Source organism: Lamprocystis purpurea DSM 4197 (assembly GCF_000379525.1).
Classification (GTDB): Bacteria; Pseudomonadota; Gammaproteobacteria; order Chromatiales; family Chromatiaceae; genus Thiodictyon; species Thiodictyon purpureum.
Map to the genome: position 1 here is coordinate 1 of NZ_KB902508.1, position 57671 is coordinate 57671.

A 57671-nucleotide genomic window follows, 5' to 3' on the forward strand; every position below is an offset into this window, starting at 1 on the left:
CTGCTGTGGCGGTACAACCTGTCGAGCGGCTGCCCGGTCGACAGCAACGGCAAGAAAGCGAATCAGATTTTCCCCGAATGGCTGGCCGCGAATTACGACCGCGTGTCGTACGCGGCGCAAGCCAGCGCGACCTGTCATGGGGCGGTCGGCGACTCGGAGTTCTNCTTCGACCCGCGCGGCGGCGGGACCAACGACCGGCCGATCGATTTCGACAATAGCCTGAGCGTGGATTACGGGATCGATGCCGGCGGTGTGAACCGCTGGAGCGAGGGCCTCAACGCCTTCTATGGCAACCTCCGCGCGGCATGGGATGTCCGGGGGCGCGTCCATGCGATCTACCAGAGCGGGGACTCCAACGCGCCCGGCATCACGAACACCAACGGCAATCAGCCGGAAGCTTGGTGCGACGATACGATGTCCGAGACGGGGGATGCGACGACCCGCTATGTGCGCTTCAACCGCCATATCACCCGCGTGCAGGCCCAACTCAGCGGCTCGGCATGGAACCCCCAGGTGTTCGACGGCTTGAACAAGACCGCGACCAAAACCTATCCGGCGGGCACCACGGCGACCAGCAATGCGCCGTTTCGGCTGAGCTTCGGCATGGCGCTGATGTTTGGCATGTACTACAGCGGCCATAACTACGTGGGCGGGCCGGCGTTCCGCTGGCGCGAGGAATATTACGTCGACACGGTGAACGGCTCGCCCACCTATGGGCAGGCGGTGGCGTTCACCGGGNCGAATCATGCGGCGCTGCGGGCCAAGCGNCAGTGGATGGGCGCACCGCTGGGCGCTTATCAGCGCATCTATNCGGTCGAGGCGTTTGCCGAGGCCGCAAACCTGATCACCAACGGCGGCTTCGAGACCAATACGCAGGGCTGGACCGGCACGCGCGCGGTGCTCAGCCGCGACACCACGCGGGCGATCGAGGGCAGCGCCTCGCTGCGGGCGGTGATCACGGCCGACGCGCGGCAGACCAACGATGCGGCGTTTATCTTGGGGCCGAGCGTGACGTTGACCGCCGGTCGCCAATATACGCTGTCGCTCGCGGTGTACGCGGAGCGCGAAGGGCTGNTGTTCCCCCGTTTCGGCAGCCAGATCAGCGGCGGCTTGTTCTGCGGNCCGGGCTGGAACANATTGNTNTGGACCTTCACCAGCACGGCCAGTGAGACGGCGCAGCTACGCTTGGATGTGGGCGCGATGTTTACCAGCACGATCAACATTGATCGGATCATGCTGTTCGCGGCCAATGCGGACGTGTTCCGCCGCGACTTCGCCAAGGCGGTGGTGGTGGTGAATGCCACGCCCACCAGCCGCACGATCGCGCTGGGCGGCACGTTCCAGCGCATTGCGGGCACCCAGGACGATGTGAATAACGGCGCCGTGCTGACCGAGGTCATCGTGCCGGCCTACGACGCCGCCATCCTCGTGCGGCCGCAGAGCTAAGCGATGGACCTGCCAGCCAATCCCCAACCAGGCGACCGCCTTAACGTCGGCCAGCGGATGCTGGAGTGGACCGGCGCGCGGTGGGTGCTGGTGGCCGAGCAGGGCACGTTGATTCCGGGACCGGCGGGTCCGGATGGGCCGGCCGGGCCGGCAGGACCCGAGGGGCCGCCCGGCCCCGCGGGCGCGCTCGACGCGCCCTATCACTGGGAGCAATCCAGCGGCAGCGGCACCTGGACCAAGCCGGCCGGCGCGTACCGGACCGCCATCATCACGCTGAGCGGCGGCGGCGGCGGCGGCGGTCGGGGCTATGCCCTGGGCGCGGCCGGCACCGCGGTGTCGGGCGGCGGCGGGGGCGGCGGCGGGGGGTGGACCCAGATCGTGGTGCCCTGGGAGACGCTGCCGGCGACGCTGGCGTGGAGTGTCGGGGCCGGCGGCGCGGGCGGCACCGCGGGGGCGGGCGGCGCCGGCGGGGCCTCGAAAGTCGGCACCTGGCGGGCCGGCGGCGGCGGCGGCGGCGGGGCCGGTGCGACCGGCATCGCCGCGGCCGGGGCGGTCGGGGCCGCGGTGTTCGCCGGCGGGNTGGGCGGGTCCGGGGCCAGCGGGGCGGTCGGCAATACCGGCAATTACGGTGTCGGCCTGGCCAGCGGCGGCGCCGGTGCCGGCGGCGGTCTGGCGACCGCGCCAACGGCGTACCGCGGCAATGTCGGCCGCGCCGCGGCGCAGTATGTGCTCACTGATGGCAGCGATCAGCCGGTGATTGCGGGCGGCGCCTATGGCGATGTCGGGGTCGCCGGCACGGCGGGCGGCAGTGCGGTGCTGGCGACGCCCTTTGTGGATGCCGGCGGCGGCGGCGGCGGCGGCGGGGGGTCGAGCCTCAGCGCCAACGGCGGGGCCGGCGGGGCCGGCGGAGCGGGCGGCGGCGGCGGCGGCGGCGGCGGCGCGGCGATCAGTCCGGCGCTGCCGGGGGCCGGCGGGGCCGGCGGGGCCGGCCGCGTGGCGATCGACGGGATCTAGCCGATGAGTGTCTTAGTCGACATCGAAGACCGCTTGCTGGCCCGCGCCGCGCAACTGCTGGGGCCGCTGCTGCGCGCCTATGTGCCGCTGCCCGGCGGCTTCGGGGAATTGGCCGCGGTGCTGGCCGCGCACGGCGCCAAGCCGCCCTGCGTGCTGGCGGTGTGGCGCGGCAGTGCCCGCCCGCCCGACCGCATCCGCGACGGCCGCGTGGAAGGCCCGCCGGGGGCGCGCTTTACCTCCTCCTGGTCGCTGGTGGTGCTGACTCAGGCGAGCGCCGGGGAGTTGGTGCGGCGGCGCGGCACCGCGGCGGCGCCGGGCGCCTTGGCGTTGGCGGAGGCGGTCGCAGTGGCGCTGCACGATCATACGCTGCCCGGCATCGGGACGCTGACGGTGACCGGGCTGGCGCCGCTGGAGGGCACGGCGCTGACGGAGTTGGCCGCCACGCTGGTGGAGGTGCAGGTGGCGTTGACGCACGACCTGGCGGAGACGCTGCCGGACAACCTGGCGGAGTTCGCCCACTTTGCGGCGGACCTGGATCTGGCGCCGGCCGATGGCACGACCGAGGCCGGGGTGACGCTGGTGCGGGTGCCGCCGGACGCGTTTGCACCATGAAGAGTTTGCAGTTGCGCGGGCAGACTCCGCAGTACGTGCTGTACCGCCAGCCCATGACCGGCGTCATCCGGGTGTGGCCGCCGGCCCCGCGGGTGCGGGTGCGGGTCGGGCCGGCGGCGGCCGGTCCGCAGGTGTTGGCGCCGGTGCGCCTGGCGCCTGGCGGTACGGTGTTGCGCACGGCGCTGGTCGCGCCGGCGGCGGACGGCCCGCGGCCGGCGCTGGCCGATGACCTCGGCGCCACGGTGCGCGCGCCCGGCACGGTGGAGGCGATCAGCGGGTTATGGGCGGCGGTGGCCAGCGTCGCGGCGCCCGCCGGGCAGGCGCTGCTGCCGGCGGCGGCCGGGCTGCCGCAGGGGGCGCTGCTCGCGGTGCGCGATGGCGCCTGGGCGGTGACGACGGCCGCCGGCTGGGCCGCGGTGGCCACGCTGCCGGGCGGCGACCCGTTGCCGGACCCGGCCGGGCTGCCGGATGGGGCCATGGTGACGGTGCGTGACGGCGTGTGGATGGTGGAGACGGCGGGCGGGTGGGTGCCGACGACCGGGCGGCCGAGCGCGGCGGCCTGGCCCGCCGTGGGCGCGGCGGCGGATGGCGCGCTGTTGCAGGTGATTGACGACCAATGGGTGCTAACGTGAAACGACTGTTGCTGATCCCGGTGGGACTGACCGCGCTGGTGCTGGCGTGGCTGCTGTGGCTCAACCCGGCGGCGGCGGCCACGGTGACGATGACCAAGGACGGCGGCGGCAATTGGTCCGATCCCACGCTGTGGGACACCGGTACGGTGCCGGCGGCGGACGATGAGGTGATCCTCGCCTCGCTGGGCGCGGCCACGGTGATCGTGGATGTGCCGGTGACGGTGCGGCGCCTGGAGTTGCGCGGCAGCACGATCTCGGCCTGGCAGGTGCTCAGTGTCACCAACCAGACGCTGGAGGTGACCGAGGACCTGTATCTCTTCAACTTCGCCCGCCTCAACCAGGGGCCGGGCGGCATCGTGGTGGCCGACCGCTACCTGATCGGCGGCGACTACAGCGGCGGCGGGCGCCTCTCGGAGACCAGTTGGATCATCGCCGGCAGCCCCAGCAACCGGGCGGTGGTGCGCGGACGCACCGCGACCAGCGGCATTGCCACCGGCAACAGCGGCGCCAACACCATGGATGAGGAGATCAATTGGGCCTACGCCGATGTCGACCTGGAGGGCAGCATCGTGTTGCCGCTGAAAGGCACGAATCTCTCGCGGCTGTGGATCGATCACTGCCTGTTTTCCGGCACCGGGTACCTGGATTTTGGCATCTACATGCAAGGCAGCACCGGCGTGCGCATCACCAACAACGACTTTCGGTTCTCCGGGCAGAACCCGTTGGCTAGAGGCCCGCTAGGCAATCTGATCATCCGCCGACAGGTCAGTTGGCAGCCGGGGACCGATCAACGCTTCTGGGGCAACGTGGTGTGGTGGACCCCCTACGGCAATGAGTCGGTTGGCGCCATCCAATTCAATTCGACGGGCGGCACCTGGGATATCAAAGATAACGTGTTCCAGGATGTGGTGAACAACTACAACACCAACAGCGGGGACTGCATCGGGCCGGATATCTACGACATTCACCACAACTTGTTTGTTTACACGCCCGCGGTGGCGATCTCGGGCGCGCAGTTGTCGTCACCCTGCGGCGTGAAACTTCACGACAACTTGTTTCTGGCGCAGCGCGCCAACAGCCACATCGTGAAGCTGCGCGGCGTCGGCACGCCCGTCTGCGAAGGCCCGTGGGACTACGTGTATGACAACGTCTTCGACATCGCCGACGGCGGTGCCGACATCATCATGCTGGGGCACTCCGATGTGGAGGTGACCCGTAACCTGTTTCTGGGCCGGGGCACGGCGATCAGCGCCGGGGTATCGATCGGCGGCAGTAGCCGCGACATCATCGACCCGGACAGCGTGAACTGCCAGGTGCTGGTGCGCCGTAACACCCTGTACTCGCAAGGCGCCGGGTCGACGCCTGGGGCGATGTACTGGAACGGCGAGACCAGCTACCACAACGGCGATTTGCGCTTTTCCAACAACCTGGTGGCGGACTCCTCCGCCTCGATCGCGTATGCCTACACCGACCAAAATTTCTGGCTCGGCTCGCACTACGCCGACCTGCTGAAGTACGTCGACTACACCTGGTTCTGGAACGACAACGGCGGGGACCTGGTGAAGTACCGCGTGCTGTCCGATCTGCTGACCGAAGGCGTCAGTGAGGGGTTCGGCAAGTTCGATCGCGAGGGCGATCCGCGCTTTAAGAACAAGCTGGCGCGGGTGGCGACCATGGACAGCTACCTGCAAGGCGACGAGCTGGGCAGCGAGACGCGGGCGCTGGAGGAGTTCAAGAAGCGCAACCAGAACGTGCCTGGCGAGGTGTTCAAGCCCTCCTATGTGGTGCAGTCGGCGCTGAACTACCTGCGCAACGCCTTCACCCCGCTGAATCTGGATCTGGACGGCAGCGGCCTGGACGGCGAGGACATCGGCGCGATCGATATCCAGGCCATCCCGAGCAGTCCGGCCGCGCCGACGTTGCGCAGCACCACCCCGGTGAGTATCAAGCTAGGCTGGCTGGAGCCGGTCGGCAGCGTGATCGAGAATTACGCCGTGGAGTACAAGCTGACCGATGCGGTGAACTGGTCGGACTATCCGGCCCTGTCGTATCGGTCCTACCTCACTGAGGCGCTGGAGGGCGGTGTGGAGGGCACGGTCGCCGGCCTGGAGACCGGCCTGGCCTACCAGTTTCGCGTAATGGCGCTCAGTTCGCTCGGGCAGTCGGCGTGGTCGACGGCCTCGGCGGTGTTGATCCCCTTCGGCCCGGCCGCGGTGCCGACCGATGTCAGTGTGATCGAGGGCAATGCGCAGGTCGAAGTGGCCTTTGTGCCTCCGGCGAACACCGGCGGCCTGCCGCTGTTGGGCTATCGCATCGACGCCACCCCGGGCGGCGCCAGTGTCACCGGCACGGCCTCGCCACTGGTGTTGGCCGGGCTGACCAACAGCACGCGCTACACCCTGACGCTGCGCGCCTATCACGAGGGCGGCGATGGGGCGGCGGTGACGTTTGCCGTCACCCCGCATGAGCCGATCCCGCCCCATGCGCCGGAACTGCTGACGCTGCGCCGGGCGCCGGGGGCGGCCTTCGACTGGCAGTATCAGTACGCCGCCGCGCCGACCGCCCCTGGGGAGACTTGCATCGAAGGCCAGCACGCCTGGGACGATACCTTCTTATATGTCTGCATCCCCGGCGGGCGCTGGGTCTATGTGCAGCCCAACAAACTGTGGTGAGGGATCTGACGATGACGACGCAATTCATTCGCCCCAGCGGCGACCCCGCGCACCGGGTGCTGCACCCGCATGGCCGCGAACTGGCGGCGGCGGGCGAGACGGTGGAGTGGTCGAGCTACTGGCAGCGCCATCTCAAAGCCGGGGCGATCGTGCTGGGCCCGGCGCCGAGCGCCGCACCGCGCCCGGTCAAAGACACCAAAGAGGGTTAACCGATGGGCGATCTGAGCCTGAACATTCCATTAGATCTCCGTACGCCGGGGCAGTACATCGAGATCGATGCGTCGCGCGCGGTTGGCGGCCTGCCGATCCCGGATCGGCGCATCCTGCTGATGGGTCAGCGGCTGGCGACCGGCACGGTGGCGGCCGAGGTGCCGACGATGATCACCCGCGCGGCCCAGGCCGAGACCTACTTCGGCCGCGGGTCGATGCTGGCGCGGATGGGCGCGGCGCTGTTCGCCGGGCCGGGCCAGTATCGCGAGGTGTGGGCGGTGGCCTTGGAGGATGGGGCCGGCGGGGTGGCGGCCACCTGGACGGTGACGGTGAGCACGGTGTCGACGGGGCCGGGAACTCTGGCGCTGTGGGTGGCCGGCACCCGGCTGGCGGTGGCGGTGGATACCGGGCAAGCCGTGGCGACGACCGCGACGGCGCTGGCCGCGGCGATCAATGGCCAGAGCGATCTGCCGGTGACGGCGAGCGCCGCCGCCGGGGTGGTGACGGTGACGGCACGCCACAAGGGCGAGGTCGGCAACGGGATTGATCTGCGCATCGGGTATGCGGTGGGCGAGGCGCTGCCGGCCGGGTTGACGGTGGTGATCGCGGCCGGCGTGGCCGGGACCGGCAATCCCTCGGTGACGGATGCGCTGGCGGCAATCGCCGGGGAACCCTTCTACACGCTGGTGATGCCGTGGACCGATGCGACCAATCTGGCAGCCTTGGAGAGCGAACTGGACTCGCGCTGGGGACCGCTGGAGCAGCGCACCGGCCATGGGTTCGCCGCGGTGTCGGGCACCCACGCGGCACTGATCGCGCTGGGGGATGCGCGCAACTCGCCGCATCTGAGCCTGCTCGGCACCGCCGGCTCGCCGTCGCTGCCGGCCGAGGCGGCGGCGGCCTGGGCCGGGGTCTGTGAGTATTACGGGTCGATCGATCCGGCCCGGCCGCTGCAATCACTCGCCCTGCCGGGGTTCCTGGCGCCGGCGGTCGAGCAGCGCTTTAGCCGTACCGAGCGCGATCTGCTGCTGCATCACGGCATCTCGACGGTGATCTATGGCGCGGATGGGGTGGCCTACCTGGAGCGGGTGATCACCACCTATCAGGAGACGCCCGGCGGGGTGGCCGATACCGCGCTGCTGGATCTGGAAACCAAATGGACCGCCGACTACATCCGCTATGCGGTGCGCGCGCGCATCGCCACCCGCTTTCCGCGCCACAAGCTGGCCGATGACGGCACGCGCTTCGGGCCGGGACAGGCGATTGCGACGCCGCGGCTGATCCGCGCCGAGCTCATTGCGCTGTTCCGGGATCTGGAGGAGGCCGGGCTGGTGGAGGATGCGGCCGGCTTCGCCGAGGGGTTGCAGGTGGTGCGCAGCGGCAGCGATCCGAACCGGGTGAATGCGTTGTTGCCGCCCAACCTGGTCAACCAGTTCCGCGTCTTTGCCGCGGCCGTGCAGTTTCGGTTGTAGGAGGTTCTCATGGCAAACGGCTATCAGACGAGCGGGCGGTTTTGGGTGTATGTGAACGGCACCTTACTGCGCGCTAAAACCGGCATTACGGTCGCCGGCATCGGCGGCACCAGCCGCAAGGCGGTGGTGGGCGCCCAGGTGTGGGGCTTCAGCGAGGAGACGGTGGCGCCGAGCGTGGAGGGCACGCTGGCCGATACCGCCGACTTGTCCCTGATCGCGCTCAACCAGATCACCGATGCTACCGTGACGGTGGAGCTCGACACCGGCAAGACCTACGTGCTGCGGCACGCCTGGTGCGAGTCGGCGGTGGACCTGGGCGATGGCGACAGCGGGGTGAAGGTGAAATTTGGCGGGATGTCGATTGAGGAGCAGTTATGAGCGACCAAGCGAACGACCAAGAGACGGGGCTGACCCTGGCCTATCCGATCCAGGCGCACGGCGAGGAGGTCACGTACCTGACGCTGCGCCGCCCGCGGGTGCGGGATCTGAAGCTGCTCGATGAGGCGAAAGGCGACGTGGGCAAGACCGCGGCGCTGATCGGCGCCCTGGCCGGGTTGACGCCGCGCGAGGTGGATCAGCTCGATGCCGGCGACTTCACCCGGCTGGGCCTGGCGGTGGCCGGTTTTTTGCCGGGTGCCCCGCCAACTGGAGAGCCCTGAGCGCGGACCTGGCGGGGGTGTTTCACTGGCCGCCGTCCGAGTTGCTGGACCTGGATGTCAGCGAGTTGCTGGCCTGGCATGGGGAGGCCAAGCGGGTGCTGGGGTGGCAGTCAGGGGCGGCGCCCTAACAGGGCATCGCCGATCAGCCCGGCCAGGCCGATCATGATGGCCAGCACCAGCGTGAAGACGCTCCAGCCGACCAACAGCCCCAGGGCCTCGTCGAGGCGGTGGGTCTGGGGCAGAAAGAACGCCAGTGGTAGCGCCCAGATGAGGGCGAGTCCGTAGCGAATGAAGCGCAGCATAGGTCACCCATGAGTTCCGCCTTAACCCTCGGCATTATCGTCTCGCTGGTGGATCGCGCAAGCGGTCCGGCGCGGACGCTGGCCGCCAACCTCGACGCGATCGGCGTGAAGGCGGGCGCGCTGGCGGCCGGGCTGGCGGCCGGGATGGCGCCGATGATCCGCGCCTATGCGGACCTGGATGAGGGGGCGACGCGGTTGCGCGCCACGCTGATGGACAGCAGCGGGACGGTGCCGGAGACCTTCAAGGGGCTGAGTGCCGAGGCGCTGCGCCTGGGCACGCTGCTGCCGGGCACCACCAATGACTTTTACCGCATGTTCGATGTGATGTTGTCGGGCGGCACGGCGGCGAAGGCCATCCTGGAGGGGCAAGGCGAAGCGACCGCCTATCTGGCGGTGGTGACCAAGCAGAGTTACGAGGCGACGGCCCAGAGCGTCACCAATCTGGGCGCGAGCTCCGGCGTCGCCGCCAAGGACATGATGCCGTTCCTGGATGTGATCCAGCGCGCGACCAAGATCGGCAGCAGCGTCGCGGACATGGAGATGACCTTTGCGCGCTCGGCGGCCGGCATCAAGGCCACCAATATCCAAGGGCTGGAGGCGAGCCAATCGCTGACCGTCCTGTACTCGATGCTCAACAAGATCACCAACTCCGCGGAGGTGACCGGCACCGCGTTCGGCTCGATGCTGATGAAGTCGATGGACCGTGGGACGGTCGATAAGGTCAACAAGGGCCTGAAACAGTTTGGTATCACGCTCGACTTCGTGGACAAGAAGACCGGCAAGCACAAGGGGCTAGAACACTTTATGGCGCAGTTGGAGAAGCTGCGCAAGCTCAATCCGGAGGAGCTGCTGAAGGTCCTCAACGATCTGTTCGGCGCGGATTCCGGGATTTCGTCGGTCGGCGGGGAGGTGGTGAAGATCGGCGCCAGTGGACTGGCAGCGGGGACCGCGGAGTACGCCAAGCAAGCGAACCTGCAACAGCGGGTCAAAGAGATTCTGGGCGACACCAAGAACATCTGGGGGTCCCTGATGGGGACCATCGAGACCGTTGCGGCACTGCTGGCCGGCCCGCTGGTGGAGTGGGCCAAGCCGCTGCTCAATGACCTGAACGCGGTCATCGGCAAGGTGGGGACCTGGGTGCAGGCCAACGAGCGGCTGGTGTTGATCGGCGGCCAGATCGCCGCGGGCCTGGTGGCGGCGGGCGCGGCGATTGCCGGGATCGCCCTCACGGCCAAGACGCTGGGCTTCCTGTTCGGCGGCAAGGGCGGCCAGGGCGGCCAGGGCGCACCGGGCGGTGGACTGCTGGACGCGGCCACCGGGGTGGTGAAGGTGTTTGTGACCAACCCCGGCTGGGGCGGCAGCGCCGGCGGGGGCGATGGTGGCCCCGGTGCGTCCAAACGCTGGGGGACCGGTAGCGTCGTGCAGAATGTGGCCCTCACCCTCTCGGCCGGGGCGCTCGGCTATGCCATCGGCACCGTGATCTATGAACGCTGGTGCGCCGGCACCAACTTGGGCGATGTGATCGGTGAGACGATCGCGCGGGCGCTGGCGCCGTTTGGCGTGAAGTCGGCGCAGGAGGCGCTGACCAATGATCCGACGCCCGGTGACGATGATCAGTGGTTCGGGCCGCTGAAGCTGCGCGAGCGGCGGGCCCGCAGCGACGATCCGCAGCAAGGCTGGCACCCGAAGAACATTTCGCTGGTGGACCTGCTGGCGGAGCAGTTCAATGGTCTGCGCGCCAAACTGCCGGCCGGGCTGGGCGGCGGTGCGGCCGTGCCGACGCTCGGCCCGCCGGTCGCCCCGCTCACCCCCGACCCGGCCGCCGCCCAAGCCCAAACCGCCGCCGCGCAAACCCAGGCGACGGCCGCGCAGACCCAGAGCACCGCCGCCCAACAGCACGGCACCGCGGCGCAGACCCAACAGCAAGCGGCGGAGGCGGCCCAGAGTGCGGCCAACACCATGCAGTCGGCCGCCAACCAGTTACAGAACATCAACGGCACCATCACGGTGCGCGTGACCGGCCCGGCGCAGGTCACCGGGGTGAGTGCCACCGGCCCGGTGGAGATCGCCGCCAGTGCCGACCAGCGCGGGCCGACCATGGGGGGCAACTGATGAGCTGGCGCGACCGCCTGCTGCCGGCCAGCTTCCGCGGGGCGCGCTTTTTCGTCGCCACCGACACCCGCCAGGGCGGGCGGCGCATCGCCGTGCATGAATACCCGTTGCGCGACATCCCCTATGCCGAAGACCTCGGCCGCAAGGCCCGCACCTACGCCATTGAGGCGGTGCTGGTCGGGCCGAATTACGATCGCGATCTGGCGGTGCTGCTGGCCGCGCTGGAGACCTCCGGCAGCGGGCTCTTGACCCATCCGACCTATGGCCTGGTAGCGGTGTGCGTGCAGGGCTTCAGCAGCGCGCTGTCGAGTGCCGAGGGCGGCGTGGCGCGGGTGCAGTTGGATCTGGTGGAGGCCGGCACCAACACCCATCCGCTGGCGTTGCCCGATTCCCTGGCCGGGGTGGCGGCGGCGGTCGACCAGGTGATGACGACGATCCAGGCGGTGCTCGACCCGGCGCTGGCCTATGTCGACCAGGCGTTGGCCTATGCCGCGCTGGCCCAGGGCTATCTGCTGCTGGGCTATCGCATCGTGGGGATGCCCTCGTTGGTGGTGGAGGCGGGGCGCGCCTTGCTGGGGCAGTTCCTGGCCCCGCTGGCCGATCTGGGCAGCACCCTGGGGATGAGCGACGCCAACCGCGCGGCGCACGTCGCCGGGCTGGGCAGCGCGGTGCGCGAGCTCGACACCCGCGCCGGGTCGGCCGCCCTGGTGGGGGCCACCATCACCAATGAACTGACCGCGTTGCGTACCCGCGCCGCCGCGCCCTGGCCGGCCTGGCAGGCGTTGTCGACCTTGACCGCCTGGGGCGCCGACCTGCCGGTGGTGCCGACCAGTACCGCCGCGCGCTTGGTGCAAGCGCATAACCAAGCGGTGGTGGTGGCCGCGGTGCGCGACGGTGCGCTGGCCCAAGGTCTGCTGGCCGCCCTGTCGGGGGTGGCCGATGCCGCCGATGGGGCGGCGGTGGCAGCGCTGGAGGCGGGCATTCCCGTCGCGGGGCCCGAACTCGGCGCGCTGTGTGCGCAACTGACGGGGCTGATCGATGCGCGGCAGGCGGTCGCGTCCGATCCCTTGTATGCGGCCTGGGCGGCGGTGCGGGTGGCGGTCGCGCAGGATCTGGCGGCGCGGGCGCTGGTGGCGCCGCGGCTCACCACGGTGGTGCCGGCACGCACGCTGCCGGCGCTGGTGCTCGCCTATCAGTGCCACGGCGATGCCACGCGTGACGCCGAGCTCGTCAGGCGCAATGGCATTGCGCACCCCGGTTTCGTGCCCGGCGGCCAGGCGCTGGAAGTGCGCACATGATCATCCCCCGCCTGCTGCTTGGGACCAGCGCCTATACCGGCTGGACCGCGCTGCGCGTGCATACCAGCATCGAGCACTGCGCCAGTGCCGCCGACCTGACGGTGACCGAACGCTGGCCGGGGGCCGATCCCGCCCGCGCCACGCTGCGCCCCGGCCTGCGGGCGACGCTGCAACTGGGCACGCAGACGGTGCTGACCGGCTGGATCGATGCCGTGTCACGGGACTTGGGGCCGACCCTGCGCACCATCCAACTGGCGGTGCGCGATGCCACCGGCGACCTGGTGGATTGCTCGGCGCTGGTGCGCCAATACACCGGGCAGACGCTGTTGCAGATCGCCACCGACCAATGTGGGGCGCTCAACCTCGCGGTCGCCGCGACCCCCAACACCGACCTGGGCGGCCCCTTCAAGCGGGTGGCCAGCGAACCGGGGCAGAGTGTCTTTGAGTTCCTGGATAGCCTCGCGCGGCAGCGCGCGGTGCTGTTGCTGCCCGATGGCCAGGGCGGCCTGCTGCTCGGCCGGCCGGGCCTGACGCTGTCCCCGACCGCGCTGGTGGAGGGCGACAACCTGCTCGGCATTCAGGCGGTGGCGGATTGGCGCGACCGCTACAGCCGCATCGTGGTCTACGGCCAGAGTGCCGGGGACGATGAGTGGCACGGCAAGCAGGCCGCGGAGCTGCGCGCCGAAGTCACCGATGCGGCGGTGGAAGACTCGCGCCCCCGGCTGTTGGTGGTGACCGCCGAGCAGGGCGAGACCGACCTCGCGGCCCGGGCGGACTGGGAGATGCGCACCCGCGCCGGCCGCGCGCTTAAAGCGCGCGCCCGCGTGCAGGGCTGGGAAGCGGTGCCGGGGCGGCTGTGGCGGGCCGGCGAGACGGTGCGCGTGCAAGCGCCGGGGATGGGTGTCAGCGAGACGCTGGTGATCGTCGGCGTGCACTACAGCCTGGATCAGGGCGGCACCACCACCGACCTGGAACTGACCCGCCCGGATGCCTACGCCGCGCCCGCCGCGCGTGAACAGAAGCCCACCGACACCGGCAAGGTGCCGGCCGGCTGGTGGATGTGATGGACGCCGTCAGCCGCCGCCTCGCGCCCCTGGCCCGGCGCCTGCGCAACCTGGTGGTGCGCGCCACGGTCACGCTGGTGGACGACGCGCCCACCATGCAGTCGCTGCAAGTGGCGGCGACGACCGAGGAGACGCTGGACGCCTGCGAACACTGGCAGGGCTACGGCCTGACGGTGCACCCGCATCCGGGCGCCGAGGCGCTGTTGCTGGCGGCCGGCGGCACCCGCGCCATGCCCTTGATCATCGCCTGCGCCGACCGTCGCTATCGGCTGACCGGTCTGGAGCAAGGGGAGGTCGCACTCCAGGACGACCAAGGCCAAACCATTGTGCTGCGCCGTGGGGGGATCGAGATCACCGCGCCCCAGGGGCTGACGATTACCGGTGATGTGACGCTGACCGGCAACCTGACGCAGACCGGCGACACCACGCAGACCGGCAACTTGACGCAGACCGGCGACCTCACCCAAACCGGGAACGTCAACGTGACCGGCAGCGTGGCGGCGACCACCACCGTGACGGCCGGCGCGGAGTCGCTCACGGCGCTGGCCGCGACCTTCGCCGCGCATAAGCATTGGGTCTTCACCACCTCGGCCAAGACCGGGACGCCGACCACATGAGCGATTTACAGACCGTTTATAGCGGGTTTTTAGCGGGCGCCGACCTGGCGCTCGACGGCCTGGGCCTGGCCACCGATGGCGGCCTGGGCACGGCGGTGGTGCTGTCGCTGTTTACCGATCGCCAGGCGGCGCCGGACGATGTGCTGCCCGCCGGCGCCACCGACCGCCGCGGCTGGTGGGGTGACGTGGTGCCGCTGGCGGACGGCTATCAACTGGGCTCGCGGCTGTGGCTGCTGGGGCGCGAGAAACAACTGCCCGAGGTCCTGGAGCGCGCCCACTTCTATGCCGAAGAAGCGCTGACCTGGCTGGTGACCTGCGGCGCCGCGGCCGCGGTGAGCGTGGACGCCACCAACCCCGCGCCCGGCGTGCTGGCGTTGGCGGTGACGGTGACCGCCCCGGCGACCGGCACCCAGACCTATCATTATCAATGGGAGTGGATGCGCGATGGCATTTGAACGGCCAACCCTGGAGACCCTGATCGCGCGCGCCGCCGCCGATGCCGGCACGCGCCTGGCCGCGGGGGCGCCGCTGCTGCCGGTGTCCAACCTCGCGGTGTTGGCGCGGGTGCTGGCCGGGGCGGTGCACGGCCTCTATGGCTATCTGGACTGGATCGCCCAACAAACCCTGCCCGACACCGCGGACGCCGACGCGCTGGATCGGCACGCCGCGCTGTGGGGGCTGGGGCGGCTGCCCGCCGCCTTCGCCGGCGGCCACGTCACCCTCACCGGCACCCTGGGCACCGTGGTGCCGGCGGACGTGCGGCTGCGCCGCGCCGATGGCGTCGAGGTCGTCACCACCGCCGCCCTGACGCTCGACGGCAGCACCCCGGCGGCGGTCAGCGCCGTGCTGCCGGGCGTGGCCGCGAACACCACGGCCGGCACCGCGCTGACGCTGGTCAGTGCGGTGCCGGGGGTCAGCGCCGCGGCGGTGGTGGCCGCCGGGGGCCTGACCGGCGGCGCCGATGCCGAGACCGATACCGCGCTGCGTACCCGCGTGCTGTGGCGCTTGCAGCAACCGCCCCACGGCGGGTGTGCCGCCGACTATCTGGCCTGGGCGCTGGCCGCCCATCCCAGTGTGACGCGCGCCTGGGTGTTCCCCAACGAGGCCGGGGCCGGTAGCGTCACGGTGCGGGTGATGACCGACGGCGCGAGCAGCGACGGCATCCCCAGTGCCGAGGTGAACGCGGCCGTGGCGGCCGCCATTGCCCCGCTGCGCCCGGTGACCGCCCGCGTGGTGGTGGTGGCGCCGGTGGCGGTGCCGTTGAGCGTGACGCTGTTGCCGACCCCGGACACCTTGGCGGTACGCACCGCGATCACCGCCGCGGTGCGCGATCTGATCCAGCGCGAGGCCGCCCCCGGCGGCACCCTGCTGCTGTCGCACCTGCGCGCGGAAATCAGCGCCGCGGTGGGTGAGACCAACTATGTGATGGCCAGCCCCGCCGCCGACGTGGTGATGAACCCTGGTTACATCACCACCTTCGGCAGCATGAGTTGGAGCGCCTCCTGATGGACGCTGCCGCCTATCAGGACGCGCTGCTGAGCCTGCTGCCCCAGGGGTTGCCGTGGCCGCGCGCGACCGATACCGTCCTTGGACAATTGCTGTTCAGTTGGGCCGACACCCTGGCCCGCGTCGACACCCGCGCCGCCGACCTGTTGGACGAATGCGACCCGCGCACCACGGTGCAACGCCTCGCCGACTGGGAGCGCGCCTACGGCTTGCCGGACCCCTGTCTCGGCGCGTTCGGCGATGACGCGCTGCGCCGCGCCGCGCTGCTGGTGCGGGTCACCGGCCAGGGCGGCCAGTCGCCGGCCTACTATCTGGCACTCGCCGCGGCGCTGGGGTTCAGCGCCAGCATTACCGAGTTCTCCGCCATTCATGACGTGACGCAACCGGTCACCGCCGCGCTCACCGGCACCGCCTGGGCCTACCGGTGGACGCTGCATCTGGATGTCACCGTGCCGGTGGCGCACTGGCGCGTCGATGGCCGCGTCGACACGGCCCTGGGCTCCTGGGTCGGCAACGCCGCCCTGGAGTGTCTGCTGCGCCGGCTCAAACCCGCGCACACCCTGCTCGTCATCAGCTACCAACCCGCGGTCGCGGGCGTGGGCATGCTCTACTCTGGAGGTTGACATGGATCTTGGATCGTTCGAACAAGGGGCCGCCGCCAACCCGCCATCGCGGCCCGATGCCCCCAGCCTGGGCTATCCCAGCGGTGGCGATCCGCTGGTCGGACTCGCCGCCACGACGCCGGGCGCCTATTGGTTCTACCAGCTGCAAGCCGAGTTGGAGCAGGTGTTGCTGGGGGCTGGGGTCACCCCCAGCGACAGCAATCTCACCCAACTGCATGACGCCATCGTCGCCTTGGCGGGCGGCGGCCTATCGTTCGAGTCGCTGGTCGCCGAATTGCGCATGGACGGCGTCGCCGCGCTGGGCGTGCGCAGCACCGTGGTGCGTGGGGATCACGTGCATCCCACCGACAGCACGCGCGCCCCGCTCGCCAGCCCGACCTTCACCGGCGTGCCCGCGGTGACCGGCGCCCCGCCGCCGACCGGCACCAGCACCACGCAAATCGCCACCACCGCCTTTGTCACCACCGCGCTGGCCGCGGTCGCCGCCACCCCGGCCGGCACGGTGGCCTGGTTCGCCGGCAGCACGGCGCCGACTGGATGGCTGGCGTGCAGCGGGCAATCGCTGGTGCGCGCGGTCTGGCCCGCACTGTTCGCGGCCATCGGCACCACCTACGGGTATGCCGACAGCACCCATTTCAACCTGCCCGATCTGCGCGGCGAGTTCGTGCGCGGCCTGGATGGCGGGCGCGGCATCGATCCCAGCCGCACGCTGGGCTCGTGGCAGAAAGGCACGTTTGTCGCCTACGACGCGCCCAATGACCCTGGCGTCTGGGGTGCCGGCGCCTCTCTGGACGACACCCCGGGGCGCGTCCAACTCGGGTGTGATACGGTGAATACCACCGACTACAGCGGCGTCAACTTCGTGAGCTTGGGCGGCGCGCTTGAGACGTCGATCACCTTCGCGCCCGAAGGGCTAGGGGGCGGGGCCCGGCCGCGCAACGTGGCGCTGCTGCCGATCATCAAATACTGAGCGACGGCAATTGTGCCGCGCTTGGTGACCACTGTGTTGGGTCTGACTGATACACAGCGCAGACGATCTGCTGATCGCGGCGAGGGCGATCCGATCCGCCTGGCGGTATTTTGTTGCGCGGTGCGCAAAAATCGCTGAGGTCAAATATCGCGCGCGTGCCGGGTCAAATATCGCGCGCGGCTACAGGTACCTGACCGCCACCGAGCGGGCGGCGTTCCTGGTGGCGGCGTGCGCGGGACCGCGCGAGGTCCGGACCTTGTGGCAGACGCTCCACTTCACCGGGAGTCTCTCAGCCAAATGACCGCCATGGGCGCGCTCGCAAGCAACGCAAGCGCTTCGGAACAGTCATAGCGAGCATTAATCTCGCGATCCCTCAGCTCGGCTGGCAAGCATTCCCCAAATTTCAGCTCAGCGATGAAGTCCTCGTCGAGCGGCAGGGTGATTTCGGTTGTTTCGTTGAAGACCTTTTCACGGATCGCCTTCGCCATCGACGCGAGATCCACGGCGCCGGTGAAGCTGATCGCGAGATTATCGGCGATGATCTTGGTCGCCTCTCCAGCCAGCACATGCGCAATCGCCGCATTGACGAGTCGACCCGCGAAGGTCCACCAGACGAGGCTGTCGTGTGCGTCGGCGATGAGGAAGGTCTTGCCCGACTCCACCCAATCGAATGCCTCGCGTAGCTCCGCCATGTGCTCCAAAGCGCGGCGCGAGAATGTGACCGGGGGTTCCTCGCGCGAGAGCACGCGGGCGACCGCCTGGCACAGCGCGAAATGCAACGGCTGGCCGGCGCTGCGCCATTGCGAGCGACCGCGCAGCTCGGTCGGCTCGACGTAAGCCTTGCGTCGCGGCCAATCGATATACTTGGTTGCCCAAGAGCGCCCGCCGAGGGTCAGGACCGTTGGTCCCTCCTCTTTCAGGATGAAGGTCGATTGGTGGACTTCACCGATCTCCTGCAGACCATGAAAGACCTTAATCGACGGGGGGCTCACGAAGACCGAGAATAGCTCCATGAAGTGCTTGGCACCGAATTGACGCTCACCCGATCGGCCGATCCCAAGCAGCCCTTGATCGGTGTGGAGGATCTCCGTCTCGAGCATGAAGTCGAGAATCCGCTGGAAGTCGCCCCGCGCGAGCGTCGCCAATCCCGGAAGCCGTCCCAGCCAGGTCGGCCAGTCCGCGGCGGTGATCCCGGATTCTTGGAGTGCGAGGCCCATGATCTGCTGAGCAAAGAGATGCATCGGTAACGGCGGCGGCTCAATCGGCTCGACAAAGCCTTCGGTCCACAGCAGCAGCAGGGCCGCCGCCGGCAGGAATGCCTCCTCCTTGGTGATCAGAAACAGACAGTTGCGCGCTGTCCCCGGGCGACGGCCGGTTCGTCCGATCCGCTGCAGGAAGGAAGACACCCTGCTCGGGGCATCGATCTGAATGACCCGATCGAGATCCCCCACATCGATCCCCAGCTCCAGCGTGCTGGTCGCGACGATCACGCAATTCTGTCCCTGACTGAAGGCCGCCTCCGCCGCCTGTCGCTCCTCCAGGCTGAGGCAGCTATGGGAGACATAGGTGCTCACACCGAGCCCACGCAGCTCGATCGCCAGCTCTTCGACCCGCACGCGGCTGTCGCAGAAGACCAGGCGCTTCTCCCCGCGATGCAGCCGGGAGATGACCAGGGCCGCGTTGCGCAGATTGCCGACCCAGTCGAGTTCGACTTCCGGAGGCATACCGGTATCCGCCGGCGGATTGATGACGCTGCACGGTTGGGACAAGCCCGCCGCGAGCCAGTCGCACAGATGATCAGGGTTGCCAACCGTCGCCGAGAGGCCCAAACGCTGTAGGTCTCGACCCGCAATGCGGCTGAGCCGCTCAAGCAGGTAGAGCAGATGCCAGCCGCGATCGTCGCCCGCGAAGGCATGCACCTCGTCGAGGACGACGCAGCGGAGATTCGCGAAGAGCCGTCGATGGTCGATCCGTCTGGAGATCAGCGTCACTTCCAGGGACTCAGGCGTCGTCAGGAGGATGTCCGGCGGGTCGGCGATGAGCTTGGCCTTGCGCGCCGGGCCGACGTCGCCGTGCCACAGCGCGACGCGCCGCCCGACCAACCCCGCATAGTGCGCGAGCCGCGGCTCAAGGTTGTTGAGCAGCGCTTTGATCGGGCAGATGTAGAGGACGCTGAGGCCCGCCCAGCGCGCGCTCAGCATTCGCGACAGGACGGGGAAGACCGCCGCTTCGGTCTTTCCTCCTGCAGTGGGCGCCAAGAGGATGGCATGCTCCCCGCGCAGAATCGGCGCGATCGTCGCCTCCTGTAGCGGACGCAGTGACCGCCAGCCCAGGCTGTTGACGATGTGGTACTGAAGCGCCGGATGCAGCTGATCGAAGCCGCTGACATCGGCGTCCATCGTCACACTCACAGATCCAGCTCGATGTCGTCGGCGCGAGCAGCCGAGCGGCCCGCGCGCTCGACGGCGGTCAGCTCCTGGTCGCTGACGGTGAGGGCATAGTGTCGGCGCGGATCGAAGTCGGCGAACTGATCGACCCGGTCGAGGACCTCGCCGACCAGCTTCTTCAGAAACACCCGGGGCGCGATGCCGACCTTGCCGCCCAGGGCCCCGGTGACCGCCTGGGCCAGCGCGGCGATATACGCATCGTCGACCACCTGGGTGATACGCTCACCCGCCCGGCCATCCGCGCGCCCCGCGGCATAGAGATCCCGCACCTTGCGACCCACCTCGCAGAGGGCGTCGACGTCGAAGCCCCGCAGGCGGATCTGCACCGCTCTGGGATTGTCGAAGCGGGCATCGGTCGCGAAATCCACCGCGAGGCGTTGCGCCAGGGGCGGCAGTCGCTGCACCCCCATGGGACCATCAAAGAAGGGCGGCGTTCCGGTGACCACCAGATAGAGTCCCGGAAAGCGCCCACTGTCGATCTCGTCCATGAGCTGCCGCAGCGCGTTCAAGCTCTTGTCGCGCACGTCGCCACGCATGCGCTGCAGGGTCTCCACCTCATCGAGGACCAGCAGCAGCCCCGGATGGCCGGAATCCTTGAGGATGGTGAGCACGCCCTGCAGGAAGCTCAGGGCGCCGAAGTGGTCGATGTCCCCTTTGATGTTGGCGCAGCGCTTGATGGCGGCGGCGATGTTCGGCTGACCCGCCATCCAGGCCAACAGGCCGTCGGCGATGTCCTCGTGCCCGGCTAGCAGCGCACGGCGATAGGCACGCAGGGTCAGCGCAAAGGCCGGCGCCGAACGCACCACTTCACCGAGGCGCTTCTCCATCAATGCATCGGTGGCCTGCATCAGAGCTGTGATGTCGTTGGGATCCACTCCGCCCTGCGCGATCACGTCCTCTTCCAACGCAAAGAACCAGGCGTCGATGACATTGCGGAAGGCCCCCGCGGGCGAATCCGCGGTGGTCAGCCGCTCGATCAGACGGCGGTAGACCGTCTCCAGTCGATGCAATGGCGTCTCGGTCTCGGAGATCTGCACCTCGGAGCAGGCGAAACCGATGCGTTGCGCGCGCTCACGCAGCCAACGCACGATGAAGGTCTTGCCGCTGCCGTACTCACCGCGGATGGCCTTGAATTGACCGCGCCCGCGCGCGACCTTCGCCAGATCTTCGTCGAATGCCGCTTCGAAGGGCCTGAGCCCCACCGCGAGCGCATCGAGCCCGTATTGCGGCACCGTGCCGCGCCGCAGCGCGTCGATGATGTCGGCCCGGCGCTGGTGGCTGATGCTCACAGCTCGAACTGGATCTTCAGCGACGCGAGATCGAGCCGGATCGTCTTGGACACCCGATCGATCGCCAGAACCGGATAGCCATCGACATTGAGTAACTTCTGCACGCCCGCCAAGAGTCCGTTCAGGCGGATCTCGGGGAGACCCAAGCCCTGTGCCACGGCGGCGGCCATCTGCTGACCGCCGGCCTGTGACAGCAGCTCCAGGAGTTGCCGCAACTGCGCCTCGCTCACCATCACCCGACCGCCACGCGCCTTCATCTGCGCGTAGACCGGCGAGGCCAGCAGGGCCTGGATCCAATCGTCTCCCCTCTCCACCGCAGGGCTTGGCGTGGGCCGCTCGGCGAAGAGGTCCAGCGTTTGCGCGTCGCGCTTCGACCGCCTGGCGGCGGGCGCCGGCACGGCATCAACGGCCGCCGTGGCAATTGACTCTGAAACAGGATCGAGCGCCCACCAATCGGGCGCTTGTCGCGCGACTTCCTGCCAGCCATCGATCGGGCCGGTCTCGCCGGCATTGCGGTAGACGCCGAACGGAATCAGCACCTCCTGGAGCGAGCCGCCGCCGTGATAGCCCATCTTCTTCGCCGTATAACGAATCCGCTCGGACCAGGGCAGGATGACCTGGTTGCCGGGGAGCACCACGCGCGCGCCCGAAACCTGCACCTCGCCGACCCCGACCGGCTCGGTCACCGGCTTGAAGCGCTCGGTCTCGGCATTCGTCTTCACCAGCGCCATGTCGTGATCCAGCACATGGCCATGGTCGCTCGTGAGGATCACCAGTCTCCTGGATTCCCGCGCGGCCTCCAGGATCTGTCGCAGCACGCCAATCGACGCCACCGACCAGCGCACGGACACCTGAGCGCCGCTGCTCAACTGGTCATCGACCGCGTTGATCACCGCGCCGACGACCTTGTGCGCTTGGCCCGCGATGATTTCCCGTACCCCGTCGGCCAAGGCGCCACTGCCCGGCTGCTGGAGATCGCTCTTGTGAAACAACAGGGGCGGAAACTTCGTCGACGACAGCGCCTTCAACGCGGGATGCGCGGCGAAGGCCTTCTTCTCATCGGCACCGCAGCCCTCGCCCAGCGCGCCGGCCAGCAAGGCAAAGCGGCTGATCTGCGTCACCGTTGGCAAAGCGGCGAGCAAACAGCAGGGCGCGGTGCGCTCCGCGGGTTGCAGCTCCACCCAGCCGTGGTGCAGCAGATCGCCCGCGAGCTCGCGGTAGACGGCATGACTCATCCCGTCGAGCACCAGGACCAGCACCGGCTGCTGCTTCGCCAGGGGGGCGACCAGGCCATCCAGCGCCCGCTCCACCGGCAAGACCGACGCATCGACCTGGTCGCCCCGCGCGATGGCCGGCAGATGGTGCGAGAAGCGTTCGTTCAGCCGCTCGCGCCGCGCGCCGACCTGACTGACCAACTGCGTGTAGACGCGGTTCAGGGCCTCGTGTTCGTCGCCCGACCAGAGACGACCGCGCGCCCAGTCCAGATAGCCGCCACTCGCGACGTAATCCTGGACTTCCTGGAGCAAGCTCCCGCGCTCCACCTCCGCTGTCTTCAGCCAACGGCAGGCGCGCACCGCCAACTCCGCTTTGCTGAGCTGCTCTGTGCGGACCTTGGCCAGTTGATGACGCCGCAGATCCGCCAAGGCGGCGAGCGCGGGCGCGATCGGTTTGCCCGCGAGCGCCGCTGTGAGCGCCTGCGCGAGCCGATCGAGCCGCTGTCCGTATCCGCCCGGCAGCAAGTCGGACGCGGCGGCAAGCGGCTGCATGTCGAGACTCGCGAGGAGCTGCTCGGCTTGCGCCAGCGCAGCATTGAGCACGCGATAGGGATGCTCGACCAGGAGCCGCTCGAGGTAACAGACAGTGGTCCGCCCATAGTCCTCCAGCGTCGCGTCGGCGATCCGAGCGCCGCCGATCACGCGTTCGCGCAAGCGTCCCCTAGCCTGGAACAAGGCCTGATCGGGCGTCAGACCGGCGCGATACAGCACCGAGCAGACCAGGCCAATCGCCACCATGTCGCCCGCGTGCCCTTGTCGCCACAGGCTTAAGACCAGCTCGGTCGACGCGCCCAGTCGGGGCGCGAGCCAATCGCCCAGATGCGCGACCACGGTCGCGGGGAGTGCGCAAACCGCCGCGTCGACCGCCGCTGCGCGCGACCAATCCAGGAGCGCGTCCAGATCGAGCGCTTCACCCGCGAAATCGAGCAGCGCCAACGCCAGGGCGCGCCATGCCTTGTCGAAATCCAGCACATCGCCGAACGCAATCCGCCCACGATAGCGCTCATAGCCGTCGACCAGCGCCTCGGCGATCCAGCGGTAGGACTTGGCCGTCAGCCGCGGGTCGATCTGCCGCACCCGCAGCAACTGCTCCAGGGTGCGCCAGGGGCTGATACGCTTCGGCTCGCAACCCCAGAGGCGTGCCAGGACATCCTTGGACAGCCGTGTCTCATCGAAGGGCGAGAGCATCACCAACCGCTCGGCACCGGGCCGGTGGGCCACCAGCAACTCACGCATTGCCAGCTCCGAGGGGCAATAGACGACCCGCAGCGCCGTGTCCGACAACTGTCGTCGCCGCTCGCGCGGTTCGATGGGCTCGGGCCAGACCAAGGCAATCCGATCGGCCTGGGCATCCTTGGTCAGGATCGCCTGCACCTGGGTGAGTACGGCGCTTGGGAGTTCGGCGTGCTCGGAGACGGGCGGATTCAACAAGGCTAGCGCCTGGTCCAGGCCAGGGCTTGATCGGTTTCGTCGGAGACGGCCAGGTTCCAGCGTGTCATCAGGGATCTGCTCGATAATCGGTGTTTAGGTGATTTCCTGAAATTATAGCCATCGGCCTTGATGACCGGACCTAGCAGCCTGTCGGACTTTAGGCGATTTCCGAATAAGACGCTATCAAGAATCAAGCTCCGTAGGAGCCCGCTTGCGGGCGACGTGACCTGCCGGAATCGCGCCATTGTGNCCCCACCCGTCGCCCGCAAGCGGGCTCCTACGGATTTCCGAATAAGACGCTATCAAGAATCAAGCTCCGTAGGAGCCCGCTTGCGGGCGACGTGACCTGCCGGAATCGCGTCATTGTGCCCCCACCCGTCGCCCGCAAGCGGGCTCCTACGGGTTGGATTTTTCGCGGAAATCACCTTACGTTAGATTGTGGAGCAACAAAAAGCCTTTTTGTTGACTCGGCGGGNTTCAAACCCGCCCCTACAGCTCATCCGTATCCCCAAGAACCTGATAGCTGATGTCCAGGGTCACACCGTCGCGCAGCAGTGGCTCGATCTCCTTCAGCACACGGCGGGCCTCACCGACCTTCAGACCCTGGCGGTTGTCTTGCTTCAGCACCGTCTTGCCCTTGGGTATTAAGGGCGGGTCCGGTGGCGGCTTGATCGGCGGATCGACCACCGGCGGGCGCTGGATCAGCCGTGTCGCGTCCGCCTGGGCCTGCTTGAGCGCATCGGCGAGCGATGTCACCAGCTCGTCCGCCGCCAAGGCGTCGGCCACGGCACGCTTGATCCGCACGCCCTCGCCACCGCCCCAGACGGTCTCCAACAAGGCCCAGTTGTTGTCCGCGATGGCGTGACTCACCCGCGTTGCCGCGACGATGCTGCGGGCGAGCGCCTGCAGGCTGGTGACCGGCTTGATGCCCGCCAGGGCGTCGACCAAGGCAGGTCCCTCCTGCGTCTGCAGAGCTTCCAGCAACTGTGCGGCGAGGCTGGCATTGGCGAGTCGATGGCCGCTCGCCGACAGACCCAATGCTCTGAGCTGGTCTGTCAGATCAGCCAGCAGCGTACGACAGGGCTCCAGATAGGTAGCGACCGTGTCGCGCACGTCCTTCTGCAGCGCGTTCTGGTTGCTCGCCGTGCGTAGTGGACTGGTCGTCAGACCAAAGACGGCGCCGGCGTGATCCAAGGCCCGCTTCCACTGCTCCGGCTCCGCCAGATCCTGCTTGATCAGCACCAGTTCGTCACGGATGTCCTTCAAGGTGACATCGTCGTACGGACCGCCGTGGAAGGTGAAGGCGTACTGTCCCTGCTCGGCGAAGACTCGGACCAGCAAATTCTGCACGACCATCGGCAAGCCCCGCGGGCGCGGCTGGTCCATCGCCTCGCGCAGCGCCCGCACGGTCAGGTCCCCACCCGCTCCGCTCCCGGACTGGGCCAGCGCGCGGCTCAGTTGCTGCGGCCAGTCCTCCTTGAAGATAAAGTGACGCTCGTGCATCTCGCCAAGCTTCAGTGGCTGGGCGATCTGACGCATCAGCGGGCGCAGCGGGCCCTCGACGTCGATGCGCCCGTGCGGCGCATGGATCGCGCGGCACAGCTCGGTGAACACCCGGCCCAGGTCCGCTGGGCGGACTTCGCCGTCGAATTCGGGGTGATCCGGGTACTGAGCGGTCAAAGCCTGCCCGAGCAATTGCTCGAAGGCCTTCGCCATGGTGGTGCCCGACGGGGGGCGTGGGGTAAACCCCGGCTGCAGCGACATGAGCTGCGACTCCAGCAGATCGCTGTGGTCGAGCGAGCCGGGCAAGGCCGCCGCCACCCCATAGGCGCCGATCAGGACGTCCTTCATCTGCTGGCGCAACTGGCTGCGCTGATTGTCGAGCAAGGTCCGCGCGCTCACGCGATCCTGCGGGCTCAAATGACGACTGTAGCGGTTGAAGCTGTCCTCGCTCTTGAGGATGTCTTCCAGCACGACCAGTTTGCCGAGGTTCTTCTGCGCGCTCCGGCTCAGAAAATAGGGCAGCCAGCAGATCGTCCGCGCCTGCCCTCCCGCGGCCTCGAAGTCCCGCACGCGCGCCTGATCGTCGGTCGGTGAGTAGTTCCCGGTGTCGAAGGGAAAGTCGATGATGACCTTCCATTGGTCGTCGCGGGACTCGAACAGACTGTCGTCGGTCATTTCGCGGATGTTCTGGAACAGCACCTCCACGCGCCGGCGCGTCCCGCGCCACAGCCACTCGTGCTCGACGAAGATCTGCGTGTCGTCGCGGATGCCGAAGGCGTCGAAGACCATCTCCTTGACCAGGCGCCGGCGGTTGCCTTCGTTGTCGTTGATGCGCGCCTGTTCGATGATGCTCTCGGTATCCACGCCCGAGAGCTGCACGCCGATGGTGGGATTGGGGTCGTCCGAGATCTTGATCTCGCCCACCTGCCCCGCCCATTTGCGGCACTTCTGCAGCACCGTCCGGGCCTCTTGGCCGGGGATGGGCGAGCGGATGGTGCCATGATTCAGGGCCGCGAGCTTGGTCGCGGTGAGCTGCTTGAAGCTCTCCACCTCGGGGACCAGCGCCGCCAGCACCAGGGTCTTCAACAGGCGCAGATCGTTGTTGAAGGCCTGCCGTTTGGCATCGGTGGGCGGCAGCTCCTGGAGCGCCTGACCGGTGATCTGGTGCTCCTGCTCCAGGACCGGGATCAGCTTGCGCTCGAACAACAGCTTGGCGTTGTCGAAATGCTGCCGCATCTGCTCCGAGAAAGGCTCGGCCTCGGAGGCGATGACGTCATAGAGGTCGCCGACCGGGATGAGGCTTCCCAGCGCCAGGGTCTCGCGCTGCTCCACCAGCAGCATCAGCATCACCTTGAGCGCCGTGCGCTCGCGCTGCAGTGCCGAGGAGAGCGCCACCAGCGCCTGCACCAGGGCCGGGCTGAAGGGATAGAGCGCGCGGAACATCTCCCGGTCGCCGTTGCTGGTCAGCAGCAGGTTGAAGGCCTCCTCGCGCATCGTCTGCGTCTGCGCGAAAGACTCCTCGATCCGGGCCTGGGCGGACGCGTTCAGTGGTTGCAGCAGACGCCGCTGGGCGATCACCGGCAGGTTGCGATCCTCCAGCGTGATGGTGTGGAAGCGGCCCTCCCAGTATTTCAGCGAGTCGCTCAGAATCTCCTGCTCGACGCCGCTGTATTGGTCGCCGACGAACTCACGCAGGTCGCGCTGACGGGCGATGAAGCTGATCAGCGGCAGCTCGCGCGGGATGCCGGTCTCCACCAGCTTGACGACCTTCTGGATCTCGCTGCTGATAAAGTGACGGTCGGACAGGCGGCTGGCGAGCCAGAGGATCAGCTCGTCGAGGAAGAGGACGACCGCGTCGTAGCCGAGCGCCTTGGCGTGCCGGGTCATGACGCGCAGCCCTTCGTCGAACTCGAGATAGCCGCCGCTTTGCGTGTTGGCGAGATCGGCAAAGGACTTGAACAGTGACCCGACCAGATCGCCGACCAAGCGTACCCGGTCATCGTCGCCCGCCTGCCCGCTGACCACGGCATCGAAGCTCACCGCATCCCAGCCCGTGGCAGCGTCGCCCCAACCATCGTGGCTCCCGTCGGCACCGCCCACGGCGTTCAGCGCGCCGAAGAAGGTCGCATCCCCCATGTGACCACGCATCGCCTGGGCATCGGCGAACAGGCGCTCGCCCATGTAGAAGCCGGGCACCGGGGCTTGCGGATGCCGCTTGCGGATGTAACGCGCATAGCCCCCGAGCACGCCGGACTCGATGCTCGCGGCGCCGATCATGTGATACGGCACCAGCAGGATGTTGCGGCTCTGCATCCAGTCGCTGTGCTTGGCGACCGCCGGTCCCAGTTCCGGGATGGCGCGCGCCTGGACGTTGCCCTGCAACAGCAGGTGCAGCACCGCCATGAAGTGCGACTTACCGGTGCCGAAGCTGCCGTGCAGATAGGCGCCCTTGTTGCGGTTCTGCTGGCTGGTGGCGGTGCTTTTGATGAAGCTCAGGGCATCTTCGAAACAGCGGGCGAGCTGCGGGGTGACGACATAGTCCTTGAGGGTCTGTTCGACGGCGTCCGCTTCGAGGCCGCTGGCCAGGTTGAGCACGAAATCGCCGCGCTGGACGCGCTCGGGGATGTGGATCAAGTCCTTGATGAGTGTCATCGAATCTCTCGCATGCTTACTGTGGTCGCCTTGCTTTCAGCGCGTCGAGCGAAAGAAACACGGCCTCACCCGCGCCAATCTTGCGCTGCCGTTCTTTCAGGATCTCGCCGTGCCAATCAGGTGACTCCAGTTCGGTAGGTGCCTGGCAGAGCGAGTCCCAAAGTAGCTCCATCGTCTGGATCTTTTCCTCGACCGACATCTGATCGAGTTGCAGGTTGGGTTTCATCGTAAGAGATTCTCGAATGGCTTGGTGTTCTTCCATCGGTAGGTATGGAAATCGCGGCGGTCGGTACTCAGGATGCGCCCGTGACCCAAGGTTTCAGCCACCAACACCAGAGATGCATCGGCAAGATCCATGGGTAGATCGGCATAGGTTTGCATCAAAGTTTCCAGGCGCTCCGCCTGGCCTGAGTCGATGTCGAGCACCATGAAGACACCCTGCCGATACATCTCGATGAACTTTAGCTGCGCCGTGATACCGCGTCTTTGCAGCAGCAAATGGCAAACTTCGGTCATCACCGGCCAGGTCGTGATCAACGCCTCGTTGAGGGTGCTGAAGGTCTTGAGGGCGAGCGCATGGTAGTCGTCCTTGGGGTTTCCCAGAGCCACCCAAAATCCGGTATCCGCAATGATCATGCCTTGTCCGACCAGTCCAGATGCTCTTTATAACGCGCCGAGAAATCGGCTTCGGCCTCGAAACTGCCGATGAAGCCGATTTCCTGGGCCTTGCGTAAGGCATTCGCGCCAACCAATGGGGCTTGCGGTAACGCGGCATGGCGGTCTACCGATGACACCGTGACTTGTACCTCCTGATCGGCAAATTCCTTCAACGGCAGATGCAGGATGCCGTCGGCTGCAATTCGGGTGGTGATCTCGAGTCTTCGCATGTGATTGATCGCCTGTGGATGTGATTCAAGGAACGATTGAATCGCTCAGCCGGTCCGCCTTCGCCCGCGCGCGGGCGCCGCCGGCTCCCAGTCCGACAGCGCGTCGCGGGACAGATCCAAGTGACGCAGTTCTTCGAGCAGGAAGCCCTCGTAATAGTCGCCCAGACGCTCACCAAGCTCGGGGTCGAGGGTGTTGTGCCACTGCTTGAGCCAGGGGATCAGCTCGTCGAGCGCGACCAGCATGGGCATGAGGCGCTCGGCGTCCCAGCCGTCCTGTTCCTTGCGCTCCAGATACCAGGTGGCAATCGCCTGGGCGCGTTGCAGATGATCGAGCCCGGCCCAGCCGATGACCAGGGTGGAATCGCCGGAGCGCTCGCAGCCGGGCAGGCTGAAGAAGCGCTCCTTGGGCACGTCGAGCTTGCCGCGCAGGCCCCAGTAGCTCGGTTTGCGGAAGTCGGTGGAGGCGTACTTGGGCGGCAGCGGGATGTCGCCGATCTCCTGGGCCTTGAGCGCCCGTGCCTGCTCGGCGGTCAGGGACCGCGGGTCGGCCGGATCGAGCGCGGTGCGGGCGTCGATGGCATCCTCGGCGCGTTGCTTGTCCCAGGTCTCCCGCCAGGCGTGGAACTTGGGCATGGCGCTCGGCTTGTAGCGGGCGGCGGCCATCTGCGGCACTTGATCGCCCTCGACCAGCTCGCCGACCAGGGTGCGGGCGTCGAAGGTGTCTGAGCCGGTGTAGAGCGCTGCGACCTGCTGGAAGGCCGCATCATGGCGGGCGCGCTCGGCGAGCTGGGCGACCGGTAGGGTCCGCTGCGCGGACCCTCCCCGCTCGGACGATCGGCAAAGCCCCTCCAGAAAATCCAGCAGCCAATCCCGCAGCGCGCGGCGCCGACGGCTCTCCCAGGGCTCGCGATTCCAGCGGCGCTTGTATTCGGGCTGCTCGATGAGGCGAACCCAAGGGTTGTCGGCCATCGCCTGGAGCCGGCGCTCGGTCAATGCCCGGTAGTCCGCCGGCCAGTGGGCGGGGATTTGTGTGATCGGGGTGCTGTTGTGGCGGGCGAACCAGGTGGTCTGGGTTTCGCCAGTGGCCAGGCGGCGGGCCAGGAGGATTTCAAAGGGACGCTCGCCGAGGCGGATCTCGGGTGGGGTCGCGCCGTGGCAGAGATCTTCGTCGGTCAGGCCGTAGAGACGGTAGCTGAGCCAGTCCAGTTCTTCCTGGAGGGCGATTAAATCCCCCCCTGCCCCCCCTTTTTCAAAGGGGGGGTGAGTAGCGGCGACGCTTGAATCCACTGCTAACCCAGTCCCCCCCTTCATCAAAACACCACCCTCAATTCCCCCCTTTGAAAAAGGGGGGTTAGGGGGGATTCCCTCCCCTCCGCGCCCACTTTGCTCAAGGGCGAGATCGCCGACATCGAATTGACGACTGAGGATCCTCGCCGGCTCCCGCTCCGCAAGCTCCCGCGCCAATGCGTCGAGCTGTCGGGCGAGATCGCGTGCTTGGCCTTCGGGGTCTGCAGCAATTGGAAACGCCCTCAGGCCAGTTCCGGCGATTTGATAGAATTGCTCCCATTCTTCGCTTACAAATCCCCCGCCCGTTCCGCGAGCGCCTTTGTTATGAAACACCTGCTTCATCCAGAAACAGGCGGTCGAGCTGTTGAGCAGGGCCAGCAGCGTCAGATGATCGTCCTCGCTCGCATCGGCAGGTAACTTGATGACCGGCGCGGTTTGCTTGAAGACCTTGCAGCCCCGGTCGAGGACGAAATGATTGTGGGTAGCCACTTCGGCGAAGGTGATGGAAAGCGGCGAGCGAAATCGCTGTGGAAAAAACATCGAATGCTCGTACCAGCGCAATCCACGCTCTTCAATGAACTGTCCGAAATCCTTGCGGTGTCGCAGATGGCAACGAAAAGTCCAGAAGTGTCGTCCGATCGTTTCGGGCAACGCCGTCAACGGGTTCGCCGTTTGGAGATCGTAGGGCATCAATGACCATTCTCCGGGCACGATCTCCCAGTCGCGCACATCCTCTCCGATGACCAGCGGCACAGCCGTGTCAAGCATCTTGCGGGTGGCGACTGTGCTACCCGGCATGTAGAAAACCTCGTCCTCGCCGGTATGCGTCGTCCGGCCAATCTCCAGAATGCGCTCTTCAAGCAAAGCGACATCATCGCCTTCCAACAGCACTTTCAGATCCGACGCACCACCGCCCCCAACACTCCACGGATGGCTCGCATACAACCCCCGCTCCTGATCCACCACGCTGACAAACGCATTCTCACTCCCCGGCCGCTCCAGCAGATCCACGATCGACCGCCAAACCTTCCCTTGCGCCGCATCCTCCGGCGCGCCCGGCTCGCCGCGAATCCCCAGCACCGCGCGCAGCCGATCGCCCTGAGGCATCCGGTTGCGCCCGAAGAGGATCACCGTCGGCGTGCCGTGACCTGGAATATAGGCGCCCGAGGTATCGATGACATGGGTGAGATCCTTGCGCGGCAGATAGTCCTCGATCAGCTTTTTGCCGAACTCGCGCTTCATGAAAGAGTTGGCGGTGATCATGCCGACGAAGCCGGCCGGGCGATTGTCCTCCGCGGGCAGCGTTAGATCGAAGAAGCGCTCGGTGAAGGGCACACCGAGGGAGTATTGGCGGTGACAGGCCAGGTACTTGTCCCGATACGCCTGATTCAGCGCCTTGTCCTTGACGGTGATATAGGGCGGATTACCGACCACGACCTGATAGCGCTGTCCGAGGATGCGTTCCAGCTTGTCCCGGTCCTCCACCTCGAAGACATGGGCGAGCGAGTCGTCCAGCAGATCGCGCTGGTGGCCCTGCCCCTGCCATTCGTGCCGCCGCCCGTGCAGCAGCGAGTCGCCGACGGCGAGGTTGAAATGGAAGTCGGGGGCGTCCTTGAGCCGGTCGCTGCCCGCCGCCTTCATGGCCGCGATCAGCAGCCGGAAGCGGGCGATGGCGATCGCATAGGGGTTGATGTCGACCCCGTGGATGGCGTCGAGCGCCCGCTGGGCCAGGGCGCGGGCGTTGGTGGCGGGCTCGCGCTGCTGCCAGTCGGCGAACAGCCGCTCGAAACCGGTCAGCAAGAAATGGCCGGAACCGCAGGTGGGGTCGATCAACTTGAGTCCCGGCAGACCGAAGGCGGTCTTAGCCGGCTCCAGGGTGTAATCGAGGATGAAACGCTCGACGAACTCGGGGGTCTGGAGCAGCGCATAGCGCTTGCGCACGCTCTCGGAGAGGTCCTGATAAAGATCTCCGAGGAAGCGGGTGTCCCACTCCGGGTCGGTGAAATCGTGGAGGATCGCGCCGGTCTCGGGGTCGAGCCGCTGGAAGAAGTCGATCAGCGCCTTGGCGCCGTCGGCCGAGAGGGGGAGCTGCCAGAGCGGGTTGTGGGCGCGGTCGAGCAGCTCGGCCATCACCGGCAGCGACTCAAGCTCCGTGAAGACGGCCAGCAGATAGTCGCGCTCGGCATGGGTGGGATGCGCATTGAAATAGACGGTCAGGCGGTCCTTGGCCTGTTGCAGCGCGCCTTGATCTGCGCGATGGCTCGCCCCGGCCGCCGGCCCCGAGAGGAGCGGCGCCTCCAGCAGCCGGTTGTCTTCCAGAAAGCGCACGAAGACGCAGGTCAGCACCCAGGCCGCCGCGGCCTGGGTGATCTGCGCCTCGCGCCAGGCAACGAAGTGCTCGGCGGTGCGGTTGGCGGCCTGGGCCTTGGCGTACTCGGCCTGGAGGTGGGCCTCCAACTCCGGTCGGGTCCGGCTGTAGTCCAGGATGTCGCGTTCCAGTTTGGGCAGGTGGGACTGGAGATCGGCGAGGAGGCGTTGGGGGTGGATCATCGAGGGCTTGTCCTTATTTTTCCCGGTCTTCCTGGTCGATGAGCAGCGGTCAACCGATGGCGATCGTCAGGTGTCCGACCGGCTCGGCCGCGGGCTTGACCTTGATCTCGATGTCGTACCCGAGCCGGTTCAAACACTCCATCAGCTTGCGTTCGGACAGATTGGCGAAGTCGCCGCGCAGCAGGGCCGACACCTTCGGTTGCGGGACACCCATGCGGCGGCCGGCTTCTTCCTGCGTAAGGCCGAGCTTGCGCACGGCCCGGGTGATCTCGATCACCAGACCGGACTTGATCTTGAGTTTCTCGGCATCGGGCAGGCCAAGGTCGGCAAAGACGTTGCCGGAACCCGTTTCGACCTCGATGCCTTCAAGGACGCGTTTTTTCATCTCTCATCTCCTTCGCGATCGTCTCAGCCGGACGTAGTGGCGGGTTTCAAACCCGCCTCTACACCAAGGCTCTGTCCGGATATCAGGTAGGAAGGCTATAACTATACCATAAACGGTATAAGCGAGACATGGAGCGGGGTTAGGGGCCGGCGCGGTGGTTCAGCCACGCCAGTCGCGCAGATGCTGATCAGCCAATGGGGCGGTTGCAGGACGGGGTGATCACCACGCGCGACAGCGGCCATCAACGCGGTCGCACGCTCGGTATCGGCCTCGCGCTCCGGGTCCTGGAATAGCCACTTGATGATGACACTGGCGTCGATAACGAGGATCACGGGCGGCCGATTTCGCGCGACGCGCGGGCCGCCGCCTCGGTCAACGCCGGTCGCTCGACGCGTGCCGCGGTCAACTGCTCGAAGGCGGCCTGACGCCGGCGCTGCTGATCGGCCTCGGCGATGGCCTGTTGCATCAGCCGGACGATCACGGCGCTCTTGTTCTGACCCGAGAACTCGCGATTGAAAGCGTTCCGGAGGTCGTCCGGGATGCTGAAGTTCATGGTGGCCATGATGGGATGTCGATTGTTGAAATCTTCGACAATCTTAGACGCCGGGTCCGTCACCGGCAAGGGAGGTGATCCAGGCTCACGGCTCGAACCCCAGGGCACGCAACCGCTCGGCCAGTTGCTCCGCACGCGCGTGTTCCTGCTCGGCACGGGCACGCTCCTGTTCGGCACGCGCACGCTCCTGCTCGGCACGCGCCGCCTCATCGCGCAAGCGCGCGGCNAGTTCGACCGAGGTCAAGAACGGCTGCCCCTGCGGATCGAAGATCTCCAGCGTCTCGCCGGTCAACGCAAAGCGAATACCCAGCCGCGGGCTGACCCAGCCCTTCAAGTGCGACATCCGCCGCAGCCGCCCCTCCTGGCGTAGCCAAATCTCCAGCGTGTTGGCGGACGGATCGTAGACGTAGTATTCCTCGACCCCGTAGGTATCATAATAGGCCAGCTTGTCGGCCATCTCTTTGAGACTGTTCGCCGGCGAGAGGATCTCGAACACCACCTGGGGGGCGACGCCACCCTCTTCCCATTGCTTGTAACAGCCGCGGCGGCCCTTGGGCCGGCCGATGGCGACCATCACGTCCGGGGCCACCGGGCCGGCGATCCGCCGGTCGGGAACCGGATACCAGAAGAGATCCCCGGCGACGAAAACCTGCGGGTCCTGCCCAAAGAGGATCTCGAGATTCTCTTTGATCTTGACCAGCCACTCATACTGCTCGGTATTCTCCGCCATAGGCTCGCCGTCGCTCTCCGGATAGGGGTCATCGGGGTCGAAATGCGCGAGGGGATTCATCGCCGCGGTCCTCCTCTGGGGGTTGGCGTCAGTCGCAAGTGTAACCGAAGGCCGTCAGCGCGAGCGCCTCCGGTTTCGATAGCGCCTTGAAGCACCTTGGCGTCTTGGCGCCTTGGCGTGCGCAATTGCCGGATTGAGGATCACGAGGCGTCCGCTACGACCGGCTGGAGCCAGGCACTCGGAATGCGCGCGAACTCCCGACTGCCGGCACCGCTCGGCACACTGACGCCGTCGATGATGGCCGCGGTGGCTGCCAACTCGTTGGCGATGAGCAGTAGTAGGGCCGGCGCCCGCGGGGCGTCCTGCAGGTGTTGGCGCAGTTCACCGAGCCAGGTGTCGACCAGACCATAGCGACCGATCAGTCCAGGGTCGGTCAGGAGAACCGGTCGGTCCGCCGCTTTGAGCTCCGCGGTCATCGCCGGCAGGACACGGCGGACCAGCCCCTGCAAACGCGACCAGTCGACACTGCCGGGGTCGGCGGCATCGGCCTTCAGCACGACCTGCCAGTTGGGCGGGTTGGCCATGCCGTCGCACAGACGGTGCAGATGGCGCAGCAGGAGGTCGTCGAAACTGACGACCTGCAACGCGAAGGTCGCGGCGAGCTGCTGCTGCGCCCGCTGCCACAGCCGGGGCCGCACCGAAAGGGCCAGAAAACGCCCGGAGTCCAGCGCGTTGCGAACGCTCTGTTCGAATTGCTTCAGCTCGCGGGTGGGGGAGCTAGCCCCCGCCTCATGCTGGGTGTAATGAACGCTGGTGCGGGTGGCGGCGAGGGTGCTGCCGTCGCCCAGGGCGCCGGCCTGCGGCAGACAGTAGGCACCGCGCTTGCCGCCGTGTTCGGCCTGGGGATCCCAGACGAAGCCCAGCTCGAGCCGCCCCAGCAGGTCATCGAGCTCCCGCCGGCCGGGAAGCGGCAACGCCTCAGGATAGCGACCCTGGATGCGGTCCTGCACCTCGGCCACCGAGAGCTTGGGCGTGCCGAGCAAGGCGCCCTGGGCCAGCTCGAGACTGCGCTCGGCGGGCATGCCCTTGGGGTAAAACTCCGCGCGACTGGAGAGCGCGGCCCCCTGCGAGGCGGCGACGGCCAGACGCAGCAGTCGGTGGTTGCTGAGCCCGGCGAACGAATCCGGGGCCGGAAGTGCGCGGATGCGCTCCAGGGCGCGCACCGGCGACAACAGGGGCTGCTGCTCGGCGCATTCGTCGGCGAGCTGGCCCAGGGCCTCGACGTAGTCCGCCAGCGCCTCACCCAGCCCCTGAGTGTCGTCGGCGATGAGGATGCGCTTGCCGCAGCGGCGCAGGATCCAGCGCGACTCCCGGCGGGCCAGCTCGGTCTCGATCGCGGCCCGTACCACGGCCTGCGCCCAGCGATCGCGGATCGGCGAGGGCCGTACCGAGCCGCGGCGCAGCAAGATGGCCTCCCCCAGCTCGACCGCGGTCATGACACCGCCCTGCTCCGCGAGGAGCGTGGCGATATCCTGGCGTAAGCGGGTGATGAAGGTGTTCTTGCCCCACTGCGCCAGGACGCGCGTTTGGAGATCGCGTGCTGCTGCGGACTCCATGCTGATCTCAGCGCCGAGGGTGATGAGGGTGGGCCAATGGACGTTGTCCGCGGGCCTGGCGGTGTCGGCATCGAGACGGCCCAGGTATTCGGTGAGGAAGCTGTAGCGGGCGTGGTCGGCTGTCTTGGTCTGGGGCGGCCGGATGCTGCGCATCAATTGGTCGACGCTGATGAGCAGGCCGTCGCTCTTGATCGGGGCGGGCGGGATCGCCTCGCTCCCGGCCCGGCTGGGTTCCGGGGGCGCAAGACGGGCCTGCAGGCGTGCGATCACCTCCGAGAGTTCGCGCCGGGTCTGGGTCCCGACCCCCGTCATGCGCACCAGCTCGTTGCGCGGCAGACGGATGAGGTCAGCGACGCGATTGATGTTGAGCCGGCTCAGGGTATCCAGCGCCTGGGCGGAGAGCGGGAGCAGGCCGATCTGGGTGTCGAGCCCGGCCTCGCCAATCGGACAGGATGGCGCCGCGTCGCCCTCGCCAGGGTGCAAGGTCGTCTCCCGCTTAGCCTGGTCGAAGTGCTGACGCCAGGCGCGGCGCATGTCCTCGGCATTGCCGAAGCGCGCCTTGACGTCCCTGGCCAGCGCCGTGCGGAAAAAACCGGCCAGGCCATCACGCACGCTCGGGTCGAAGACGGCGGGGTCGATCTCCAGGGCGCCTTCGATCAGTGGCGGCAGCCCCTCCCCGTCCGCCCAGGTCGGTAGCCGGCCGGTCGCCATCTCGTAGAGCGTCAGGGAGGCGGCGAAGCGCTCGGCGTAGTCGTCCCAGCGCCGACGGCCCGGGTCGCGGATGAAGGGGTCCATGTAGGCCAGGGTGCCGGCGGTGAAATTCTCAGCGCTGAGGCTCGCCAGCGAGAAGTCGAAGAGCACCAGATGCAACTGGCGGCCCTGTTTCATCAGGCCGATATTCTCCGGTTTGATGTCGCGGTGGGAGATGCCCTTCTCCTCCAGGTGGCAGAGGGCGCTCAGGAGGTCGTCACCGAAGCGCTCCAAGAGCTCGAGCGCAATGGGGCCGAGCTTGCGCAGGCGCTCGGCCAGCGTGCCCTCGGCGGCATAGTCGAGGAGCAGGCCGGTGTGACCGAGGACGTCGTGGGTCTCGTGGTAGGCAATGATGGCCTGATGCCGCAGCTTAGTCAGGGTCTCCGCTTCCTGGCGTAGGCGCTGATTGTGCTCGGGAGTGGCGGCCAGTTTGAGCACGCGCTCCTGCCCGCACTGCATGACGACGAAGGCGACCGAGCTGGCCCCGCGCCCGAGGCGCTTGGTCACCAGGAGGCCGCCCTCGAAGGTGTCACCGGGGCGCGCCGCGGCGGGATCAGTGCGGCGTTCGCTGTCGGGACGGCTGAGCTCGTCCTCGACCAGGTTGAGATACTCGATGAACTCACCGACCGAACCGATGCGACTGCCGGTGTCCGGGTGGGTAGCGTATTGGATGAGGTCCTGTAGCTCGCGGCCGGCACCGTTGAGTGCGTCGGTGATCTGCAGCCCCTTGCCGCGACTGAGCTTGTCCTGCAGTTCCAGATCGTTCGCGGCGGGCGGCCGGCCGGTGAAGAGCAGGTAGGCGATGGCGCCGAGCGAGAAGACGTCGAGATAGACGCTGTCGCTCGCGTTGGCGCCCAACGCATCGGTGTGGGCCTCGAGCGCGAGATAAGGACCGGCCTCCTCCTGGATGATGCAACTCAGGTGGCTGAGTGCTGTCAGTTCCCGCGAGTCGCTCTCGAGCGCGCGCCGCGCGGTGGCCCAGTTGGCGATCTTGACGCAGAGCCCGCCGTCACCGTCGTTGCGCACGTAGATGCTCTGCGGGCTCAGCGCTCGATGATAGAGCCGTTTGCCATGGGCAAAGCGCACGGCTTCCGCGATCTGACGCAGCAGTGTCACTGCCTCCAGTGTCTCCAGCGTTTGGCCGGCGCCGAGCCCGATCAGGAAGTGGTCGAGGCGCACGGCGGCGGGGTCGTGCTCGTAGACCAGGGCCGGCCCCTGATCGTGCTGTTGATAGTCCCGCGCCTGGAGGATGCCGGGATGCTCGATGCCTTCGAGCAGTCGAAACTCCAGCTTGGCGGCGTTGCGCAGGGTGGCGGCCTCCTGCTCGGACTTGCCAAGGGTGAGATAGATGCGGATGCGCCGCTGCACGCCTGTTTCAGAGTGGGTGGCGAGCCAGTCCTGGAAGTGATCCGCCTCATCCAGCAGATCATTGAGCGCGTAGAGTCCCACGCGCCGCGTTCGCAGGGATTCTTTGATGCCGGCCTCCTCAAGGGCGCGCGCGACGACCTTGGAGATCGGCCGGTCGAGCGGACGATGCTTCCAACTGCTGTCGATGGAACAGAGCGCATCCATGACGTTCCTGCGGGTACATACCTGTAGGCGCGCCGGCCCCAGCAGCTTGTTGACGACGTTTTCGGCGGACAGGAAGACCAGCGTCTCGATGAAGGGGATGCGCTCCTTCGCCTTCAGTGCCGAGCGCTGGCTTTCGAGCAAGGATTTGAGCTTCTTGGCCTTACGATCGGCCAGCAAGCGCGGATTGTCGAAGACGCGACGGCGCCCCTCGTGGGTCCAAACCCAGGTGCCGGCGTCGCCGCTGATCTCGCCGGGGTGCGACTTGATCTCGATGAGGAAGAACCCCTTGGGGGTCAGGATGAGGTTGTCGACCTCGTTGATGGAACCGTCTTGCGCGATGAATTCAAAGTTAGCCCAAGCACGGTAGGGCTCATGGTCGGGTAGCTGGCCTTTAAGAAAGACCAATGCCTCACGCTCCCAGGCGAAATCCGACGGGGTGATCTGCTTCCAGAGTTTATCCATGGGTCACTGCGGCATCATTTGGGCGGGTCCACATTGTTCCAGGCCGCGGACGACTGCTGGTCCCGACGACTGAGGCTGACACTGTAGCGAGGTGTTCGCAAGCGTGCTGCGATCAGCGGTGAGAGCGCGAGGATCATCATCCCGATGATCATGAAGCCACCGTGCCAGGGCACGTAGTCGGCGATGATGCGTTCCCACGAGAGTCCGAAAGCGCGACCGACGCCGACCTCGAAGCAGAGCATGAGGATGAACCAGAGCAGGCCAACAGAGACCAGTTGCTTGAATTCCCTCGCGCCGATCCATCCAATGGTTACGTAGGCGATCAGAAGAATCATGAGCGATCCCGTGAGAACGCCGATTTGGCGTGACGCAAGGTCTCCAACAACGGGTTGGAGGAAGAGCGTCCGTAGTGTCCCGTGAACAGTCTCGGCCAAGGCCATCAGAAGCCACACCGCGAAGCCGCGAAGCAAATATGTCATCATACTTGATTGAACCGTAAACAGTTGCTGCGCCGGCAGTCTTTCATATTCGACGAAGAAGATCATATTGATTGCGTCGGTAATACGGAATTGCGCAATATTTATCTTGAGGTTTCATATCAGGAGTGACCGATTATTCAACAATAGATTCCTTGCGTGGCGATCAACGGTAGAATGCTCAAACCAGGTGTTCGGTTTCGATGCTGTGATAGCCCCGCTGCCGCCGTCGCTTCTCGATCGCCTCCAGCCGCGCCATCCCCTCCTCCCGCGTCGCCACCCAGGCCGTCCGCATCCGGCCGCGCCGTGAGCCAAGCCCACCCCACGCGGTGACCACCGACCAGCCGCCGAGCAGATCCTCGACCAGGTCGGCCTGGTAGTACCGCGCCTTCTCGGGATGGACCCAGCGCCGCATCGCCCTGCCCTCATCACTTCAGAAACTGCCGTACGGTAAAGCGCCACTGTCCGAATTCTACGGTGCTCCGCGCCTCCAGTGGTAGGACGCGCTTCAGGGGTTTCAGGATTCGCCTCAGGGTCACTGGCCAGGCGGGGTGGTTGGTGCCGGCTGGATGGGAGACGTCGGCCTTAGCTTAAACGAGGCCCCAACCCTGCGCGTCGAGGATGTCCAGGAGCGCATTGGATACCGAACTGGCGCGTCTTGCGCGCCACCAGGGCGCCGACCGCCGGGTCGCCGGCACGCAGAGCGGCGATCGGGGTCGCTCCCGTCACCGCGTCCAAGTCCCGATCTGGAGTCAGGAAGAAACGGACCTTGGCCGGTGCGCTTGCGGTTTCGAGCAGCGCCGGCACGGAGTCGAAGCGATGGCTGTCGCGCTGGCTGCGGGCATGGATCGGGGCAGGCCGAAGCCAGACGCGTCAAGATCACACGCGCGCCACGGTGCCGGCGAGGCGGTCGGTGCGCAGTCGATCGGGCTCTCGACGGCGGCGACGCTCACGTGGATCATCGGCCCCAGCGCGGTCGGCCCGTGCTCGGCTCGGCCGCGCGACCCACCTGCCTGTCTCTTCATTATTTGGAGGACCCCGATGAGTTGGAAGACCGCCTACCGCTCCTTTTACTATGCGCAGGCACCGGAGCCCGCGGACCTGGTGTTGAATCCCGCCGAGACGGCGCTGCTGTGCATCGACGTGCAGAACCTCTACCTGGAGACCCCGGCTGATCCGCACGAGGCGGCGCGCTGGTTGCCGTTCCACCAGCGGATGCGCGAGATCGTCATCCCGACCACCCGCGCCCTGCAGCACGCTGTTCGCGCCAAGGGGATGGACGTCATCCACGCGCGCATTGCCTGCCTGCTCGAGGACGGGCGTGATCGCTCGCTCAGCCAGAAGAAGCCCGGCTGGAACGCCCTGCTCTTGCCCAAGGACAGCGCGGCGAGTCAACTGGTCCCCGAGCTGGCACCACACCCCGGCGAGATCGTGGTGACCAAGACCACCGACAGCGCCCTGACCGGGACCAATCTGCGGCTGATCCTCGCCAACCTGGGCATCCGCAACGTCATCCTGACCGGGATCTTCACCGATCAATGCGTCTCCTCCACGGTGCGCAGCCTCGCCGACGAGAGCTTCAACGTCATTGTGATCGAGGATTGCTGCGCCGCCGGCACCGATGCCTTGCACCAGCGCGAGTTGGAGATCATCAACATGATCTATTGCCAGGTGCTCACCAGTGTTGAACTGCGAGCGATCATGGGGCTCTGAGGGGGCGACCACGATGAACCCGGCGCGAACCCTGCTGCTCGGCTGCGGCGCGTTTGATGATGAATGACGCGGATATCGCCTACAACCGCGGTATTTGTCTGAGCGAAATGGGCCGGTTGGACGGCCAGACGATCCAGGAGAAGACGACGGTTTCGTCTTCTTTTTTCTTCACGGCCATCGGATAAGGATGTCGTCTCGCCATCAGGCACGTCATCGCCCCAGCATGGCTATTCTCCTCTGGGGATGGGGGTTGTGCTCAAGCTTCGCCGTCGAACGCCGCCTGCAATTTCTCGACGTCAAGCTTCACCATCTGCATCATGGCCTCCATCGCGCGTTGCGCTTTGTCCCGATCGCGGTCCAGCAGCATCGCGGTGAGGACAAGCGGCACGATCTGCCAGCGCAGGCCGTACCTGTCCTTGAGCCAGCCGCACATGATTGGCTCGCCGCCATCGGCGATCAGGGCGTCCCAATAACGGTCGACCTCCGCTTGGTCCTCGCAGGTGACCGACAGCGAGACGGATTCGTTGAATGTGGCATTCTCGTTCGCGCCGCCGTTCAGCGCCTGATAGCGTTGTCCCGCCAGCACGAAGTCGACGACGATGACATCGCCGGCCTTACCGCCCGGCCAGTCGACTGTACTCGTCGCCTGGTGAACGATGTAGGCGTCGGGGAAGATCGCGACGTAGAAGCGCGCAGCCTCCGCGGCGTCTTTCTCGAACCACAGGCAGGCGGCGATCTTGTGTTGTGTATTCATGACATTGTTTTCCTCGCAGTTGCCGGGGGCCACAGCGATACCGAGGGTCACATCGCCGTTGCCGAGTTGGCGCTGGTCGCCCCGGCGGGGGTGAGGCTCATCTGATGTCCCTGGAGGGCGGGGTGGCGTCTACAGCGCCAGGTGCAAGCGGATCGCCGCGTCGACTTCCCGCAGCTTGTCCGCCGCGAGTCGGCCGAGCGCGGTGCCGGTGATGCGCTCCTTCGCGATGGAGCGGATCTGCTGGGCCTGGGCCTTGGAATCCTTGGGCAGGCCGGAGTCTGCCCGTGACAGCGCCACCTCGAAGGGATAGACCCGGGTCAGGTTGGACGTGATGGGCAAGACCGTGACGGTGCTCGCCGCCCGATTGTTGGCATCGTTGCTCACGATCAACACCGGGCGGCGTTTGTTGATCTCGGCGCCCACCGTGGGGCTGAGCTCGGCGTAGAGGATCTCACCACGCTTCATCGGGCAGTCCGTCACTCAGCGTCACGTCCCATTCGGATAGATCCGGGGCGGACGCTTCCCGGTAGGCCGCCTCGAGCTCGTCCTCCCGGAGCCGGCGCAAGGCTTGCTCGACGACTTGGGAACGACTCTTGACCGCGTGGGTCGCCCGATAGGCATCGATCACCCCGATCGCCTCGGGGGTGAGCGAAATGGACAATTTTTCGGTTCGCATGGGGCTTTCTCTCTGTTGCTACCCATGATGCTACCGCTACTGCTACCACGCCGCAACCCGGATAGCCTGGCTCAGGCGATCAATGCCGCATTGATGGTCCAACCCACAATGCAACATCACCAACTGCAACAGGTCCGCGGGAGGGTGTACCGGGAATCCGGCCGGCCGGGGCAGTAGTGCCCATCTGGACGGGATAATGGGGGATTATCACGTGTAAAATATGCTCTTCACCAGCGCATCGAGCGCATTTTAGTACCACGTAATACGGTATTATGTACCACGGTATCTTATTCACGCAGACCCCGCCCGGAGGAATCACCGGTCTCGCGGCACGCCGGGGCGCCGTGCGCGTGTTTCTCGGAGAACACCGAATCCACCGCTGCCCGTTCGGCGGGTGTCGCCCCGCCGCTTCCCGGCCTGGCGTCCGCCGCACCGGGGCAGCGCTGCGGCCCGGACCGGAGCCTTGATGCCCAAGCGGAACGCGAGCCGGTAAAGCAGCCATGAACTGGAGTATTCTTAGCGTCGTCAAACACACCAATCGCCCATCGCGGCCTGGTCGGGAGCAATCATGTTGGGCGTATTCATTCGATCACTGTTCGTGCCGGCGGCGCTGCTACTGCTCGGCGGTTGCGCCACCCGACCGATCAATCCGCCGATCGCCCAGGCCGACCCGGGCAGCGGCTACCGGCTGGATACGCGCCAGGCGCGGGACCGGAACAAGGAGAATCTGGTCGTCCTCGCCTTCTCCGGCGGGGGCACCCGCGCCGCCGCCTTCTCCTATGGCGTGCTGGAGTTCCTGCGCCGCACCGAGGTGGTTGGACCGCAAGGCAACAAGGTTCGCCTGCTCGACGCGGTGGACGTCATCACCGGCGTGTCGGGCGGGAGCTTCACGGCGCTCGCCTATGGACTCTATGGCGACAAGTTGTTCGACGACTATGAGCAACGCTTTCTGAAGCGCGATGTGCAGGGCGAGATCGTCGCGCGCACCTTCAATCCAGCCAATTGGAGCCGGTTGGCGTCGACCGGCTGGGGTCGTTCCGAATTGGCGGCCGAGATCTACGACGAAATCCTGTTCAACGGTGCCACCTTCGGCGATCTCAACCGCGGCAAAGGCCCGCTGATCGTGGCGTCGGCCACCGACCTTTCGACCGGCTCCCGGTTCGTCTTCAACCAGCGCGTCTTCGATGTGGTCTGCTCGGATCTGAATGCGGTCCGGCTCTCCCGCGCCGCGGCGGCCTCCTCGGCGGTGCCGGTGGTGCTCTCACCGGTCACACTCAATAACTATGGCGGCACCTGCAAGACGGTCACGCCCGCTTGGGTGAAGCCCTTCCTCGACGCCGACAACCCGCCGCGGCCCGCGGCCCGTGCGATCCGCTCGCTCCAGGCGGAGCAGGACTTTCGCGACAGCGTCCGTCGGCCTTACCTCCATCTGGTCGACGGCGGCGTATCGGACAATGTCGGTATGCGCGCCGTGCTCGATTCGCTCGAAGTCCACGAGGCGCTGCACGACGCCGGTCAGCCATCGCCGTTTGACGGCGCGCGCCGAATCATCGTGATCATCGTCAATTCGCTGTCGTCGCCCCCAACCACCTGGGACCAGTCCGAGGAGCCGCCCGGTACCCTGGACGTGCTGCTCAAAGCCGCCGGCACGCCGATCGACGCCTTTTCCTACGAGGCCGTGGAGCTCCTGCGCGACACCGCGGCGCGCTGGCAGAACCTGCGCCGGATCCGCAACTCGGCCGCCTTTGCGGCCAACAAGGACCCCGCGGTCGCCGCCGCGTTACGCATCCCGAACGCGGAGATCTACGCCATTGACGTGTCCTTCGCCAGGCTGAAAGACAAGGCGGAAATGGCCTATCTGAATCAGCAGCCGACGTCGTTCGTGCTGCCCGCCGAGGCCGTCGACCGCCTGCGCGCGGCGGCGGGAACCATCCTGATGGACTCACCGGAATTCCAGCGGTTGCTGAAGGACGTCGGCGCCAGCGTCGTGCCGGCATCGACCGATGCGGCGGCCGCACGACCGGGCGCGCGCATGTAGGATTTCGTAAACTATCGGACCGATCTGCCGCGGGTGCGGCGCCTGCACCACTGACACCATGAAAAAACCCAAGTACCCGCTGGCCCATTTTTCCCCGGCAAAAGACGAACTCGTGGTGATCGCCATCACCCGCGAGTCGGTGGACACCGGCGACATCCGCCCGCTGCTCGAAAAGCTCTCACTGCTCTCGGGCACCCGCGAGGCGGCCCTCAAGTGGGAAGGCAAGCTGACCTTCTATTTCGACGGCTGGGATCAGGACCCGCGCGAGACCGCGGAGATCCCGGAGATCCGCTCCTTCTTCCTGGACGTGACGGCGGAGTGGCCCTACTGGTTCCATTTCTGCGAGAAGGTGGGCGATACCGTCCTGCACGTCCTGCGGCTCATGTGCCGGGGTCAGTATGTCCGGGGCAGCGGCGGCATGGTCGGCTGGCAGTTCGACGACCCGCGGGACCTTGGCCGCCAGATGATGCTGCTGTTCAATGGTCAGAACGGGATGTATGACCGGTTCAAGCTGCCCGAGACGATGAACGAACGCATCACGCAGGAAGTCACCCAGTTGATTGAGAACTCGTTTGGCTGAGAAGGCGCTATCGCCCCCTGAAGCCGAACGAACATCCCGCGTGATCCGGTCGATGCGTTTGCGCCGGTCCACTCAGGTCGGCGTTGCATCCTGCAGTTTCACACACAACACATCGCATTTGACGCTGCGCAGCACCGCCTTAGCGGTCGAGCCGAACAGCCCCAGGAAACCGTGGCGACCGTGGCTGCCGATGATCACCAGGTCCGCGGCGATTTCATCGGCAACCTCGTCGATAGTGTGACTGGTCGGGCCGACACGGACCAGCCGGTCGACCGGCGCGACGCCCAAACGTTCGCCCAGGACGTCCAGTTGCCGACAGGCGATATCCACGAGCTCCTGCTCCAGCCCCAGGTCATCCGGAGTCGGCAAGTCCCCGCCGAATCCGAGCGGCATATAATCCGGCGCCGGCGGCACATGCTCCAGCACATGCAGCAGAGTCAGGCGCGCCCCAAATAAGGCGCGCAGCCGCTGGGCGCGGTCGATCACCGGCTCACCGTTCGGTTCGAAGTCCACTGCCGCCAACAGACGGGAATAAGTCTCGGTTGTCATCGCATGCCTCGTTCGCCGTTGTGAGATCCACTGTTTCTGTATTGCAGGGTGCGGTGAGGAACGAACCGCACCGGCCCCAGGCATCAAACTCCCGGACGCCGCGGTGCGGTTCGTTCCTCACCGCACCCTACCGCCGGAGTCATGAGCACGGCCATCAAAGTATACGCCTGCCGGTCCGGGTCACCGCCGCGGCCTCCAGGGCTCCAGGGCTTGCGGATTCGCCCCAGTCCGGTATATTGCTGCAAAGCAACATAAGCGGCGCGGCGCTGTGCGGCCGTTTCCACGACGACCCCGCCGGTACAACAGCCCCAACGGCACGCCTCAGAGGCCTCCCATGATGCTGCGAAAGATCCTGATCGCCAACCGTGGCGAGATTGCGGTGCGGGTGATCCGCGCCTGCGCGGAGATGGGCATCCGATCGGCCGCCGTCTTTGCGGAGGCGGACCGTCATTCGCTCCATGTCAAGAAAGCCGATGAGGCGTACAGCCTCGGCGGCGACCCCCTGGCCGGCTATCTCAACGTTCACAATATCGTGAACCTGGCGCTCACCACGGGCTGCGACGCCATCCACCCCGGCTACGGCTTCCTCTCCGAGAATCCGGAACTGGCGCTGGCCTGCACCCGGCGCGGACTCACGTTCATCGGGCCGACGGCCGCGGTGATCGAACGCATGGGCGACAAGACGCAGGCGCGCCTCGCCATGCAGAAGGCCGGGGTGCCGGTGACCCCGGGCAGCGCCGGTAACCTGGCGAACCTGGACGAGGCCCTGCGGGTCGCCGATCAGATCGGCTATCCGGTGATGCTCAAGGCGACCTCCGGCGGCGGCGGCCGCGGCATTCGCCGTTGCGACGACGCCAAGGCACTGCGCAACAACTTCGAGCGGGTGATCTCCGAGGCGACCAAGGCGTTCGGGCGGGCCGAGGTCTTCCTCGAAAAGTGCATCGTCAACCCGCGCCATATCGAGGTCCAGGTGCTGGGCGACCACCATGGCAACGTGGTCCATCTGTTCGAACGCGACTGCTCCATCCAGCGGCGGAATCAGAAACTGATCGAGATCGCGCCCTCCCCCCAGATCGACGAGGCCGAGCGTCAGTACATCGGCGGACTCGCGGTGCTGGCCGCCCGCTCGGTGAACTATACCAATGCCGGCACCGTCGAGTTCCTGCAGGACACCGACGGGCGTTTCTATTTCATGGAAATGAACACCCGCATCCAGGTGGAGCACACCATCACCGAGACCATTACCGGTGTGGACCTGGTCGAGGAACAGATTCGCATCGCCGCCGGGCTGCCGCTGCGTTTCAAGCAGCATGAAATCGGCCGGCGCGGCTTCGCCATGCAATTCCGCATCAATGCGGAAGACCCCAAGAACAACTTCCTGCCCAGCTTCGGGCGCATCTCCCGCTATTACGCGCCGGGCGGCCCGGGGGTGCGCACCGACACCTGTATCTATACCGGCTACACGATCCCGCCGCATTACGATTCCATGCTCGCCAAGGTCATCGTCTGGGCGCTGTCCTGGGAGGATGTCCTCAATCGCGGTTCCCGCACCCTGCGCGACCTGGGGCTCTTCGGCATCAAGACCACGATCCCCTTCTACCAGGAGATCCTGCGCGATCCGCAATTCCGCTCCGGGCACTTCAATACCGGCTATCTGGAGGCGCACCCGGAACTCCTGGAGTATTCAGAGAAGCGCCGCAAAGACCATGTGGCCGCGGCCCTGGCGGCCGCCATCGCGGCGCACGCCGGGCTGTAACTGTTTTATCCGATTCAGGTTCTCATCATGCCCAAGATCAACATCACCGACGTTTGTCTGCGCGACGCTCATCAGTCGTTGCTCGCCACGCGGATGCGCACCGAGGACCTGCTGCCGATCTGTCCGAAGCTCGACGCCATCGGCTATTGGTCATTGGAATGCTGGGGCGGCGCCACCTTCGACGCCTGCGTGCGCTTCCTGAAAGAAGATCCCTGGGACCGTCTGCGCCAACTGCGCGAGGCCCTGCCCCGGACCCGGCTGCAGATGCTGCTGCGCGGTCAGAATCTGCTGGGCTACCGCCATTATTCCGATGACGTGGTGCGCGCGTTCGTGAAACGCTCCGCTGAACACGGCATGGACGTTTTTCGCATTTTCGATGCGCTGAATGACGTGCGCAATCTCCAGACCGCCATCGAGGCCACCAAGAGCGCCGGCAAACATGCGCAGGGCACCATCTGCTACACCCAGAGCCCGGTCCATAGCGTGGCCGGGTTCGTACAGATGGGTAAGGAGTTGGCGGCCATGGGCTGCGACTCCCTCGCACTCAAGGACATGGCGGGGCTGTTGACGCCCTTCGTCACGGCCGACTTGGTGCGGGCGCTGAAGGACGCGGTGGATCTGCCGCTGCACCTGCACTCACATGCCACCTCGGGCCTGGCGGACATGTGTCACCTGAAGGCGATCGAGAACGGGTGCGACACCATCGACACCGCCATCTCCTCCATGGCCGGCGGCACCTCCCATCCGCCCACCGAGAGCATGGTCGCCGCGCTGCGCGGGACCCAATACGATACCGGGCTGGACCTGCAAGCGATTCAGGACATCGGTATCTATTTCTACCAGATACGCAAACGCTACCACCAATTCGAAAGCGAGTTCACCGGGGTCGATACGCGGGTGCAGATCAATCAGGTCCCCGGCGGCATGATCTCCAATCTGGCCCATCAACTGAAGGAACAGAACGCGCTGGAGCGCATGTCCGCGGTGCTGGAAGAGATCCCGAAGGTGCGCAAAGACCTGGGCTATCCGCCCCTGGTCACCCCCACGTCGCAGATCGTCGGGACTCAGGCGGTCATCAATGTCCTGACCGACAAGCGCTACCAGACCATCACCAACGAGGTGAAACTCTATCTCCAGGGCCGCTACGGCCGCGCCCCGGCGCCGGTCAACCCGACGCTGCAACAGCAGGCCATCGGCAACGAGGAACTGGTGGAATGCCGCCCGGCCGACCTGCTCAAACCCGAGATGGAGCGGCTGACCCAGGATATCGGACCGCTCGCCCACTCCGCGGATGATGTGCTGATCTATGCCATGTTCCCGGAGATCGGCCGCGCCTTCCTGGAACAGCGGGCGGCCGGGACCCTGCAGCCGGAACCACTGGAGCCGCCGCCGAGCGCCCAGGCGGCCGGCAGCGCCCCCACCGAGTTCAACATCGCGGTCCATGGCGAGACCTACCACGTCAAGGTCACGGGTGCGGGCCACAAGGGCCAGGCCGACCGACACTTCTATCTGAACATCGACGGCGTCCCCGAAGAGGTCGTGGTCGAGACCCTCGACGAGATCGTCCTCACCGGCGGGACCGAGGGTGCGGTCAAGAAAGCGATCGTCGGCAAGCGGCCCAAACCCAGTGCTCCCGGCCATGTGACCACCTCCATGCCGGGCAACATCGTCGATGTGCTGATCAAGGAAGGCGATACCGTCGCGGCCGGGCAGTCGGTCCTGGTCACCGAGGCCATGAAGATGGAGACCGAGATCCAGGCCCCCATCGCCGGCACCGTCACCGCCGTCTATGTCATCAAGGGGGACGCGGTGAATCCGGATGAGGTGTTGCTGGAGATCGCACCGCCCTGAGTTGCGGCGGTTCGCTCCACACCCTGGCGGCGAGATCCTCCCGAGCGCCATAAGGCCGTAGGATGCGGTGAGGCACGAACCGCATCATGCACCATACAACGGCTTGCAGAATTCGCTGCCAATGCGCGTTCCTCACCGCACCGTCCGAATTCGCGCCGGTAGGAAGCCGGCGCGACAGCGGGCTAGAAGTTGAGCCGGCTGACCTCCGCCTGAGTCACGCTGTCCTTGATCAGAATCTGGGTCCCACCCGCCGCCGGCATACCGAGCACGGCCACCTCCGGGCTGGCGTTGCCGTTCATGTCGGGTATGACCGCCAGGTCGATCGGCGGAAGCTGACCGAACCAGAGGTTACGCACCAACGCACCGGTCACGGCATCGCGCAGTTCGGTCTTGGTCGTGCCGTCGGCGTCGCGGCCCAGCACCGCCAGTTCGGCCACCCCGCTGGCGTCGAGGTCGGGCAGCGTGGCCATCTGATGCGGCGTGAAATTGCGGTTGTAATAGACGAAGCCCAGTTGGTCGCCGGTGCCCGTATCCGCGGTCTTGACCACGACGGCCGATCCGTTGCGTCCCAGCACCGCCACTTCCGGCGTCCCGTTGCCATTGGCGTCCGGCAGTTCGGCCAGGTTCAGCGGGGTGGTCCATTTCGGCGACCAGAGGACCTTGACCAAGGCCGTGCTGTCGCTGTCGCGCAGTTCGACCCGTGGCTGACCGTCGCCATTGATCCCTAAAACGGCGAGTTCCGCGGCCCCGTTGCTGTTGGCGTCGGCCACCGCGGCGAAATCCACGGGTTGAAACGCCTTGGCGAAGAACACCTGCCCCAGCTCGGCACCGGTGCGGGCGTCTTTGATCTCGGCGGCGATCCCGCCGGTCGTCGTCTTGATGCCGAGCACCGCCAGTTCCACCGCGCCGTTGCCGTTCTGGTCGGGCAGCACCGCCAGCCGCTGGGGTGCGAAGCGGGGATTGAAGGCGACCGCGCTCAGCCGGTTTCCGGTCAGGGTGTCGCGCACCTCGACCTGGACGCTGCTGTCCGTCGCGCGCAATCCCAACTGGGCCAACTCGGGGGCGCCGTTGCCGTTCTGGTCGGGCACCACGGCGAAATCCACCGACGCATCGCGCTGATCAAAGCTGAAGGTCTGGATCAGGGTCCCGGTGGCGGCAGTCTTGATCTGCGCGGTCACCGTTCCCACCGTGGCGTCCGCGAACAAGACCGCGAGGTCCTGGGTGCCGTCGCGATTGAGGTCACCGAGGGGCACGAGTGCCACTGGTACGCTCGGCAGGTCCTGGATCTTGGCGACAAAGGCATTCGAGAATCCCCGGAGGTCAGGCTGCAGGGCCTGGCGGGTCGGGAAGTCGGGGGACGCGGTCGATCCCGTTACGTAGGCATTCCCGGCGCCGTCCACGGCGATGCCATAGCCAATGTCAGTGTCGCTGCCCCCGAGGTAGGTTGAGTAGACCAACGTGACGCCATCGGCACTGAGCTTGGCAACAAAGGCATCCTCGTTTTCGCTTCTTTCAGACTGTATCGGGTTGCGGATCGGTATTTTGTAGGCACGTCCGGTCACGTAGGCACTTCCGACGCCGTCCACGGCGATGCCACGGCCATAACCCTCGCCGAAGAAGGTGGAGTAAACCAGCCTAGCGCCATCGGCACTGAGCTTGGTGACAAAGGCACTGTTGCTGCACCATCCAAATTCATCGCAGTCAGGCTGCAGGGCCTTGCGGGTCGGAAAGTCGGGGGACGTGGTAACTCCCGTCAGGTAGGCATTCCCGGCGCCGTCCACGGCGATGCCATAGCCCTCCTCTGAGCCGCTGCCACCGAGGTAGGTTGAGTAGACCAACGTGGCGCCATCGGCACTGAGTTTGGCGACAAAGGCTTCGCGTCCGCCGCCGTGGCCAGGCTTCAGGGCCTGGCGGGTCGGGAAGTCGAAGGATTCGGTAGATCCAATCAGGTAGGCGTTCCCGGCACCGTCCACGGCGATGCCCCAGCCAAAGTCATCGTTGGCACCTCCGAGGTAGCTGGCGTAGACCAGCGTGGCGCCATCGGCACTGAGCTTAGCGACAAAGGCATCGGAATAGCCACGGAGGTCAGGCTGCAGGGCCTGGCGGGTCGGGAAGTCGGGGGACGTGGTAAATCCCGTCAGGTAGGCATTCCCGGCGCCGTCCACGGCGATGCCAGTGCCATAACCGTAGTTGCTGCCACCGAGGTAGGTCGCGTAGACCAGCGCGGCGCCATCGGCACTGAGCTTGGCGACAAAGGCATCGTAATATCCGCCGCCGAAGGCAGGCTGCAGGGCCTGGTGGGTCGGGAAGTCGGTGGAGGAGGTCCATCCTGTCACGTAGGCATTCCCGGCACCGTCCAGGGCAATGTCATAGCCCCCGTCGCCGCCGCTGCCGCCGAGGTAGGTGGCGTAAACCAGCCCGGCGCCGTCAGCGCTGAGTTTGGCGACAAAGGCATCGTTAAAGAAATCTGATCCGTCGCCAGGATCAGGCTGCAGGGCTTCGCGGGTCGGGAAGTCGGTGGACCCGGTCTCTCCCGTCAGGTAGGCATTCCCGGCGCCGTCCACGGCGATGCCTACGCCATAGTCGATGCTGCTACCACCCAGGTAGCTGGAATACACCAACACCGGATCAATCACCAGCGCCCTTTTGACGTCATAGTCGCCAATAGCAAGACTCACCTGCCGGTTATCCGCCAGCACATAGCGGGTCGGAACCAGCGTGCGCTCCCCGTTGGTCTCCTGATAGACCCGCGGGCTGTGCTGAACAATCTGCTGCTCACCCAGCGTCAGCACCAGATTGCCGGTGTCATCCAGCCGCATCTGATCCGCGCCCGCAAAGGCCAGCCGGATCACCGTGGGATCCGCTCCCGGAGCCAGCACCAGGTCATACTCCAGTTGCCCCTGGGTGCCGTAATAGACCAGATCGACGCCGGGATAAACACTTTCGTAGCGCACCTTGGCATAGGTCGACAGGCCGGTGCGCCAGGCCGCGGGGTCCCTGCCGCGCAGGTAGTTGACCTTGCCCGGCAGGACGGCCTCGCCGTGGATGACCGGGTCGGGATTGGCACCGACCAGGCTCAGGCGCAGCACCGCCGGGAGCGTCGCCGCGGCGGTCGGTTCCGGCACGGCGGCCGGCGGCGGCGCGGGCACCGGCTCCGGCCGGGCACCGGGCTGGGGCCGCGGCGCCGTCTTCGGTTGGCTGGTGTGCAGTGACAGCACCGCCTCGCCGGGCGTCAGGAACAGGCTGTAGCCGGGGCCGCGGGCGAGGAACTTCACCGCGGCATCGGCCTGGCCGCCGTTGGCTTCGAAGGTGTAGGGCAACTTGCCGTAGTCGGCCTGAATCCGCGCCTGGGCCGGGGCGGCGGGAGTGGTCGCCGCCGCGGCCGGCGGCGCAGCCGGTTGGATCAGCGGCACCGCAAGGCCGGTCACACCTGCCCCGCCGGCAGGCGGCATGGGGTCGGGTGCGGCGGCGGCCAGCAGGCCGCTGCCGAGCGCCAGCAGGGCCGGTAACAAACGCAGTCGTGGCAGGATCTCAAACATGACCTAGCTCCTTGAGTGACGAATCTGCAAGACGTCGCTGACGCGTGAAAACTGTGATCGGCGTCACACTTTGTGAGGGCGCACGATAACATCCCGGTCAAAGCGCGTGAAATCCCCGTTGGTCACTCGTTAACCGCCGTCCAGCGGAGTGATTTCCCGGACAGCGGCATGCGTCGTCAGGGCTTCCAGCCCTGCGGTGTCAGGCCAGGATGGCCTGACGACGCACCCGGCGAGCCCAAGTGGCCGGAATCTTGATCAAGGCCGCCGCCGGCCCCCGAAACAAGTTATGATGGAAATCGCCTAACCCCAGGAGCTGTAACGATGCAACCCACGTTAGCACCGGCCGCCGCGCCGACCGGGACCCCCTCCCCTTTCGACCTCGACAACGCCGACGGCTATGCCCGCTGGCGCGACGCCCGGCTCGCCGCCGCCCCCACCCGGCTTGCGGATCTGGTGGTGGAAGTCGAGGACCCGCGCCAACTGACGCAGGCGCAGTTCGACGCCATCCTGGACCGCTGCCGACGCGCCAATATGGCAATCTATGTCGGCCGGACCGGCGAGGATCCAGGCAAGTCGATTCCGGTGGAATTGGGCGCCCGCTTCGGCCTGCACCGGCTGGACCACAATCCGGGAGCGGACGAGGACGCGGTGACCTCACTCAAGGTCCAAACCGACGCCCGGCATCGCGGGTACATCCCCTACACCGACCGGCCCATCGCCTGGCATACCGACGGCTACTACAACACCCCCGAGCGGCAGATCCACGGGCTGCTGCTGCACTGTGTCCACCCGGCCGCCGCGGGCGGCGCCAACGCCCTGCTCGACCACGAGATCGTCTATTGTCTGGTCCGTGACCGCGATCCCGAGTTCATCCGCGCCCTGATGCATCCGGAGTGCATGACGATCCCGGCCAATGAGGGCGAGGCCCCGACCGGCGGCACGGTGACGCGCGCCGAACAATCCGGCCCCGTGTTCTCGGTCCGCCCCGACGGCCGACTGCACATGCGTTATACCAACCGCGCCCGCAACATCCGGTGGCGTGACGACCCGCTCAGTGCCGCGGCCGTGGATTGTCTCAAGACGGTCCTGCACACCCCCGGTCCCTGGCACCTGGAAGGCCGTCTGGAACCCGGCTGGGGCCTGATCTGCAACAACGTGCTGCACACCCGCACCGGGTTCGCCGACGGGCCGGTGCCGCGACTCATCTATAGGGCACGCTACTACGACCGCATTGCGGGGACGTGAAAGCCAGCCGGTGCCCTCGTGGGAGCGGCCTCCGGCCGCGATGCGGTGCCGCGGTGAACGCCGATGTTTGGATCCCGCGCGCTCCCATCGCGGCCGGAGGCCGCTCCCACGGTGCCTTTGCCTTGGACTCCAGCGAACTGCGTGAGCGGCGTTTCGATCCCTGCTGATTGACAACTGACCAGCGGTCATCTATTGTATTGAACAAATGACCCTGAGTCAGTTATTGGTCGCACCAGGAGCAGCAATCGCCATGGCCGTTCGTCAGCGGGCCATTCAGGCCGAAGATAAACAGGAGCGCCGCGACGCCATCCTCGACGCCGCCGAGGGCGTTCTGCTGAACGCGCCCGACCGGGTCGCCAGCGTCGCCGAGGTGGCCGTTCACGCCGGCCTCGCCAAGGGAACCGTTTACCTCTATTTCCCGAGCAAGGAGGAACTCCTGCTCGCGGTTCACGAGCGCCGGATCGACTGTTTCTTCCGGGATCTGATCGCGCTGGTGGAGGCAGGGCCGCGCGTGGACTTCGACGCGGTGTACGCCTTGACGCGCGCCCATCTGGTCGATCCGCCCCTGGTGCTGCCGCTGGCGGCGCGCTGCTTCGGGCTGATGACCCACAGCATCCCGCCCGCCGCGGCACTGGCGTTCAAGCAGCGGATGGCGGCCCGACTCGAACGGGCGGGCGCCGGGGTCGAGCGTCACTTCCCACTGTCGGCCGCGACACCCAGTCTGGGGCGCGGGGCCGTTCTGCTGCGCCGCAGTTATGCGCTGATCCTCGGGCTCTGGCAGATGTCGGCCGCGGCCGGTGGCGCGGCGGCCGGCACCGATCCCGAGTTACCGCCGGTCTTCGCCTGGGGTTACCCGGTCGAACTCGAGGACGCCTTGCGGGCACTCTGGGCGGGAATGATCGGCGCCGCGTCAACTGCAGGGTCAACCGCCGGGGTATCGCCATGAATCAACCGCCGCGCTTCCTGTTGACATTCCCACGCTATGACGGCAAGGCGCTCGGGGTCGTCTTGCTGATCCTGATGGCGACCGCCCTCGCCGGCTGCACCAAGCACGAGCCGACGGCGGCCGCCATCCGTCCGGTGCTGCTCACCGAGGTGGTACCGGGCAGCGGTACCGCGACCGCCGTGTTCGCCGGCGAGGTCAAGCCTCGCTATGAGTCGGATCTGGCGTTCCGCATCGGCGGCAAGATCGTCAGCCGCGGTGTGGATGCCGGCGCGCGGGTGCGCAAGGGTCAGGTGCTGGCGCGGCTCGATCCGGCTGATCTGGCGCTGCAGACCGAGTCTGCCGAGGCGCAAGTCGCCGCGGCGCGGGTGGATCATGAGTTCGCCCAAGCCGAACTCGACCGCCACGAGAATCTCCTCAAACAGAAGTTCATCAGCGCCTCCGCCCTCGACGCTAAGCGCAGTGCGATGAAGGCGACCCAGGCCAAACTCGAGCAGGCCCAGGCGAACCTCGCCGTCACCCGCAATCAGGCGGCCTATGCCCAACTCCTCGCCCCGCAAGACGGTGTGATCACGGCCGTCGCGGCCGAGGCTGGTCAGGTGGTGGCGGCTGGCCAAGTGGTGATGCGCTACGCCCGCGAGCGCGAGCGCGAGGTCGAGATCGCTGTCCCCGAGGCGCGGATCGCCGAGGTGCAGCAAGCGCAGCAGATCGTGGTGATGCTGGCGGCCGATCCCGAGACCCGCTATCGCGCCGCGGTCCGCGAGGTCTCGCCGGCGGTCGATTCGGTCACCCGGACCTTCGCCGTGCGGGTCTCGGTCATCGACCCGGCACCGGCCATGCAGTGGGGAATGACCGCGGAGGTCCTGTTGGCCGACGCCGGGTCCGGGACGGCCAGTCTGCTGCCCGCGACCGCGCTCTATCAGGCGAGCGATGGTCGGCCCGCGCTCTGGGTTTACGACCCCATGGTCGGCACCGTGTCCCTGCGCCCGGTCGAGATCGCGCAATATCGCGAAGACGGCGTGGTGATCGCCGCCGGACTGCGTGCCGGTGAATGGGTGGTCGCCACCGGCGCCAACAAGCTCCACGAGGGTCAGCAGGTCCGGCCTTATGTCGGTGCCGGACGGCCCGTCCCGCCTGAGCCGACGGTTCCGACGGCCGCGGCAACAGCGCGGGTGAACTGAGGGGGTCTGTCGGCAGGTATTGGATGCCGTGGCAGCACGGGCCTTCGCCACGGACGATGCCAGTTCATCGTGGGAGCGGCCTCCGGCCGCGACGCGCCGCCGCGGTGTACGCGAATGCCGCGGCGACCCCGCGAGGCCCCATCGCGGCCGGAGGCCGCTCCCACGGGTCGTTTTGCGACCTTCTCGGGCAATGTTCGTTCCAACATGGCAGCCATGACACCCCAAGCCACCCCGCGCCTGAACCTCAACCTGTCCGAATGGGCGCTGCGCCATCGCTCGCTCGTCTTGTATCTCATGATCATGCTGGCCCTGGCCGGCAGCTTCGCCTATACCCAGCTCGGTCAGTCCGAAGACCCGCCATTCACGTTCAAAGTGATGGTCGTCAAGACGAATTGGCCCGGCGCCTCGGCCCGCGAGGTCGAGCAACAGGTCACCGACCGCATCGAGCAGCAATTGCAGGAACTGCCGCTCCAGTTCGTGCAGAGCTACTCCCGACCGGGCGAGTCATTGGTCTTCGTCTCACTCAAGGACTCACTGCCGCCCGCGGCGATTCCCGATCTGCAATATCAGGTCCGAAAAAAGGTCGCCGACATCCGTCAGACCCTGCCGCCCGGCATTCAGGGGCCGTTCTTCAACGACGAGTTCGGCGACACCTATACGAATCTCTACGCGATCAGTGGCGAAGGCTACACCTATCGCGATCTCAAAGACTTCGGCGACCGTATTCGCGCCGAACTGCTGCGCGTGCCCGGTGTCTCCAAGATCGATTTCATCGGGGAGCAGGACGAGAAGATCTATATCGAGCTGTCGAATGCCCGGCTCGCGCTGCTGGGCATCACCCCCGAGCAGATCGTCCAGACGCTCGCGGCGCAGAACGCGGTGGCCGCGGCCGGCGCCTTCGAGACCCCCACCGACCGCATCTATCTGCGCCCGAGCGGCGCCTTCGACTCTCTCGATGCCGTACGCGACATCGCCCTGCGCGTCAACGATCGCCTGTTCCGGCTGGGCGATATCGCCCAAGTGTCACGCGGCTATGTAGACCCGCCCCATGAGAAGATGCGCTGGCACGGACGCGAAGCCTTAGGGATCGGCGTGACCATGGTGGCGGGGGGCGACGTGATCGCGCTCGGGCGTGCGCTCGGTGCGAAACTTGCCGCGCTGGAGCCCGAACTGCCGATTGGCATGGAAATCGGGCAGGTCGCCAGCATGCCGCGCGCCGTGGAGCGCTCGGTGCAGGAGTTCATGCGGTCACTCGCCGAGGCGGTCGCCATCGTGCTCGCGGTGTCCCTGGTGAGTCTGGGGCTGCGTACCGGGCTGGTGGTCGCCATCGCGATCCCGCTGGTGCTGGCCACGACTTTCCTGTGTATGTGGCTGTTCGGCATCGGTTTGCATAAGATCTCGCTCGGCGCTCTGATCCTCTCGCTCGGTCTGCTGGTCGATGACGCGATCATCGCCGTCGAGATGATGGCCATCAAGCTGGAGCAGGGGTTCGACCGCTTCAGTGCCGCGAGCTTCGCCTATACCAGCACCGCCTTCCCGATGCTCACGGGCACGCTGGTGACGGTTGCCGGCTTTCTGCCGATCGCGATGGCCAAGAGTTCGACCGGCGAATACACGCGCTCGCTGTTCCAGGTCTCGGCGATTGCACTCATCGCATCCTGGGTCGTGGCGGTTATCGTGATCCCATATCTCGGGTTCAAGCTGCTGCCTGACTTCGGTCGACCGCGGCGGGCCTCGCTCGCGGCGCGGCTGACCGCACGGCTGCGCGGGCGC

Annotated in this window: 47 protein-coding genes (1 of these 47 running past the window's edge); 26 read left to right on the top strand and 21 right to left on the bottom strand. The window is 66.8% G+C overall.

All coding sequences use genetic code 11. From position 1 onward, the window contains the following. The first annotated feature begins 774 nt into the window (after positions 1-774). The 9 genes from A39O_RS43830 (at position 775) to A39O_RS38725 (ending at position 8845) form a co-directional block, all read left to right on the top strand. Positions 775-1446: a carbohydrate binding domain-containing protein gene (locus A39O_RS43830; protein WP_456073031.1), complete on the top strand. Its 672-nt coding sequence runs from the start codon at positions 775-777 to the stop codon at positions 1444-1446. A gap of 1017 nt (positions 1447-2463) precedes the next feature. After that, positions 2464-3072, top strand: a complete 609-nt coding sequence (locus A39O_RS0117990) for a phage protein Gp37 (protein WP_020506057.1) — start codon at positions 2464-2466, stop codon at positions 3070-3072. Then, a complete protein-coding gene (locus A39O_RS0117995; protein ID WP_026199510.1) occupies positions 3069-3704 on the top strand; it encodes a hypothetical protein in 636 nt (211 codons plus the stop codon). The genes A39O_RS0117990 and A39O_RS0117995 overlap by 4 nt, the downstream gene beginning before the upstream one ends. Continuing rightward, positions 3701-6376 carry a fibronectin type III domain-containing protein gene (locus A39O_RS0118000; protein ID WP_026199511.1) on the top strand — a complete coding sequence of 892 codons (2676 nt, stop codon included), beginning with the start codon at positions 3701-3703 and terminating at the stop codon, positions 6374-6376. The genes A39O_RS0117995 and A39O_RS0118000 overlap by 4 nt, the downstream gene beginning before the upstream one ends. Before the next feature lie 11 nt (positions 6377-6387). Continuing rightward, entirely contained in the window at positions 6388-6585 is a 198-nt protein-coding gene (locus A39O_RS0118005) for a DUF2635 domain-containing protein (RefSeq protein ID WP_020506058.1), read from the top strand. Between the two features lie 3 nt (positions 6586-6588). Then, positions 6589-8058, top strand: coding sequence for a phage tail sheath subtilisin-like domain-containing protein (locus A39O_RS0118010; protein WP_020506059.1), 1470 nt, complete (start codon positions 6589-6591; stop codon positions 8056-8058). Between the two features lie 9 nt (positions 8059-8067). Continuing rightward, complete coding sequence (locus A39O_RS34060; protein WP_020506060.1) at positions 8068-8436, top strand: phage tail tube protein; 369 nt, start codon at positions 8068-8070, stop codon at positions 8434-8436. After that, entirely contained in the window at positions 8433-8717 is a 285-nt protein-coding gene (locus tag A39O_RS0118020) for a phage tail assembly protein (protein ID WP_020506061.1), read from the top strand. The genes A39O_RS34060 and A39O_RS0118020 overlap by 4 nt, the downstream gene beginning before the upstream one ends. Before the next feature lie 8 nt (positions 8718-8725). Further along, positions 8726-8845, top strand: coding sequence for a GpE family phage tail protein (locus A39O_RS38725; RefSeq protein WP_407635654.1), 120 nt, complete (start codon positions 8726-8728; stop codon positions 8843-8845). On the opposite strand, the gene A39O_RS0118030 is transcribed toward A39O_RS38725, so the two are convergent. Continuing rightward, a complete protein-coding gene (locus A39O_RS0118030; RefSeq protein ID WP_020506063.1) occupies positions 8828-9019 on the bottom strand; it encodes a hypothetical protein in 192 nt (63 codons plus the stop codon). The two genes, A39O_RS38725 and A39O_RS0118030, sit on opposite strands and share 18 nt — an antisense overlap. Positions 9020-9028: 9 nt before the next feature. On the opposite strand from A39O_RS0118030, the gene A39O_RS43195 reads away from it, so the two are divergent. From A39O_RS43195 to A39O_RS36800, 8 genes are read left to right on the top strand one after another with little or no spacing between them, the layout of a single operon-like run. Next, on the top strand, positions 9029-11131 hold the full coding sequence (locus A39O_RS43195; RefSeq protein ID WP_020506064.1) for a phage tail tape measure protein: 2103 nt from the start codon (positions 9029-9031) through the stop codon (positions 11129-11131). Continuing rightward, positions 11131-12429 (top strand): DNA circularization protein, encoded by a 1299-nt coding sequence (locus A39O_RS36790; RefSeq protein WP_020506065.1) that lies wholly within the window; start codon positions 11131-11133, stop codon positions 12427-12429. The genes A39O_RS43195 and A39O_RS36790 overlap by 1 nt, the downstream gene beginning before the upstream one ends. Further along, positions 12426-13493 carry a phage baseplate assembly protein gene (locus A39O_RS0118045; RefSeq protein ID WP_020506066.1) on the top strand — a complete coding sequence of 356 codons (1068 nt, stop codon included), beginning with the start codon at positions 12426-12428 and terminating at the stop codon, positions 13491-13493. Before A39O_RS36790 ends, A39O_RS0118045 begins: the two co-directional genes overlap by 4 nt. Continuing rightward, the gene (locus A39O_RS36795) at positions 13493-14110 is read left to right on the top strand and encodes a phage baseplate assembly protein V (RefSeq protein ID WP_020506067.1); all 618 of its coding nucleotides are present in this window, start codon (positions 13493-13495) and stop codon (positions 14108-14110) included. The genes A39O_RS0118045 and A39O_RS36795 overlap by 1 nt, the downstream gene beginning before the upstream one ends. After that, on the top strand, positions 14107-14565 hold the full coding sequence (locus A39O_RS0118055) for a phage GP46 family protein (RefSeq protein WP_020506068.1): 459 nt from the start codon (positions 14107-14109) through the stop codon (positions 14563-14565). Before A39O_RS36795 ends, A39O_RS0118055 begins: the two co-directional genes overlap by 4 nt. Next, positions 14555-15616, top strand: a complete 1062-nt coding sequence (locus tag A39O_RS0118060; RefSeq protein ID WP_020506069.1) for a baseplate J/gp47 family protein — start codon at positions 14555-14557, stop codon at positions 15614-15616. The genes A39O_RS0118055 and A39O_RS0118060 overlap by 11 nt, the downstream gene beginning before the upstream one ends. Then, positions 15616-16239: a YmfQ family protein gene (locus tag A39O_RS42240; protein ID WP_157640245.1), complete on the top strand. Its 624-nt coding sequence runs from the start codon at positions 15616-15618 to the stop codon at positions 16237-16239. Before A39O_RS0118060 ends, A39O_RS42240 begins: the two co-directional genes overlap by 1 nt. 1 nt (position 16240) lies before the next feature. Then, a complete protein-coding gene (locus A39O_RS36800) occupies positions 16241-17209 on the top strand; it encodes a phage tail protein (protein ID WP_020506071.1) in 969 nt (322 codons plus the stop codon). Between the two features lie 275 nt (positions 17210-17484). Here the strand turns inward: A39O_RS36800 and A39O_RS0118075 are convergent, their stop codons facing one another. The 14 genes from A39O_RS0118075 to A39O_RS0118145 form a co-directional block, all read right to left on the bottom strand. Then, positions 17485-19608: a DEAD/DEAH box helicase gene (locus tag A39O_RS0118075; protein WP_020506072.1), complete on the bottom strand. Its 2124-nt coding sequence runs from the start codon at positions 19606-19608 to the stop codon at positions 17485-17487. Positions 19609-19616: 8 nt separating this feature from the next. After that, positions 19617-20945 carry a BREX system ATP-binding protein BrxD gene (gene brxD, locus A39O_RS0118080; RefSeq protein ID WP_020506073.1) on the bottom strand — a complete coding sequence of 443 codons (1329 nt, stop codon included), beginning with the start codon at positions 20943-20945 and terminating at the stop codon, positions 19617-19619. Next, positions 20942-23650 (bottom strand): BREX-2 system phosphatase PglZ, encoded by a 2709-nt coding sequence (gene pglZ / locus A39O_RS0118085; RefSeq protein WP_020506074.1) that lies wholly within the window; start codon positions 23648-23650, stop codon positions 20942-20944. The genes brxD and pglZ overlap by 4 nt, the downstream gene beginning before the upstream one ends. Before the next feature lie 489 nt (positions 23651-24139). Continuing rightward, positions 24140-27805 (bottom strand): DUF6079 family protein, encoded by a 3666-nt coding sequence (locus tag A39O_RS0118090; RefSeq protein WP_020506075.1) that lies wholly within the window; start codon positions 27803-27805, stop codon positions 24140-24142. A 16-nt stretch (positions 27806-27821) separates the two neighbouring features. Next, complete coding sequence (locus A39O_RS0118095) at positions 27822-28031, bottom strand: addiction module protein (protein WP_020506076.1); 210 nt, start codon at positions 28029-28031, stop codon at positions 27822-27824. Next, a complete protein-coding gene (locus A39O_RS0118100) occupies positions 28028-28441 on the bottom strand; it encodes a type II toxin-antitoxin system VapC family toxin (RefSeq protein WP_020506077.1) in 414 nt (137 codons plus the stop codon). Before A39O_RS0118100 ends, A39O_RS0118095 begins: the two co-directional genes overlap by 4 nt. Beyond that, entirely contained in the window at positions 28438-28692 is a 255-nt protein-coding gene (locus A39O_RS0118105) for a hypothetical protein (protein ID WP_020506078.1), read from the bottom strand. Before A39O_RS0118105 ends, A39O_RS0118100 begins: the two co-directional genes overlap by 4 nt. Before the next feature lie 45 nt (positions 28693-28737). After that, on the bottom strand, positions 28738-32529 hold the full coding sequence (gene pglX, locus A39O_RS0118110) for a BREX-2 system adenine-specific DNA-methyltransferase PglX (protein WP_020506079.1): 3792 nt from the start codon (positions 32527-32529) through the stop codon (positions 28738-28740). 49 nt (positions 32530-32578) lie between these two features. Then, entirely contained in the window at positions 32579-32914 is a 336-nt protein-coding gene (locus A39O_RS0118115) for a helix-turn-helix domain-containing protein (protein WP_020506080.1), read from the bottom strand. 328 nt (positions 32915-33242) lie between these two features. Further along, entirely contained in the window at positions 33243-33476 is a 234-nt protein-coding gene (locus A39O_RS0118125; protein ID WP_026199513.1) for a hypothetical protein, read from the bottom strand. Between the two features lie 76 nt (positions 33477-33552). Then, entirely contained in the window at positions 33553-34257 is a 705-nt protein-coding gene (locus A39O_RS0118130) for a Uma2 family endonuclease (protein ID WP_020506083.1), read from the bottom strand. Positions 34258-34397: 140 nt separating this feature from the next. Beyond that, on the bottom strand, positions 34398-38597 hold the full coding sequence (gene pglW, locus A39O_RS0118135) for a BREX system serine/threonine kinase PglW (RefSeq protein ID WP_020506084.1): 4200 nt from the start codon (positions 38595-38597) through the stop codon (positions 34398-34400). Positions 38598-38611: 14 nt separating this feature from the next. Next, entirely contained in the window at positions 38612-39142 is a 531-nt protein-coding gene (locus A39O_RS34085) for a hypothetical protein (protein WP_020506085.1), read from the bottom strand. Between the two features lie 112 nt (positions 39143-39254). Next, a complete protein-coding gene (locus A39O_RS0118145) occupies positions 39255-39488 on the bottom strand; it encodes a WGR domain-containing protein (RefSeq protein WP_020506086.1) in 234 nt (77 codons plus the stop codon). Between the two features lie 626 nt (positions 39489-40114). On the opposite strand from A39O_RS0118145, the gene A39O_RS0118150 reads away from it, so the two are divergent. Continuing rightward, positions 40115-40786, top strand: coding sequence for a cysteine hydrolase family protein (locus tag A39O_RS0118150; RefSeq protein ID WP_020506087.1), 672 nt, complete (start codon positions 40115-40117; stop codon positions 40784-40786). Between the two features lie 79 nt (positions 40787-40865). On the opposite strand, the gene A39O_RS43395 is transcribed toward A39O_RS0118150, so the two are convergent. The 4 genes from A39O_RS43395 to A39O_RS0118170 form a co-directional block, all read right to left on the bottom strand. Continuing rightward, positions 40866-41000, bottom strand: a complete 135-nt coding sequence (locus A39O_RS43395; protein ID WP_322786457.1) for a DUF1428 family protein — start codon at positions 40998-41000, stop codon at positions 40866-40868. Between the two features lie 42 nt (positions 41001-41042). Next, positions 41043-41540 (bottom strand): VOC family protein, encoded by a 498-nt coding sequence (locus tag A39O_RS0118160; RefSeq protein WP_026199514.1) that lies wholly within the window; start codon positions 41538-41540, stop codon positions 41043-41045. Positions 41541-41669: 129 nt separating this feature from the next. Further along, positions 41670-42005, bottom strand: a complete 336-nt coding sequence (locus tag A39O_RS0118165) for a type II toxin-antitoxin system PemK/MazF family toxin (RefSeq protein WP_020506090.1) — start codon at positions 42003-42005, stop codon at positions 41670-41672. Further along, on the bottom strand, positions 41992-42216 hold the full coding sequence (locus A39O_RS0118170) for a ribbon-helix-helix domain-containing protein (RefSeq protein ID WP_020506091.1): 225 nt from the start codon (positions 42214-42216) through the stop codon (positions 41992-41994). The genes A39O_RS0118165 and A39O_RS0118170 overlap by 14 nt, the downstream gene beginning before the upstream one ends. A 568-nt stretch (positions 42217-42784) precedes the next feature. On the opposite strand from A39O_RS0118170, the gene A39O_RS0118175 reads away from it, so the two are divergent. Next, on the top strand, positions 42785-44254 hold the full coding sequence (locus tag A39O_RS0118175; RefSeq protein WP_020506092.1) for a patatin-like phospholipase family protein: 1470 nt from the start codon (positions 42785-42787) through the stop codon (positions 44252-44254). A gap of 58 nt (positions 44255-44312) precedes the next feature. After that, positions 44313-44834, top strand: a complete 522-nt coding sequence (locus A39O_RS0118180; RefSeq protein WP_020506093.1) for a chlororespiratory reduction 6 domain-containing protein — start codon at positions 44313-44315, stop codon at positions 44832-44834. 72 nt (positions 44835-44906) lie between these two features. Here the strand turns inward: A39O_RS0118180 and A39O_RS0118185 are convergent, their stop codons facing one another. Then, positions 44907-45383: a universal stress protein gene (locus A39O_RS0118185; RefSeq protein WP_020506094.1), complete on the bottom strand. Its 477-nt coding sequence runs from the start codon at positions 45381-45383 to the stop codon at positions 44907-44909. Between the two features lie 337 nt (positions 45384-45720). On the opposite strand from A39O_RS0118185, the gene A39O_RS0118190 reads away from it, so the two are divergent. Together A39O_RS0118190 and oadA are read left to right on the top strand one after the other, a co-directional pair. After that, a complete protein-coding gene (locus tag A39O_RS0118190; RefSeq protein ID WP_026199515.1) occupies positions 45721-47139 on the top strand; it encodes an acetyl-CoA carboxylase biotin carboxylase subunit in 1419 nt (472 codons plus the stop codon). Between the two features lie 27 nt (positions 47140-47166). After that, complete coding sequence (oadA, locus tag A39O_RS0118195; protein WP_020506096.1) at positions 47167-48990, top strand: sodium-extruding oxaloacetate decarboxylase subunit alpha; 1824 nt, start codon at positions 47167-47169, stop codon at positions 48988-48990. A 182-nt stretch (positions 48991-49172) separates the two neighbouring features. On the opposite strand, the gene A39O_RS0118200 is transcribed toward oadA, so the two are convergent. Beyond that, positions 49173-52529 (bottom strand): DUF7948 domain-containing protein, encoded by a 3357-nt coding sequence (locus tag A39O_RS0118200; RefSeq protein WP_020506097.1) that lies wholly within the window; start codon positions 52527-52529, stop codon positions 49173-49175. A 321-nt stretch (positions 52530-52850) separates the two neighbouring features. On the opposite strand from A39O_RS0118200, the gene A39O_RS0118205 reads away from it, so the two are divergent. The 4 genes from A39O_RS0118205 to A39O_RS0118220 all read left to right on the top strand — a co-directional run. Then, on the top strand, positions 52851-53774 hold the full coding sequence (locus A39O_RS0118205) for a TauD/TfdA family dioxygenase (protein WP_020506098.1): 924 nt from the start codon (positions 52851-52853) through the stop codon (positions 53772-53774). A gap of 250 nt (positions 53775-54024) precedes the next feature. Next, positions 54025-54720 (top strand): TetR family transcriptional regulator, encoded by a 696-nt coding sequence (locus tag A39O_RS36805; RefSeq protein WP_020506099.1) that lies wholly within the window; start codon positions 54025-54027, stop codon positions 54718-54720. Continuing rightward, positions 54717-55898, top strand: coding sequence for an efflux RND transporter periplasmic adaptor subunit (locus tag A39O_RS34095; RefSeq protein WP_020506100.1), 1182 nt, complete (start codon positions 54717-54719; stop codon positions 55896-55898). Before A39O_RS36805 ends, A39O_RS34095 begins: the two co-directional genes overlap by 4 nt. Before the next feature lie 114 nt (positions 55899-56012). After that, positions 56013-57671 carry the 5' portion of an efflux RND transporter permease subunit gene (locus tag A39O_RS0118220; protein ID WP_281170094.1) on the top strand. 1632 nt of this gene lie beyond the right edge of the window, so the window shows 1659 of its 3291 coding nt (coding positions 1-1659); it begins with the start codon at positions 56013-56015; its stop codon lies off the right edge, out of view.

Coding starts and splice junctions, on each gene's coding strand:
- A39O_RS43395 (WP_322786457.1), bottom strand. CDS start 41,000: ATGACGTGCCTGATGGCGAGACGACATCCTTATCCGATGGCCGTGAAG.
- A39O_RS34095 (WP_020506100.1), top strand. CDS start 54,717: ATGAATCAACCGCCGCGCTTCCTGTTGACATTCCCACGCTATGACGGC.
- A39O_RS0118190 (WP_026199515.1), top strand. CDS start 45,721: ATGCTGCGAAAGATCCTGATCGCCAACCGTGGCGAGATTGCGGTGCGG.
- A39O_RS0118095 (WP_020506076.1), bottom strand. CDS start 28,031: ATGAAACCCAACCTGCAACTCGATCAGATGTCGGTCGAGGAAAAGATC.
- A39O_RS43195 (WP_020506064.1), top strand. CDS start 9,029: ATGAGTTCCGCCTTAACCCTCGGCATTATCGTCTCGCTGGTGGATCGC.
- A39O_RS0118060 (WP_020506069.1), top strand. CDS start 14,555: ATGGCATTTGAACGGCCAACCCTGGAGACCCTGATCGCGCGCGCCGCC.
- A39O_RS0118150 (WP_020506087.1), top strand. CDS start 40,115: ATGAGTTGGAAGACCGCCTACCGCTCCTTTTACTATGCGCAGGCACCG.
- A39O_RS0118175 (WP_020506092.1), top strand. CDS start 42,785: ATGTTGGGCGTATTCATTCGATCACTGTTCGTGCCGGCGGCGCTGCTA.
- A39O_RS0118100 (WP_020506077.1), bottom strand. CDS start 28,441: ATGATCATTGCGGATACCGGATTTTGGGTGGCTCTGGGAAACCCCAAG.
- A39O_RS34085 (WP_020506085.1), bottom strand. CDS start 39,142: ATGATCTTCTTCGTCGAATATGAAAGACTGCCGGCGCAGCAACTGTTT.
- oadA (WP_020506096.1), top strand. CDS start 47,167: ATGCCCAAGATCAACATCACCGACGTTTGTCTGCGCGACGCTCATCAG.
- A39O_RS0118005 (WP_020506058.1), top strand. CDS start 6,388: ATGACGACGCAATTCATTCGCCCCAGCGGCGACCCCGCGCACCGGGTG.
- A39O_RS36790 (WP_020506065.1), top strand. CDS start 11,131: ATGAGCTGGCGCGACCGCCTGCTGCCGGCCAGCTTCCGCGGGGCGCGC.
- A39O_RS0118200 (WP_020506097.1), bottom strand. CDS start 52,529: ATGTTTGAGATCCTGCCACGACTGCGTTTGTTACCGGCCCTGCTGGCG.
- pglW (WP_020506084.1), bottom strand. CDS start 38,597: ATGGATAAACTCTGGAAGCAGATCACCCCGTCGGATTTCGCCTGGGAG.
- A39O_RS0118165 (WP_020506090.1), bottom strand. CDS start 42,005: ATGAAGCGTGGTGAGATCCTCTACGCCGAGCTCAGCCCCACGGTGGGC.
- A39O_RS0118020 (WP_020506061.1), top strand. CDS start 8,433: ATGAGCGACCAAGCGAACGACCAAGAGACGGGGCTGACCCTGGCCTAT.
- A39O_RS36795 (WP_020506067.1), top strand. CDS start 13,493: ATGGACGCCGTCAGCCGCCGCCTCGCGCCCCTGGCCCGGCGCCTGCGC.
- A39O_RS0117990 (WP_020506057.1), top strand. CDS start 2,464: ATGAGTGTCTTAGTCGACATCGAAGACCGCTTGCTGGCCCGCGCCGCG.
- A39O_RS0118090 (WP_020506075.1), bottom strand. CDS start 27,805: ATGACACTCATCAAGGACTTGATCCACATCCCCGAGCGCGTCCAGCGC.
- A39O_RS0118010 (WP_020506059.1), top strand. CDS start 6,589: ATGGGCGATCTGAGCCTGAACATTCCATTAGATCTCCGTACGCCGGGG.
- A39O_RS0118185 (WP_020506094.1), bottom strand. CDS start 45,383: ATGACAACCGAGACTTATTCCCGTCTGTTGGCGGCAGTGGACTTCGAA.
- A39O_RS42240 (WP_157640245.1), top strand. CDS start 15,616: ATGGACGCTGCCGCCTATCAGGACGCGCTGCTGAGCCTGCTGCCCCAG.
- A39O_RS34060 (WP_020506060.1), top strand. CDS start 8,068: ATGGCAAACGGCTATCAGACGAGCGGGCGGTTTTGGGTGTATGTGAAC.
- pglX (WP_020506079.1), bottom strand. CDS start 32,529: ATGATCCACCCCCAACGCCTCCTCGCCGATCTCCAGTCCCACCTGCCC.
- A39O_RS0118115 (WP_020506080.1), bottom strand. CDS start 32,914: ATGAAAAAACGCGTCCTTGAAGGCATCGAGGTCGAAACGGGTTCCGGC.
- A39O_RS36805 (WP_020506099.1), top strand. CDS start 54,025: ATGGCCGTTCGTCAGCGGGCCATTCAGGCCGAAGATAAACAGGAGCGC.
- A39O_RS36800 (WP_020506071.1), top strand. CDS start 16,241: ATGGATCTTGGATCGTTCGAACAAGGGGCCGCCGCCAACCCGCCATCG.
- A39O_RS0117995 (WP_026199510.1), top strand. CDS start 3,069: ATGAAGAGTTTGCAGTTGCGCGGGCAGACTCCGCAGTACGTGCTGTAC.
- A39O_RS0118160 (WP_026199514.1), bottom strand. CDS start 41,540: ATGAATACACAACACAAGATCGCCGCCTGCCTGTGGTTCGAGAAAGAC.
- A39O_RS0118030 (WP_020506063.1), bottom strand. CDS start 9,019: ATGCTGCGCTTCATTCGCTACGGACTCGCCCTCATCTGGGCGCTACCA.
- A39O_RS0118145 (WP_020506086.1), bottom strand. CDS start 39,488: ATGCGGCGCTGGGTCCATCCCGAGAAGGCGCGGTACTACCAGGCCGAC.
- A39O_RS0118055 (WP_020506068.1), top strand. CDS start 14,107: ATGAGCGATTTACAGACCGTTTATAGCGGGTTTTTAGCGGGCGCCGAC.
- A39O_RS0118045 (WP_020506066.1), top strand. CDS start 12,426: ATGATCATCCCCCGCCTGCTGCTTGGGACCAGCGCCTATACCGGCTGG.
- A39O_RS0118075 (WP_020506072.1), bottom strand. CDS start 19,608: ATGGACGCCGATGTCAGCGGCTTCGATCAGCTGCATCCGGCGCTTCAG.
- A39O_RS0118180 (WP_020506093.1), top strand. CDS start 44,313: ATGAAAAAACCCAAGTACCCGCTGGCCCATTTTTCCCCGGCAAAAGAC.
- A39O_RS0118125 (WP_026199513.1), bottom strand. CDS start 33,476: ATGGCCACCATGAACTTCAGCATCCCGGACGACCTCCGGAACGCTTTC.
- A39O_RS0118205 (WP_020506098.1), top strand. CDS start 52,851: ATGCAACCCACGTTAGCACCGGCCGCCGCGCCGACCGGGACCCCCTCC.
- A39O_RS0118105 (WP_020506078.1), bottom strand. CDS start 28,692: ATGCGAAGACTCGAGATCACCACCCGAATTGCAGCCGACGGCATCCTG.
- A39O_RS0118170 (WP_020506091.1), bottom strand. CDS start 42,216: ATGCGAACCGAAAAATTGTCCATTTCGCTCACCCCCGAGGCGATCGGG.